At 72.3% G+C, this 56,592-nt stretch carries 49 protein-coding genes and 1 pseudogene (2 of these 50 only partly in view); 18 read left to right on the top strand and 32 right to left on the bottom strand.

All coding sequences use genetic code 11. The features are described from left to right. The 3 genes from rmdA to ACIQ6R_RS31875 form a co-directional block, all read right to left on the bottom strand. Positions 1 to 486, bottom strand: the 5' portion of a protein-coding gene (rmdA, locus tag ACIQ6R_RS31885) for a cyclic Di-GMP phosphodiesterase RmdA (RefSeq protein WP_404225099.1). Its footprint begins 1,659 nt before the window's first position; 486 of the gene's 2,145 nt are visible here — the first part of the coding sequence; the start codon lies at positions 484 to 486; the stop codon falls past the left edge of the window. After that, positions 483 to 1,295, bottom strand: a complete 813-nt coding sequence (locus tag ACIQ6R_RS31880) for an SAM-dependent methyltransferase (RefSeq protein WP_404225097.1) — start codon at positions 1,293 to 1,295, stop codon at positions 483 to 485. The genes rmdA and ACIQ6R_RS31880 overlap by 4 nt, the downstream gene beginning before the upstream one ends. A gap of 224 nt (positions 1,296 to 1,519) precedes the next feature. Next, positions 1,520 to 2,473: an SCO0930 family lipoprotein gene (locus ACIQ6R_RS31875; protein WP_404225180.1), complete on the bottom strand. Its 954-nt coding sequence runs from the start codon at positions 2,471 to 2,473 to the stop codon at positions 1,520 to 1,522. 1,419 nt (positions 2,474 to 3,892) lie between these two features. On the opposite strand from ACIQ6R_RS31875, the gene ACIQ6R_RS31870 reads away from it, so the two are divergent. Together ACIQ6R_RS31870 and ACIQ6R_RS31865 are read left to right on the top strand one after the other, a co-directional pair. Continuing rightward, positions 3,893 to 4,657 carry a hypothetical protein gene (locus ACIQ6R_RS31870; RefSeq protein WP_404183932.1) on the top strand — a complete coding sequence of 255 codons (765 nt, stop codon included), beginning with the start codon at positions 3,893 to 3,895 and terminating at the stop codon, positions 4,655 to 4,657. 235 nt (positions 4,658 to 4,892) lie between these two features. Continuing rightward, entirely contained in the window at positions 4,893 to 5,423 is a 531-nt protein-coding gene (locus ACIQ6R_RS31865) for a hypothetical protein (RefSeq protein ID WP_404225095.1), read from the top strand. Between the two features lie 193 nt (positions 5,424 to 5,616). Here ACIQ6R_RS31865 and ACIQ6R_RS31860 read toward each other — a convergent pair whose 3' ends face one another. Next, entirely contained in the window at positions 5,617 to 6,111 is a 495-nt protein-coding gene (locus tag ACIQ6R_RS31860; RefSeq protein WP_404183926.1) for a hypothetical protein, read from the bottom strand. A gap of 331 nt (positions 6,112 to 6,442) precedes the next feature. On the opposite strand from ACIQ6R_RS31860, the gene ACIQ6R_RS31855 reads away from it, so the two are divergent. After that, entirely contained in the window at positions 6,443 to 7,108 is a 666-nt protein-coding gene (locus tag ACIQ6R_RS31855) for a class F sortase (RefSeq protein ID WP_404184090.1), read from the top strand. A gap of 31 nt (positions 7,109 to 7,139) precedes the next feature. On the opposite strand, the gene ACIQ6R_RS31850 is transcribed toward ACIQ6R_RS31855, so the two are convergent. Next, positions 7,140 to 7,976: a polysaccharide deacetylase family protein gene (locus ACIQ6R_RS31850; RefSeq protein ID WP_404183923.1), complete on the bottom strand. Its 837-nt coding sequence runs from the start codon at positions 7,974 to 7,976 to the stop codon at positions 7,140 to 7,142. A 109-nt stretch (positions 7,977 to 8,085) separates the two neighbouring features. Here ACIQ6R_RS31850 and ACIQ6R_RS31845 point away from each other — a divergent pair, with 109 nt between their 5' ends. Then, positions 8,086 to 8,547: a universal stress protein gene (locus ACIQ6R_RS31845; protein WP_404183920.1), complete on the top strand. Its 462-nt coding sequence runs from the start codon at positions 8,086 to 8,088 to the stop codon at positions 8,545 to 8,547. Positions 8,548 to 8,681: 134 nt separating this feature from the next. On the opposite strand, the gene ACIQ6R_RS31840 is transcribed toward ACIQ6R_RS31845, so the two are convergent. Next, positions 8,682 to 9,836 carry a CapA family protein gene (locus ACIQ6R_RS31840; RefSeq protein ID WP_404225093.1) on the bottom strand — a complete coding sequence of 385 codons (1,155 nt, stop codon included), beginning with the start codon at positions 9,834 to 9,836 and terminating at the stop codon, positions 8,682 to 8,684. A gap of 253 nt (positions 9,837 to 10,089) precedes the next feature. Between ACIQ6R_RS31840 and ACIQ6R_RS31835 the strand changes: the two genes are divergently transcribed. The 3 genes from ACIQ6R_RS31835 to ACIQ6R_RS31825 all read left to right on the top strand — a co-directional run bounded on the left by ACIQ6R_RS31835 (position 10,090) and on the right by ACIQ6R_RS31825 (position 12,140). Then, positions 10,090 to 10,644: a sigma-70 family RNA polymerase sigma factor gene (locus ACIQ6R_RS31835; protein ID WP_404183914.1), complete on the top strand. Its 555-nt coding sequence runs from the start codon at positions 10,090 to 10,092 to the stop codon at positions 10,642 to 10,644. Between the two features lie 141 nt (positions 10,645 to 10,785). After that, positions 10,786 to 11,298: a hypothetical protein gene (locus ACIQ6R_RS31830; RefSeq protein WP_404183911.1), complete on the top strand. Its 513-nt coding sequence runs from the start codon at positions 10,786 to 10,788 to the stop codon at positions 11,296 to 11,298. Between the two features lie 191 nt (positions 11,299 to 11,489). After that, positions 11,490 to 12,140, top strand: coding sequence for a zf-HC2 domain-containing protein (locus tag ACIQ6R_RS31825; protein WP_404225091.1), 651 nt, complete (start codon positions 11,490 to 11,492; stop codon positions 12,138 to 12,140). 159 nt (positions 12,141 to 12,299) lie between these two features. On the opposite strand, the gene ACIQ6R_RS31820 is transcribed toward ACIQ6R_RS31825, so the two are convergent. From ACIQ6R_RS31820 to ACIQ6R_RS31810, 3 genes are read right to left on the bottom strand one after another with little or no spacing between them, the layout of a single operon-like run. Then, a complete protein-coding gene (locus ACIQ6R_RS31820) occupies positions 12,300 to 13,163 on the bottom strand; it encodes an Fpg/Nei family DNA glycosylase (RefSeq protein WP_404225090.1) in 864 nt (287 codons plus the stop codon). 42 nt (positions 13,164 to 13,205) lie between these two features. Beyond that, the gene (locus ACIQ6R_RS31815) at positions 13,206 to 15,296 is read right to left on the bottom strand and encodes a SpoIIE family protein phosphatase (RefSeq protein WP_404225088.1); all 2,091 of its coding nucleotides are present in this window, start codon (positions 15,294 to 15,296) and stop codon (positions 13,206 to 13,208) included. Between the two features lie 58 nt (positions 15,297 to 15,354). Next, positions 15,355 to 16,488, bottom strand: a complete 1,134-nt coding sequence (locus tag ACIQ6R_RS31810; RefSeq protein WP_404225086.1) for a DUF6777 domain-containing protein — start codon at positions 16,486 to 16,488, stop codon at positions 15,355 to 15,357. Between the two features lie 150 nt (positions 16,489 to 16,638). On the opposite strand from ACIQ6R_RS31810, the gene ACIQ6R_RS31805 reads away from it, so the two are divergent. Then, positions 16,639 to 18,054, top strand: a complete 1,416-nt coding sequence (locus tag ACIQ6R_RS31805; RefSeq protein ID WP_404225084.1) for a lipase maturation factor family protein — start codon at positions 16,639 to 16,641, stop codon at positions 18,052 to 18,054. A gap of 54 nt (positions 18,055 to 18,108) precedes the next feature. On the opposite strand, the gene ACIQ6R_RS31800 is transcribed toward ACIQ6R_RS31805, so the two are convergent. From ACIQ6R_RS31800 to ACIQ6R_RS31775, 6 genes are all read right to left on the bottom strand, one after another. After that, positions 18,109 to 21,132 (bottom strand): alpha-mannosidase, encoded by a 3,024-nt coding sequence (locus tag ACIQ6R_RS31800; RefSeq protein ID WP_404225082.1) that lies wholly within the window; start codon positions 21,130 to 21,132, stop codon positions 18,109 to 18,111. Positions 21,133 to 21,163: 31 nt separating this feature from the next. Then, positions 21,164 to 23,209 carry an endo-beta-N-acetylglucosaminidase gene (locus tag ACIQ6R_RS31795; RefSeq protein ID WP_404225080.1) on the bottom strand — a complete coding sequence of 682 codons (2,046 nt, stop codon included), beginning with the start codon at positions 23,207 to 23,209 and terminating at the stop codon, positions 21,164 to 21,166. Next, positions 23,206 to 24,492, bottom strand: a complete 1,287-nt coding sequence (locus ACIQ6R_RS31790; protein ID WP_404225079.1) for a glycosyl hydrolase — start codon at positions 24,490 to 24,492, stop codon at positions 23,206 to 23,208. Before ACIQ6R_RS31790 ends, ACIQ6R_RS31795 begins: the two co-directional genes overlap by 4 nt. Positions 24,493 to 24,554: 62 nt before the next feature. Further along, on the bottom strand, positions 24,555 to 25,475 hold the full coding sequence (locus tag ACIQ6R_RS31785; protein WP_404225077.1) for a carbohydrate ABC transporter permease: 921 nt from the start codon (positions 25,473 to 25,475) through the stop codon (positions 24,555 to 24,557). Beyond that, a complete protein-coding gene (locus ACIQ6R_RS31780; RefSeq protein WP_404225075.1) occupies positions 25,472 to 26,377 on the bottom strand; it encodes a carbohydrate ABC transporter permease in 906 nt (301 codons plus the stop codon). Before ACIQ6R_RS31780 ends, ACIQ6R_RS31785 begins: the two co-directional genes overlap by 4 nt. 5 nt (positions 26,378 to 26,382) lie before the next feature. Then, positions 26,383 to 27,672: an extracellular solute-binding protein gene (locus ACIQ6R_RS31775; RefSeq protein WP_404225073.1), complete on the bottom strand. Its 1,290-nt coding sequence runs from the start codon at positions 27,670 to 27,672 to the stop codon at positions 26,383 to 26,385. Positions 27,673 to 27,885: 213 nt separating this feature from the next. On the opposite strand from ACIQ6R_RS31775, the gene ACIQ6R_RS31770 reads away from it, so the two are divergent. Then, entirely contained in the window at positions 27,886 to 28,932 is a 1,047-nt protein-coding gene (locus ACIQ6R_RS31770) for a LacI family DNA-binding transcriptional regulator (RefSeq protein WP_404225071.1), read from the top strand. Between the two features lie 239 nt (positions 28,933 to 29,171). Further along, entirely contained in the window at positions 29,172 to 30,527 is a 1,356-nt protein-coding gene (locus ACIQ6R_RS31765) for an amidase (protein ID WP_404225069.1), read from the top strand. 6 nt (positions 30,528 to 30,533) lie between these two features. Here the strand turns inward: ACIQ6R_RS31765 and ACIQ6R_RS31760 are convergent, their stop codons facing one another. Together ACIQ6R_RS31760 and ACIQ6R_RS31755 are read right to left on the bottom strand one after the other, a co-directional pair. Beyond that, the gene (locus ACIQ6R_RS31760; protein ID WP_404225067.1) at positions 30,534 to 31,016 is read right to left on the bottom strand and encodes a GNAT family N-acetyltransferase; all 483 of its coding nucleotides are present in this window, start codon (positions 31,014 to 31,016) and stop codon (positions 30,534 to 30,536) included. A 56-nt stretch (positions 31,017 to 31,072) separates the two neighbouring features. Beyond that, complete coding sequence (locus tag ACIQ6R_RS31755; protein WP_375911553.1) at positions 31,073 to 31,249, bottom strand: hypothetical protein; 177 nt, start codon at positions 31,247 to 31,249, stop codon at positions 31,073 to 31,075. Positions 31,250 to 31,722: 473 nt separating this feature from the next. On the opposite strand from ACIQ6R_RS31755, the gene ACIQ6R_RS31750 reads away from it, so the two are divergent. Continuing rightward, positions 31,723 to 32,166 (top strand): hypothetical protein, encoded by a 444-nt coding sequence (locus ACIQ6R_RS31750; RefSeq protein ID WP_404225065.1) that lies wholly within the window; start codon positions 31,723 to 31,725, stop codon positions 32,164 to 32,166. 295 nt (positions 32,167 to 32,461) lie between these two features. Here the strand turns inward: ACIQ6R_RS31750 and ACIQ6R_RS31745 are convergent, their stop codons facing one another. The 6 genes from ACIQ6R_RS31745 to ACIQ6R_RS31720 form a co-directional block, all read right to left on the bottom strand. After that, positions 32,462 to 34,006, bottom strand: coding sequence for an SDR family NAD(P)-dependent oxidoreductase (locus ACIQ6R_RS31745; RefSeq protein WP_404183865.1), 1,545 nt, complete (start codon positions 34,004 to 34,006; stop codon positions 32,462 to 32,464). A gap of 104 nt (positions 34,007 to 34,110) precedes the next feature. Beyond that, positions 34,111 to 35,451: a wax ester/triacylglycerol synthase family O-acyltransferase gene (locus ACIQ6R_RS31740; protein WP_404183862.1), complete on the bottom strand. Its 1,341-nt coding sequence runs from the start codon at positions 35,449 to 35,451 to the stop codon at positions 34,111 to 34,113. A gap of 454 nt (positions 35,452 to 35,905) precedes the next feature. Beyond that, a complete protein-coding gene (locus ACIQ6R_RS31735) occupies positions 35,906 to 38,524 on the bottom strand; it encodes a PA14 domain-containing protein (RefSeq protein ID WP_404225063.1) in 2,619 nt (872 codons plus the stop codon). Positions 38,525 to 38,695: 171 nt separating this feature from the next. After that, positions 38,696 to 39,916: a glucose-1-phosphate adenylyltransferase gene (gene glgC / locus ACIQ6R_RS31730; RefSeq protein ID WP_404183856.1), complete on the bottom strand. Its 1,221-nt coding sequence runs from the start codon at positions 39,914 to 39,916 to the stop codon at positions 38,696 to 38,698. 78 nt (positions 39,917 to 39,994) lie between these two features. Next, positions 39,995 to 41,206, bottom strand: coding sequence for a glycogen synthase (gene glgA, locus ACIQ6R_RS31725; protein ID WP_404225061.1), 1,212 nt, complete (start codon positions 41,204 to 41,206; stop codon positions 39,995 to 39,997). 38 nt (positions 41,207 to 41,244) lie between these two features. Continuing rightward, positions 41,245 to 42,051, bottom strand: a complete 807-nt coding sequence (locus ACIQ6R_RS31720; protein WP_404225059.1) for a (2Fe-2S)-binding protein — start codon at positions 42,049 to 42,051, stop codon at positions 41,245 to 41,247. 227 nt (positions 42,052 to 42,278) lie between these two features. On the opposite strand from ACIQ6R_RS31720, the gene ACIQ6R_RS31715 reads away from it, so the two are divergent. Continuing rightward, positions 42,279 to 43,493: a DMT family transporter gene (locus tag ACIQ6R_RS31715; protein ID WP_404225057.1), complete on the top strand. Its 1,215-nt coding sequence runs from the start codon at positions 42,279 to 42,281 to the stop codon at positions 43,491 to 43,493. Here the strand turns inward: ACIQ6R_RS31715 and ACIQ6R_RS31710 are convergent. Beyond that, positions 43,483 to 44,787 (bottom strand): transglycosylase family protein, encoded by a 1,305-nt coding sequence (locus tag ACIQ6R_RS31710; protein ID WP_404225055.1) that lies wholly within the window; start codon positions 44,785 to 44,787, stop codon positions 43,483 to 43,485. The two genes, ACIQ6R_RS31715 and ACIQ6R_RS31710, sit on opposite strands and share 11 nt — an antisense overlap. Positions 44,788 to 45,171: 384 nt before the next feature. Between ACIQ6R_RS31710 and gndA the strand changes: the two genes are divergently transcribed. Continuing rightward, positions 45,172 to 46,611, top strand: a complete 1,440-nt coding sequence (gndA, locus tag ACIQ6R_RS31705; protein ID WP_404225053.1) for an NADP-dependent phosphogluconate dehydrogenase — start codon at positions 45,172 to 45,174, stop codon at positions 46,609 to 46,611. Positions 46,612 to 47,147: 536 nt separating this feature from the next. Here the strand turns inward: gndA and ACIQ6R_RS31700 are convergent. The 4 genes from ACIQ6R_RS31700 to ACIQ6R_RS31685 all read right to left on the bottom strand — a co-directional run bounded on the left by ACIQ6R_RS31700 (position 47,148) and on the right by ACIQ6R_RS31685 (position 49,567). Beyond that, a complete protein-coding gene (locus ACIQ6R_RS31700) occupies positions 47,148 to 47,855 on the bottom strand; it encodes an aspartate/glutamate racemase family protein (RefSeq protein WP_404225051.1) in 708 nt (235 codons plus the stop codon). 101 nt (positions 47,856 to 47,956) lie between these two features. After that, a complete protein-coding gene (locus tag ACIQ6R_RS31695) occupies positions 47,957 to 48,301 on the bottom strand; it encodes a GNAT family N-acetyltransferase (RefSeq protein ID WP_404183835.1) in 345 nt (114 codons plus the stop codon). A 33-nt stretch (positions 48,302 to 48,334) separates the two neighbouring features. Then, positions 48,335 to 48,754 carry an aspartate 1-decarboxylase gene (panD, locus tag ACIQ6R_RS31690; protein ID WP_404225049.1) on the bottom strand — a complete coding sequence of 140 codons (420 nt, stop codon included), beginning with the start codon at positions 48,752 to 48,754 and terminating at the stop codon, positions 48,335 to 48,337. Between the two features lie 204 nt (positions 48,755 to 48,958). Further along, complete coding sequence (locus ACIQ6R_RS31685) at positions 48,959 to 49,567, bottom strand: TetR/AcrR family transcriptional regulator (protein WP_404225047.1); 609 nt, start codon at positions 49,565 to 49,567, stop codon at positions 48,959 to 48,961. A 244-nt stretch (positions 49,568 to 49,811) separates the two neighbouring features. On the opposite strand from ACIQ6R_RS31685, the gene ACIQ6R_RS31680 reads away from it, so the two are divergent. After that, a complete protein-coding gene (locus ACIQ6R_RS31680; protein WP_404183759.1) occupies positions 49,812 to 50,282 on the top strand; it encodes an ester cyclase in 471 nt (156 codons plus the stop codon). A gap of 33 nt (positions 50,283 to 50,315) precedes the next feature. Here ACIQ6R_RS31680 and ACIQ6R_RS31675 read toward each other — a convergent pair whose 3' ends face one another. Next, entirely contained in the window at positions 50,316 to 50,459 is a 144-nt protein-coding gene (locus tag ACIQ6R_RS31675) for a hypothetical protein (protein WP_404225045.1), read from the bottom strand. Continuing rightward, complete coding sequence (locus ACIQ6R_RS31670; protein ID WP_404225043.1) at positions 50,456 to 50,770, bottom strand: transposase family protein; 315 nt, start codon at positions 50,768 to 50,770, stop codon at positions 50,456 to 50,458. Before ACIQ6R_RS31670 ends, ACIQ6R_RS31675 begins: the two co-directional genes overlap by 4 nt. A 159-nt stretch (positions 50,771 to 50,929) precedes the next feature. On the opposite strand from ACIQ6R_RS31670, the gene ACIQ6R_RS31665 reads away from it, so the two are divergent. After that, on the top strand, positions 50,930 to 51,622 hold the full coding sequence (locus ACIQ6R_RS31665; protein WP_404225041.1) for a response regulator transcription factor: 693 nt from the start codon (positions 50,930 to 50,932) through the stop codon (positions 51,620 to 51,622). Continuing rightward, positions 51,619 to 53,070, top strand: a complete 1,452-nt coding sequence (locus ACIQ6R_RS31660) for an ATP-binding protein (protein WP_404225039.1) — start codon at positions 51,619 to 51,621, stop codon at positions 53,068 to 53,070. The genes ACIQ6R_RS31665 and ACIQ6R_RS31660 overlap by 4 nt, the downstream gene beginning before the upstream one ends. A gap of 205 nt (positions 53,071 to 53,275) precedes the next feature. Here the strand turns inward: ACIQ6R_RS31660 and ACIQ6R_RS31655 are convergent, their stop codons facing one another. Both ACIQ6R_RS31655 and ACIQ6R_RS31650 read right to left on the bottom strand, forming a co-directional pair. Further along, positions 53,276 to 55,426 carry an MMPL family transporter gene (locus ACIQ6R_RS31655; RefSeq protein WP_404225038.1) on the bottom strand — a complete coding sequence of 717 codons (2,151 nt, stop codon included), beginning with the start codon at positions 55,424 to 55,426 and terminating at the stop codon, positions 53,276 to 53,278. Positions 55,427 to 55,512: 86 nt separating this feature from the next. Then, positions 55,513 to 55,776, bottom strand: coding sequence for a hypothetical protein (locus ACIQ6R_RS31650; RefSeq protein ID WP_404225036.1), 264 nt, complete (start codon positions 55,774 to 55,776; stop codon positions 55,513 to 55,515). Between the two features lie 95 nt (positions 55,777 to 55,871). On the opposite strand from ACIQ6R_RS31650, the pseudogene ACIQ6R_RS31645 reads away from it, so the two are divergent. Both ACIQ6R_RS31645 and ACIQ6R_RS31640 read left to right on the top strand, forming a co-directional pair. Next, a pseudogene (locus ACIQ6R_RS31645) lies at positions 55,872 to 56,242 on the top strand (fic family toxin-antitoxin system, toxin component). A 46-nt stretch (positions 56,243 to 56,288) separates the two neighbouring features. After that, on the top strand, positions 56,289 to 56,592 hold the 5' portion of the coding sequence (locus ACIQ6R_RS31640; protein ID WP_404225035.1) for a hypothetical protein. It continues 788 nt past the right edge of the window; only the first 304 of its 1,092 coding nucleotides appear in the window; its start codon is at positions 56,289 to 56,291; the stop codon falls past the right edge of the window.

Raw genomic sequence — 56,592 nt, 5'->3', positions numbered from 1 at the left:
GGCCCCCTCGAAGACCGCGCGGAAGCGGGCCTCGCTGTCGTGCAGGGCCTCGGCCACCACGCCCTGCGCCCGCAGGGCGGCCTGGGCGATGGCCTCCTGTTCGGCGAGGGTCCGGGCGCGCAGAGCCGCGGCGAACCCGGCCGCCATGGCGTGCTGCATCCGTGCCGAACGGGCCCGCAGGTCCTCGGAGTCGCCGTCCTCGCCGCAGTAGAGCACGAGGTAGGCGTCGACGCAGTCCAGCGTCCGGGCGAGCGCCTCGGGGTCGGTGCAGTGGGAGTCGACGAGCGCGGCACCGACCGCCCTGGCCTCGCCCGCGTCGAAGTTCCGCGCCCGCAGTACCTCGCTCAGCCGGCGGGCCAGCGGCAGCAGTTGTTCCTCGAACTCGGGCCGGGTCGACGACGTCGAGGTCACCGGGTACACCGCCCGGCTCCAGATCGTCGCGTACCGGCGCAGTCTGTCCTCCGGCCCGTCCGGCTCCGCGATCACGCCGTACGCCCCACGCCGGCGAACCCCGAGAGCGTATACGGGTCCTCGTCCTCCGGCGCCTCCCCGGGCCGCCAGCGCGGCATCGGAACCAGTCCGGGTTCCACCATGTCGTACCCCTCGAAGAACCGCGCGATCTCCTCGCGAGAACGCATGATCAGCGGATTGCGGATTTCCTTGTACACGTCCACCGCGCCCCCTGCCCGCTCGGCGGGCAGCGGGATTCCCTCGTACGAGGCATGCGTCAGGACGAGCAGGCTGCCGGGCGCGAGCGCGTCTCTCAGCTCGGCCACCGCCGCATAGGGGTCGTCCGCGTCTTCCACGAAGTGCAGTATGGCAACCAGAAGCAGGGCCACCGGCCGATTCAGGTCGATCAGCCGCTCCACCTGGGGGCTGGCGAGGATCTCCCGGGGCTTGAGGAGGTCGGCGGCCACGACGTCCGCGTCGTCGTTGCCCGCCAGGACGGCCTCGCTGTGCGCGACCGCCACCGGGTCGTGGTCGACGTACACGACGCGGGCGCCGGGGCGGCTGCGCGCGGCCACCTCGTGGACGTTGCCGAAGGTGGGGATGCCGGAACCGATGTCCAGGAACTGGTCGATGCCCTCGCCGGCCGCGAAGCGCACGGCGCGGCGCATGAACGCCCGGTTGGCCTGCATGATCTTGGGGAGTCCCGGCATGAACTCCATGGCCTTGCGGGCCGCTTCCCGGTCGACCTCGAAGTTGTGCGAACCGCCCAGGTAGAAGTCGTAGATCCGGGACACGCTGGGCACCGAGATGTCGATGCTGCGAGGGGCCCAGGCGGGACGCTCCATCTAGCTCTCCAAGGCATTGGCGATCCGGTGTTCGAGCTGAGGCTACTGATCGCCTGCCAAACGGGCGAGCCCAAACGGAAATTGACCGTCCGTTCCCGGTCACTGCCTGCGGCACGTGCCGCCTGCCAAGGCACACCAAAGCGCGCGAACGGGACCGCCCCCTCCGCCTGGGTACGGAGGGGACGGTCCGCGGTCGCGCGCTGAGGGCCGGCAGGCGGGAGCCGCTACTTCTTCGGCGCGCCGACCGGCTTTCCGTCGGGCGAGACGGCGTACCAGGTGCCGCCGACGCCCTGGCCGTTGGTGTCGCCGGCCTTCTTGTCACCGGCGAAGGTGTAGATCGGCCAGCAGTCGACCGTCTGCTGCTCGGCGCCGTCGGGCCGGGTGAAGGTCATCAGGTCCTTCTTGACGACGCCCTCGGTGTCGTTCGGCTCCACGGGCGCGACGACCGGCCACTTCTCCAGGCAGGCGCCGGTGCAGGCCGACACCGGCTTCGGCCAGGCCTCGTCCTTCATGAAGCGGTAGACGGTCATGCCGTTCTTGTCGACGACGATCTCGCCGAGCTTCGGATCGTCGCGGGTGGACAGTCCTGGCTGGTCGGCCGCCTCGGCCTTCTTGCCGTCGGCGGCGAGCGCGAACCACTTGCCGCCCACGCCCTGGCCCTTGACGTCCCCGGCGGCGGTGTCCTTGGCGTAGCGGTACGCCGGCCAGCCGCCGATGGTCAGCTGCTTGGTGCCGTCGGGGCGGGTGACCTCGCCGAGCAGCGCCTTGTCGACGCCCTCGCCGGCGAGGGCGTCGTCCGCGGCCACGGGCGGCCAGGCGGTGGCGCATTCGTTCTCGCAGGTCGTCTTGGGCGGCTTGGCGGTGTCCGCGTCGAAGCGGTAGAGGGTGCGGCCCGCTCCGTCGGTCACCAGCTCGCCGATCTCCGCGTTGGTGGAGACGGACAGCTTGCCCGCGGACTCCGGCGGGCTCGCCGACGCCTTGGCGCCGCCCGTGCCGGTTCCCAGTCCGTCGCCGGCCCCGGCCCCTGCTTGGATGTCGCCGACGTCGCCGGGCGCGGCCGTCGCGCCCACGTTCTGGCTGCCGGTGGCGCCGCCGCCGTCCTGGCCGCACGCCGTCGTCAGCGCCAGCACCACCGCGGCGCTCGCCACGAGTGAGGCGCTCCGCCAGGAGGTCTTCATCGTCATTCCCCGATCGTCACGAAGGTGTTGGGGCGGCCGCTGCGCCGCCGCACGACACTGGGTACGCACGGCGCGGCCGGTTGTGTTCAACGGGGACGCGGTTTTCTTTCCCGGCCCGGACGCGGCGGCGCCGTGCCGGGCCGGGGGCGCCGCACTCCGACGGTCGCGGGGATGCCGGTGGCACCGCCGCCCGCCGGCCCTTCCGCCCGGCGCCGGGTCCTGCCCCCGGCCGGGCGGCCCCCGGACGCGGAGGCCTGGCGGGACACCCGGCGGTTCCCGCGCGGAGCGGGTCCCGATGCCGGCCCGACGGCGTCTGCGCCCACCGGCTGCCGCGAGGCCGCCCGGTCACCAGCGCTGCGGCGGACAAGCGGCGCACCGGTCGCCGCCCGCGGCCTGCCCGCCCGGCCACCGGCCGGCCGCGGGCACGGCGTCGAGAGCGCGAGACGACGCCCGGCACGGCATCCGCGGGCGACCACGACCACCTGCCCCGCCCCATCCTCGCCGGACGCCTCGAACGAACGGCGTACCGCTCACCGCGCGGTACCTCCCCGCCCGGCCGCCGAGCAACCGCCCGCGCCCGCGGCATCGAGTGCGCGCCCCCCAGCCGCGGCACCGGCGAAGGGCTCGGAGGCTTCCGGGCCCCGCCCGCTCCCCCTTGTACGCGGGTGCGAGTCCGGACGCGCGCGAGTGTGCGGTCAAGCCGCAGGTCGGCCCCTGTCCCCCTTTCGGGGCAATCATGCGGTAATCGGGCGTGGCCCGCCGTGTCAGGCCCCATGATCTGCGTCGTGCATGGACCCGAAACGACCCGATCCGCCTCTGCCGGACGGGTGTTGGCCCTGGTGACGCTGACGTTCACGCTCGTCGGCGCACCGGTCGGCCCGGCGCAGGCCGACGCCTGCGCGTATGCGTCGACCGGACCAGGCGGCACCGACGCGGTCGCCGTCGCCGGGAGCGGCTCCTGGCCCACCTTCCCGCCGTGCCCCGAGCCCTCCCCGACGCCCACCCCGACCCCGCCGCCCAAGCCTCCGCCGCCACCACCACCGCCACCGCCACCTCCGCCGGAGCCCACTCCCCCGCCACCCCCCGCGCCGAAGCCTCCCCGGCCGACGCCGCCCGACCCGAAGCCCGAGCCGCCGCCTCCGCCTCCGCCGCCCCCGGCCCGGCCCACGCCGACACCGACTCCCGCCCCCACACCGCCGCCGATCCGCCCCGCGCCTCCCGCACCCGCCCCGTCGTCGGCCACGCCCACGCCGCGGCCGTCGCTGAGCCCGGTGCACTACCCGCGCTACCGCGCCGTCCGGCCGCAACAACGGTCCTCGCGCGGGACCACATCGCCGCTCGTCTTCGTCCTGCTCATCACGGTGCCCGCGGTGGTCGCCGTCGCCGCGCTCCGTGCGCGCTGATCTTCTGGAGCCCCTCTTGCCGGAATGGCTTGTTCTCACCCTCGCGATGCTGGCGGCCTGTGTCGTGGTCGTCATCATCACCCTCGTACGGCACCGCAGGGCGTCCGACGACGAGGACATCACCGAGACCCCGGACGTCATCGAGTACATGACGATGTGGATCGGCGTGGTGTACGCCATCGTCCTGGGCCTGGCCATCGCCGGTGTCTGGGAGGCACGCAGCGCCGCCCAGGATCACGTACAGGCGGAGGCGGTCGCGCTGCACGAGATCTCGGAACGCGTCCGGGTCTATCCGCCCGACGTCCGTGACCGCATCCGGGAGGATGTCAACGCCTATGTCGGACACGTCGTCACCACCGAGTGGCAGACCATGGCCGACCGGGGCGAGGTGACCGAACGCGGCACCGAACTCCTCGACCGCGTCCGCGCGGACGTCACCGACTACGAGCCGAGGACGGACTTCGAGGCCCAGGCGTACCAGCCGCTCGTCGACCAGGTGACCGCGGCGGACCAGGCCCGCATCTCCCGGGCGGAGTCGACCGGGGCGACCATGCCGGGCGTGGTGTGGTTCGGGCTCGTCACAGGAGGCGTCGTCACGGTCGGCATGGTCTTCGCCCTCCAGATCCGGCGTACGGCACGCGAACTGATCCTCGCCGGGCTGTTCTCGGCTCTGATCGCCTTCCTGCTCTTCCTGATCTGGGACTTCGACGCGCCGTTCAGCCGCGGCGTCGCGGCGTCGACGGATCCGTTCCTGAACCTCTTCCCGGAGGCCAAGGACTGAGGCGTCCACGCGGACGGCCCCCTGCGGGCGTCCCCCGGCGGCCCTGCACCGGGCGCCGCCGGGGGACGCCCGACACGCCGTCACCGTCCCCTGGGCGGCCCACTCACTTGCCCCATTCGCGCGACTGCGATCGCGCCGACGCGCCCGGCTTCCTAGCGTTTCGGACATCGAGGTGCGTTTCTGGCGCGAGCGGAACAGGTCCGCCGCCGCTCCTCGGGGACCCGGAGGAATCACCATGCGCGCGATACCCGCCGCCTCGGTCGCTCTGCTGGGCGTCGCCGCCCTCTCCGCCTGCGTACCGGCCGGGGCCGCCGTAGGGGGCAGCAGTTCGACGTTCGGTTTCACCGTCCACCCCGCCACGGTCGCGCCGGGCGGCGAGGTCACCCTGGGCGTGGGCCGCGGTGCCGACGGCTGCCGGGGACGCGTCACGGTCTCGTCGGCGGTGTTCGACACGGTCACCATCCCGCGGCACGAGTCGTCCGCGACGGCACAGGTCGACCGGGACGCCACACGTGGGGCGGTCTACCAGGTGACGTTCGCCTGCGCCAAGAAGACCGGCACCGTGAACCTGACCATCGCGGGCCACCACTCCGACCACCCCACGCACGAACCCCGCCACCCCTCCAAGGGCGTGCACGCCGGCGAGGGCGGCAGCGTCGCCGGGTTCGACGTGAAGGAGATCGGGCTGGGCGCCCTGCTCATCGCGGGCTCGGTCGGCGCGGCCTACCACCTCTCGCGCCGCCGCTCCGGCGAGGACGGCGCCTGACAACTCCCTGCCCCGCACACCGGACAGAGCTTCGCCCCGGACCACCCGCAACGGGTCCGGGGCGAAGCCCTGTCGACGTGCGCCACGCGATCCGGCCGTGCGACGCCGGCGCGCGGTCCGAAGGGGGCCGGCCGTACGGACCCGCCCGTGAAGGCGAGCCCGTACGGTGCCGGACGAGACGGGCGGGGACGGTTCAGATCCGCCGCTCGGCCCGGCGGCGCATCCAGAACAGGCCACCACCGGCGACGGCCGCCGCGACGAGCCCGCCGCCGATCGCGATGTCGGTCGGGGTCGCCCCGCTGGAGTTGCTGCCGCCGATGCCGCCGCGGACGCCGCCGATGACGGTGAAGGCGGCCGGACGCGTCAGTCGCCTGCCGGAGCAGTTGACGGTGATGTCGTACGAGCCCGGCCGGGCGTCCTCCTTGATGGTGGCGGTGCCCTTGGAGGTCTCGTTGGCACCCTTGACCGGGGTCAGGTGGGTCGTCCGGAACGCGTCCGAGGTCATCGTGCCGCCCTGCGGGCAGCCGTCGACCGTGACGGTCATCTGGCCGCCGCGGGCGATCACGCTGGGCAGGGCGACGATGTTGGACGGCTGGTTGTGGTCGCCGCCCGCGGTGGCCGTGGGGGCGGCCAGCCCGAGGACAGCGACCGCGGCGCCGGCTGCCGCGAGGGCACGAGTGTTTCGCATGTGATCCTCCGCGGAAGACGCCCCGGGTCCCGTCCCCGGTCGATCGGCGAGAAAGCGCCTCCCAGAAAGACCCTCAGTTGACCTGCGCGGAGCCGCATTTCGGGAATGGTCCGTCCTGGTGAGGGGCATACCGGGCCGGTGGCGCGCGAGTGGATATCGCCGCAGGTCACGGACCGTCAGAAATTTCCTGTCGGGGAAATCCCGGATGGCTCACGGAAGGGCGTGCGTGCCACCCGTTCGCCGCCGCCCCGTCGCCGGTCGGACGCACGGCGCTTAGCGTTCTCGTATGCGCGAATGGCACGGCGACGGCCGGGTCGAGAGGGGATGGCGAATGGATGCGTCCGAGTGGGCCGAAGAGGAGGAGCGGCGGAGGAAGCGCGCTCCCTGGGGCGTGATAGCGCTTGTTCTGCTGACCGGGCTCGCGCTCATCCGGAACGGTTCGGGGGAATTCGACGCGGGCCCGCCGCAGCCGGCGTCGGCCGCCGCCTCGGACACCCGCGTCGCGGGTGGCGACGGCGCCGCCGCGGGCCTCACGCCGCTGCCGTACTCGGTGCCCGACCGGGTCGGCATTCCCGCCATCCAGGTGGACGCGCCGATGATGCCGGTCGGCCTGGACGCGGACGGCTGGGTCGGCGCGCCGCCGCCCGAGGACCCGAATCTGGCGGGCTGGTTCACCGGCGCGGTCACCCCCGGGGAAAAGGGCACCGCGGTCGTCGTGGGCCATGTCGACAACCAACAGGGTCCCGCCGTCTTCTACGGGCTCGGGGCGCTGAAAAAGGGAAACAAGGTCGACGTGCACCGCCAGGACGGAAAGACGGCGGTCTTCGAGATCTACGGCATCGAGGTGTTCGAGAAGGACAATTTCCCCGGCGACCGGGTGTACGCCTCCAAGGGCAGCCCCGAATTGCGGGTCATCACCTGCGGTGGCGGTTTCTCCAAGCAGAACGGCTACGAGGGGAACGTCGTCGCCTTCGCCCGCATGACCGGGGTCCGCTGAGCGCACCCCGGCCGGGCGGGCGTCGCGGGCGTCAGACGTGACGCCGCCGGGGGACGGTGAGGTGGTAGCCGGAGTCCAGCAGCGCCGGCAGGTAGGAGCGCAGGGCGCGGACACTCTGCGAGCGGTCGCCCCCGGCGTCGTGCGAGAGCACCACGACGCCGGGGGCGGCGCCGTCCTCGACCCGGTCGACGATGGTGCCGGTGCCCGGGGTGGTCCAGTCGAGGGTGTCCACGGTCCAGGCGAGCGGTTCCATGCCGAGTTCGGCACCGAGCTGGAAGGCGGCGCGGTTCCACGCTCCGTACGGGGCCCGGAACCACCGGGGCGGCTCGCCGTAGGCCTGCTCGACGACCTCGCTCGTGCGCTCCATCTCGGAGCGGATACGGCGCCGGCCGAGGCTGGTCAGCAGCGGGTGGGACCAGGTGTGGTTGCCGACGACGTGCCCTTCGTCGGCCATCCGGGACAGCAGGTCCCTGTTGTAGTCCGCCATCTCGCCGCACACGAAGAACGTCGCGCGCACGTCGTACTTCGCCAGCGTGTCCAGGATGTCCGGGGTGTAGCGGGGGTCGGGCCCGTCGTCGAAGGTGAGCAGCATGGTGCGGCCCCGGCCCGACACGCGCAGGATCGGCTCGCTGCGCACCGGGGTCCGCGCGGGCGCGGCACGCGGCGCACCGTATCCGGTCAAGGGCTGAAGGCGGTAGGCGGAGGGCTTGAGCGGGCGGTGCGCCGGGGAACCCGGGGCGGGGGCGACCGGCCGGGCCGGGCCGTCCCCCAGGGTCACCGCGAGCGCGCCGGCGGTGCCTGCCGCTCCCACGGCCGCGGCGCCGGCCAGCAGGGCGCGGCGTCGTGTCAGCAACTGATCCTTCTTCATGACTCATCAGTCGCCCGGCCACGGTCCGGCGCACCTGAGCAACACCGGTGCGGCGGCACGGAACCACCCGCACGGCCCAAGACCACGAGCGACCGGATAGCCTCGCGGCGTGACGGAACAGCACTCCCAGCGGTTCGAACGGGGCACGGACGGGCCGAAGGTCATCGTCGTCGGGGTCGACGGCTCCGACTCCTCGCTCCGGGCGGCGGCGTACGCCGGAGGTCTGGCCCGGCGGCAGCGCGCGCTGCTCGCCGTGGTGTACGTGCAGCCGGTGCTGGCGTCGGGCGCGGCGCTCGGGGCGCCGGTGACGGAGACGACCGACGAGATCGCCGAGGACCTGGTGGCCCAGATCCGCGAGGCGACCGAGCGGTCCAAGGGGATATTCGACGTGCGCTGGGAGTTCCACACCTTCCGCGGCGACCCCTACAGCGGGCTGGTCAGGGCGGCCGACGAACTGAAGGCCGACGCCGTGGTGGTGGGCGCCTCCGAGCAGGCCGGACACCGGATCGTCGGTTCCGTCGCGGTGCGGCTGGTGAAGGCGGGGCGCTGGCCCGTGACAGTGGTGCCGTAGCGCCGGCGGGTGCGGTGCGTACGTCGCGGCCGCCGTCGCGGGCGGGTGTGCGTCATCATGATCCACCGTCAGCCGATTGCCGTTACTTCGGCTACTCGTACCTGAAGTCGGAGCTGGCGCGCCGTCAGCCCGGCCTACTCCCCCATCACCAGCCCGTCCTCGGCCGCGCCCCGGCTGAGGACGACGTCGCGGATCCGGTCGCGCACGGCACGCGTATCGGCGCCCTGCTCCAGCGCGCGGTTGAGGTTGACCACCCGGCCGGCGTCGACGTCGAACAGCTGCGGGACGAACTCGGCCCTGGTCACCCGCCAGCGTTCACCGGGCCGGGCGGGCGGGGCGAAGGTGAAGCGGCCGATGCTCGACTGGTTGCCGCGCGGATCGCGGGCGCCCTCGTCGTTGATCATCTCTCCCGCGATCTGGTCGCCCATCCCGTAGATCACCCAGGTGCCGTTGATCTTCTCGTACGCCTGCGGGACATGGGCGTGGGTGCCGAGGATCAGGTCGATGTCGGGACGGTCGCCGGTCTTGGCCGCGGTCAGGCTCCGGGCCAGGGTCAACTGGTCCTCGTCGGGCTCGTCCTGCCATTCGGTGCCCCAGTGCAGGGACACGACGACGATGTCCGCGCCGCCCTCCCGGGCGGCCCTGGAGTCCGTGAGGATCTGCTCCTCGTCGATCATCCCGACCGCCCAGGGCTGCTCCTCGGGAACCGGGTGGCCGTTGGTGTGCAGGGTGTAGGCGAGGTGGGCGACGTCGGCGCGGCCCGCGCGCAGAACCGTCGCGGTGCGCGCCTCGGCCTCGGTGCGCGCCGTACCGGCGTGCCGTACACCGGCGCGGTCGAGGGCGTCCAGGGTGCGGCGGATGCCGTCGGCGCCGTCGTCGACGCTGTGGTTGGAGGCGGTGGAACAGCCGTCGTAGCCGGTGGCGGCCAGCGCCTCGGCCACCTGGGGCGGGGACTTGAAGAGGGGATAGCCGCTGTAGTCGCCGTTCGCGCCGTACACGGTCTCCATGTGACACAGGGCGAGGTCGGCGCGCGAGACGACCGGTTCGGCGCCGGCGAGCATGGGGCGGAAGTCGTAGCCGGTGCCGCCCGCGTCGAAGCGGGCCCGTTCGATGATCGAGTCGTGCGGCAGTACGTCGCCGGAGGCGACCAGGGTGAAGACGCCGGTGTCCGCGGCGGACGGGGCCGGGGCCGGCCGTTTCGGCGGTTCGTGGTCGCTGGCCTGGCAGGCAGCGCCCACGGTGAGAAGGGCGGTCAGGGCCAGGGCCACCTGCCGACTGCGTGTGATCATCCGTTCACTCCGCTGGGGTCGCACACACCGATGAATAGTCACATTTACTTACAAACAGGTAATGAGGCTCGCGGCGTCCCGGGCGACTCCGACACGCTCATTAGCCCGTCCGGCGTGCGCGAACGGGGTGCGCCCACCGGTCGAACGGACGTACCGACCGTTCGTCGAACCGTTCGTCGACGCGATCGACCGTCCGTCGCACACCCGTGCGCGCGCCCTGTCCCCGGGCGGCGCCCTGCGGTGCCATACGGCCATGACGGCCGGAATCACCCTGACGGACAGGACGAACGGGACGACCGCCGAGCACGAGCTCGCCGCACTGCAGCGCGAGCACGGCCGGCCGCTCTTCGCGTTGCTGCTGCGGCTCAGCGACGGCGACCGGCAACGCGCCGAGGACCTCGTGCAGGAGACCCTGGTCCGCGCCTGGCAGCATCCCGAGGCGCTGCGCGCCGACGACTTCGACTCCGTACGGCCCTGGCTGCTCACCGTGGCCCGGCGACTCGCGATCGACGCGCGCCGGGCCCGGCAGGCGCGGCCCGCGGAGGTCGGCGACGCCGTACTGGACAACGCACGGGTCTGCGCCGATCACGCCGAAAGCGCCGCAGCGGCGCTGGATGTGCGCGAGGCTGTGAAGACACTCACTCCGGAGCACCGTGAAGTCCTGGTGCTGGTGTACTTCCAGGGGGCGAGTGTGGCGGAAGCCGCGGCAGCCCTGGGCATCCCACCCGGTACCGTGAAGTCGCGCGCGTACTACGCGCTGCGCGCCCTGCGCAGGGTGCTACCGGGATACGCCGCCGACCTGCGGTGAAACCGACCGTATGGTCAAACCTCCGTAAAGCGCCTTGCCCGGGACCCCGGTTGAGTAATCGGCTGTCCTCATCCGTGTTCCGGACGGGGGTCCATGACCCGGGTCGGGCGACGCGTACGCACCGGAGGAAGGCAGGAAGGGATGCTGCACAGAGGGCAAGAGAGCACGGACGGCACCGGTGGGGGCGAACTGGCCGTTCCCATGGCGTGGTTGTACGCCGAGTACATCGCCGACGAGCTGCTGCGGACCGGCGATCTGATGCCGCCGACGTCCTTCGAGTTCCGCGCCGGGCGCGACGCCCTGGCGCTGACCGTCTTCCTGTCCGACACCGACGACGAGCTCGGCGGCATCCGGGTCATCACCCGGCTGGAGACCTGGCTGTCGCTCACCGCCTACGACCAGCCGTGGCACGAGTGGGTGCGGGTGCGGCTGGCCGAGGTCACGGCCGACGCGATCGCCGCCGGCCGGCACTCGGCGGACCTGGAGCTGGCGCGGGACGCCTGGCGCTGGCTCCAGGAGACCGAACTGCTCGCCCCGGACCTGAACGCGGTCCCGGGCGGGGCGGTGACCGGGGAGGACGAGGGACCGAAGGTGTGGACCCCGGCGTGGCAGCTGGGGCTGCCGCTCGGCCACCTGGCCATCCATCTCTTCTAGGCGCCGGGCCGGTTTCCCGGGTGCCCGGCCGGTCTCACGAACTTCTTCACGGGCCGACCAATCCACGGGCCCGACCGCTCCGAACCCCTTGGTCGCGATTCTGTCCGTGGCTTGAGTGATTCGGCTGTCCGGTGCGTACGGGTGGGAGCAAGGAGTGACCCCACCCACACCCAACGGCACGAGGATTCGGCATGAGGTCCCTGGAAAGGCATCGTGACGTCGGCGCCTACGCGCTCGGCGTGCTGGACGAGGCGGAAGCGTTCCGCTTCGAGGACCACCTCATGGAGTGCCCCCGGTGCGCGGCGCAGGTGACCGAGTTCGGCCCCGCCGCCCGCCAGTTGATGCTGTACCGGCGGGCGACGCCACGCCTCGTCCACCCCATGACCAGGCCCGGCCCGGGACTGCTGGACCGCCTGCTGTCCGAGGTGACCACGCGCCGAAGGGCCGGCCGCAGGCGGGTGCTGTACGCCGTGGCAGCCGCGGTCGTGTGTGCCGTGGCCGGTCCCGGCGTCGTCATCTTCGCGGGACAGGCCGACCCGGCGGTGCGGATCACCGCGACCGACGAACGGTCCGGGGTGTGGGCGCGGGTCACCACCGAGGACGAGGCCTGGGGCACCGATGTGGAGCTCGAGGTCAAGGACGGGGCGGGGCCGCGCTCCTGCCGGCTGATCGCCGTCGGACTAGACGGCACGGAGCAGACGGTCACCAGCTGGAGCGTCCCCGGGCACGACGCCCGGCCGAACACCATGCACGGCGGCGCCGCCCTGCATCCCGACCAGATCGCCCGCTACGAGGTGCGCACCGCGGACGGCGAACACCTGGTGACGCTGCCCGCCGGCTGAGTGGCCACCTCCCGTCGAGCGGCCGCGACCGCTCCTTCTCGGGGCCGTCGTCCCGTACGGCGAGACGGGCGAAGGCCGCGGTGACGGCGTCCGGGGTGTCGGGCGCGGGGCGCCGGACCGCGGCCGGAACAGCTGTTTTTCCCGATGAACCGGGCGGCGCTATCTGAGCAGCCGGGACAGCCTCCGGTCCGCCAGCGGCTTGCCGCCGGTCTGGCAGGTCGGGCAGTACTGGAGCGACGAGTCGCTGAAGGAGACCTCGCGCACGGTGTCGCCGCACACCGGACAGGGTTCGCCGGTGCGGCCGTGCACGCGCAGCCCGCTCTTCTTCTCGGCCTTGAGCCGGCCGGCCGCGATGCCCCGGGAGCGTTCGACCGCCTCGGTGAGCGTGTCGCGCAGGGCGGCGTACAGCCGGGCGGTCTCCTCGTCGGTGAGGGACGCGGCGAGTTTGAAGGGGGACATCCTCGCCGCGTGCAGGATCTCGTCGCTGTACGCGTTCCCCACGCCCGCGATCAGGCTCTGGTCGCGCAGGGCGCCCTTGAGCTGCCGCCGCTCGCCTTCGAGGAGGGCGGCGAAGCGCGCCTCGTCGAAGTCGGCGGCGAGCGGGTCGGGGCCGAGCCGGGCCACGCCGGGCACCTGCCGCGGGTCGGCCACGACGTACACGGCGAGCCGTTTCTGCGTGCCCGCCTCCGTCAGGTCGAAGCCGGCGCCGGTATCCAGCGCGACGCGCAGGGCGAGCGGCCCCTTGCCGGGGCGGGGTAGGCCGCTGGGGAGGCTGTCCTTCCAGTGCAGCCAGCCCGCGCGGGCCAGATGGGTCACCAGATGCGGGCCGCCGGCGGTCTCGACGTCGAGGAACTTGCCGTGGCGGTGCACCGCGGTCACCTGGTGGCCCTCCAGGGCGGTGAGCGGAGGGTCGTACGTCTTCAGGACGCTGATCGCCACGGGCAGTACACGGACGATCTCGCGGCCGGCGAGATGCTCGGTCAGGAAGTCCCTGAGCGCCTCGACCTCGGGCAGTTCTGGCATACGTCCAGGGTGCCACCGGGGACCGACAGTGCCAGTGGGGTTTCAGCCCGCGCGGTGGGACACCACGAACTCGGACCACACGCACTTGCCGCCGCCGCGCGCCTCCACGCCCCATTCGTCGGCCAGCGCGTCGACCAGGAGCAGACCTCGTCCCGAGACACCGGCGTCCCCGGCGTCGCGGCGGCGCGGCAGGGCGCTGGAGGTGTCCTCGACCTCGACACGCAGCCTGCGGTCGGTGCCGGTGAGCAGCCGCAGGGTGACGATCGCGGAGCCCTCGGTGTGCATCAGGGCGTTGGTGACCAGCTCGTCGGCGACCAGCTCGATCTCGTCGCTCTGACCTGCGGCGCCCCAGGCTCGGACGGCGGCGCGGACCATGTGCCGGGCCTCGGTGAGGGCCTCGGGGTCGCCCGGTGACACGTGCTGCTGGAGCCGGCCGAAGGTCCGGGGTACGTGCGTCCCGTGGCGGCGCAGCAGGAGCAGCGCCACGTCGTCGTCGCCGCGGCGCTCCTCGGCCACGTCGATGAGCCGGTCGGCCAGGTCCCGCACGTCCTGCGGGCCGGAGGCGACCAGCGCCGTGAGGACGTCTATCCCCTCGTCGAGGTCGGCGCCGGGCTGCTCGACCAGACCGTCGGTGCACAGCAGCAGGGTGTTGCCCGGGTCCAGCTCCACGGTGGAGACGGGATAGGCCAGGCGCCCGAACTCGGCGGACAGGCCGAGCGGCAGCCCGCCCTCGACGGGGACGCGGCGGCAGCTCCCGTCGCCTCGCCGCAGCAGGGGGTCGATGTGCCCGGCGCGGACCATCTGGACCACTCCGGTGCCCAGGTCGGCCTCCGCGTACAGGCAGGTAGCGAAGCGGTCGGTGTCGAGTTCGTGGAGGAAGACGGAGGCCCGTGCCATCACCGTGGCCGGGGGGTGGCCCTCGGCGGCGTAGGCGCGCAGCACGATGCGCAGCTGTCCCATGACGGCGGCGGCGTGCGTGTCGTGGCCCTGGACGTCGCCGATGACGGCGCCGACGCGGCCGCCGGGCAGCGGGATCAGGTCGTACCAGTCACCGCCGATGTCGCGCCCGAGGGCGCCGCCGATGGTTGCCGCGCGGTAGCGGACGGCGACGTCGCAGCCGGGCACGCTGGGAATGGAGCGCGGGAGCATGGCCTGCTGGAGGCCCTCGGCGAGGTCCATCTCCTGCTCGTAGAGCATGGCCCGCTGCAGGCTCTGCGCGATGCCGCTGCCGAGCGCGACGAGTACGTTGCGGTCCTCCGCCGAGAAGCCGCGCCGGTCGCTGTAGAGCAGCCCGATCGCGCCGATCGGCCGGGCCTGGGCGATCAGCGGCAGGTAGGCGGCAGCGGTGATGTTCAGGTGGGTGATGCTCTGCCACAGGCCGGGATAGCGCTCCGCGAAGTCCTCCGGCGACTCGATGAAGCGGGGGCTGAGGGTCCGCACGGCCTCGCTCATCGGGTACGGCTCGTCGATCCGGGTGACGCGGGTGCCGGGGACGAAGCTGTTGTCGGGGCCGTCGGCGACCAGCCGGATGCGGCCGGCCTCGACCAGGCCCATCACGAGGCTGGTGGCGCCCAGGCGGGTGAGGCCGTGGGTGTCCCGCAGGACCTCGATGACGTCGTCCACCGTACGGGCGTGCGCCAGTGCGGCCGTGGCGAGCTGGACGACGTTGGTGAGCCGGCGCCGGGCCTCGTCCTGCGCGGCCTGCTCGCGGCGGGCCTCGATGTCGGCGACCTCCTGGGTGGCGTCGCGGACGATGCCGATGATCCGGCGGGGGCGGCCGGTCTCGTCGCGCCGGATGTAGCCCTGGGTGCGGGTCCAGCGCAGGGTGCCGTCGCGGCAGCGCAGGCGGAAGTAGGTGCCGTAGTTCTCGCTGCCGTCCTTCATGGCCTGGGCGACCAGGGCGTCCAGGCGGCTCCCCTCCGCCGCGGGAACGCGCATCGCCAGCGACTCGGGGCGCCCGTCGTACTCCTCGGGGCGCAGGTCGAACACCTCGTAGGCCTGCGCGTCCATGTGGAACAGTCCCGTGTCCAGGTCCCAGTCGAAGCTGCCCATGCGGTTGAGCGCCAGGATCGGGTCCGGGTGGGCGGGCCAGTCGTCCGGGAGTGACGGGGCACTCGCTCCCCGATCAGCCATGGGCCCCACCTTGCCAGGATTTGCCCGATTCTTCGACTTGTTCGGCTTCTTCGCGCTGTCAGAAGACATCCGCGGGAGTGCCGCCGTCGGGCAGGTCGGGAGCGTCCGGAGCGGCCTCGGGGCCGGACTCGGTCGCGTCGTCGGTGGGTGCGCCGGCCGGGTACGGCTCCTCGTACGGCTTCTCGTGCGCCTCTTCGTACAGCTCCTCGTACGGCTCCTCGTACGCCTCTCGGTACGGCTCCTCGTACACCTCTTCGGACGGCTCCTCGAACACCTCCTCGGGGGCCCCTTGCCTTACCTCTTCGCTCACCTCTTTCGGGCTCGGCGCGGCGCTGGGCGGGTCGGCCGCCGGGGTGGTGGGAGGCGAGGACGGTGCCGGAGTCGGTGTGCCGGTGGCCCACGCGGGCGTGGGGACGGGCCGGTCGTGGCGGGTGTCGTGGCCGAGCCGCCGCCCGATCCAGGTGTCGTCCACGGTGCTGACGAGGGTCAGGCCGGTGATCGCCCGGGGCGCCGGGGTCACCGCGATCACCTCGGAGGGCCGGTAGCCGGGCCAGGGCGTGCCGCGGGTGACGGACTCGTCGCCGGACGCGATTGGCGCCTTGAGCGGGTTGCCGCAGGCGCAGCGCACGCGCGGCACGCCCCGGTCGTCGACGAGGACGGCGGTACCCGTCTGGAGGACCGCCTGGTATCCGGCGGCCCTGCCGTCCCGGTAGCCGTGGTTGGTGACCCGGGTGTCGGCGCGCAGCACGACCGGGGTGAGTCCCCGCAGGTAGTCGGGGAGCGCCGCCGCGGAGACCCCGGCGACCTCGGTGAAGGCGCGTGTCCGGGCCGGCCGCGCGGCCAGGTGGCCGATCTGCCGGGTGACGTCGCAGCTGCCGACGTGCCGGATGCCGCCGTAGAGGCCGGGCGTCCCGCCCGAGAGGGGACGCAGCCCGTCGAGCGCGACGGACGTGGCGCCCGCGGGCACGGACCGCGGCGTTCGGACGGCCGGGGGCGGGGTAGCCGTCGAGACGGCCGTGGACTCCGTGAACGGGTCCGGGCCCTGGGCGGCGGACGGCTGGAGGTGGAGTACTCCACCCGTTTCGGCGGCCGGGTCGCCGTCGGCACCGGCGACACCGCAGCCGGTGGCGCCGACGAGGAGCGCCACCGACAGCAGGCAGGCGGAGACGGAGGGGCCGAGAGCTGTCCGCACCGCGCGCTCCTGTCGTTCGGAGAAGAACGATCAATAACAATCAAGACAATCGAGCACTATTGTCTGCTTCGCTCACTCCGGTCACGCAACCGGAACGGCGACGCACGAAGAGTGACGCACGAAGAGTGACGCACCCTAGGAGCGCGGCACGTGGAGTGGTTCACCGCACCCGAGTACTGGCTGAGCCGACTGGTCTTCCAGCGGGCCCTGGCCGTCATGTACCTGGTCGCGTTCCTGACGGCGGCCCTCCAGTTCCGAGCGCTGATGGGCGAGCGCGGTCTGACGCCCGTGCCGCGGTTCGTCGAGCGGGTACCGTTCAAGCGGGCGCCGAGCCTGTTCCAGCTGCGTTACTCGGACCGTCTCTTCGCGGTCGTGGCGTGGTCGGGCTGCGCGGTGTCGGCGGCGCTGGTGGCGGGGCTTGACTCGCTGCTGCCGCTGTGGGGCGCGATGTCGCTGTGGCTGGTGCCGTGGGTGCTGTACCTGTCGATCGTCAACGTCGGGCAGACCTGGTACTCGTTCGGCTGGGAGTCGCTGCTGCTGGAGACCGGGTTCGTCGCCGTGTTCCTCGGCAACGACGAGGTGGCGCCACCGATCGTCGTGCTGTTCCTGCTGCGCTGGCTGCTGTTCCGGGTCGAGTTCGGGGCGGGACTGATCAAGATGCGCGGCGACGAGTGCTGGCGGAGGCTGACCTGCCTGGACCACCACCACGAGACCCAGCCGATGCCGGGCCCGCTGAGCTGGTTCTTCCACCACCTTCCCCGCCCCCTGCACCGCGTCGAGGTGGCCGCGAACCACGTCACACAGCTCCTCGTGCCCTTCCTGCTGTTCACGCCGCAGCCCGTCGCGACGGCCGCCGCGGCGCTGATGATCGTGACCCAGTCGTGGCTGGTGCTGTCGGGGAACTTCTCCTGGCTGAACTGGATCACCATCGTGCTGGCGCTGTCGGCGGTCCGGTTCCCGGCCGATCCGCCGTCCGTGTCCGCCGCGCCGCTCTGGTACGAGGTCGTGGTCCTCGCGGTGGCGGCGCTGCTGGTGTTCCTGAGCCACCGGCCGGTCCGCAACATGCTCTCCCGCAGCCAGGTGATGAACCGGTCCTTCGACTCGCTCCACCTGGTCAACACCTACGGCGCCTTCGGGACCGTCAGCCGGGTCCGCTACGAGGTGGTGATCGAGGGCACCGCCGACGAGGTGGCCCGCGAGGACGGGGACTGGCGGGAGTACGAGTTCAAGGGCAAGCCCGGTGATCTGCGGCGCTGGCCGCGCCAGTTCGCGCCGTACCATCTGCGGCTGGACTGGCTGATGTGGTTCGCCGCGCTGTCGCCGTCGTACGCCGGGTCCTGGTTCGGCACCCTGGTGGAACGGCTGCTGGAGAACGACCGGGCCACGCTGAAGCTGCTGCGCCGCTCCCCGTTCCCGCCCGACGCGCCGCCGCGCTTCGTCCGCGCCCGGCTGTTCCGCTACCGGTACACGACGTGGCGCGAGCTGCGGGAGACGGGCGCGTGCTGGGAGCGGACGTATGTGCGGGAGTACCTGCCGCCTACGCGGCTGGTGGGCACGGTCCGGTGACCGTGACGGGCGGACGGGCCCGGCCCTCCGAGCGAGCCGGGCCCGTCCCGAGCGCTACGCTCGCTTCAGGCGCAGGGTCATCAGCTGGAACGGGCGCAGCCGTACGGCGACCCGGTCGCCGTCGGTCTCGACCGCGGACTCCTCCTCGGCGAGCGGACGCTCCAGCAGGTCGGTGACCGCCACGCCGGCGACCGGGAAGCCGGCCGTCAGGGTGGCCCGCACCCGGCCGCCGTGGGCCTCGTGGAAGCGGACCACCACGTCGCCGCTGCCGTCGTCGGCGAGCTTGACGGCGGTGACCACGACCGCGTCCCGGTCGGCCGAGACCAGCGGCGCGACCTCCCCGGCGCCCGTCACGCGCCGCTCGGGCAGGTTGATCCGCCAGCCCTCGCGCACGGCGTCGCCGATGGACGCGCCCGGCACCAGCGCGTGCCGGAACCGGTGCACGCCCTGGTCGGTCTCGGGGTCGGGGAAGCGCGGGGCGCGCAGCAGGGACACCCGGACGGTGGTGGTCGTACCGGCGTCGCCGTCGGTACGGACCGTCCGGGTGACGTCGTGGCCGTACGTCGAGTCGTTGACGACGGCCACGCCCCAGCCGGGCTCCTCCAGGTGGACGAAGCGGTGGTTGCAGGCCTCGAACTTGGCCGCCTCCCAGCTGGTGTTGGTGTGCGTGGGCCGGTGGAAGTGCCCGAACTGGGTCTCGGCCGCGTACCGTTCGGCGTGCACGTCGAGCGGGAAGGCGAGCTTGAGGAACTTCTCCGTCTCGTGCCAGTCGACCTCGGTGTCCACCTCCAGCCGCCGCTCCCCCGGCGCGAGCGTCAGCACCTGGGTGACGCGGGAGGAGCCGAAGGAGCGGACGATCCGCACCGAGGCGCCGCCGTCGCCGGGGGCGACCTCGTCGGCGTCGGTGAGGTCGGTGACCGTGTTGCGGTAGAACGCGTCGACGTCCCAGGCGTCCCACATGTTCGGGAAGTCGGGGTGGAGCTGGAGCAGGTTGCCCGCCGCGCCCGGCGCGATCGTCTCGCGGTCGGCCTCGATGTCGTACGCCGAGACGACCAGCCCCCGGTCGTCGATCTCGACGCGCAGCAGGCCGTTGTCCAGGACGTGTCCGCCGCCGGGGCGGGGAGTGAGGCCGGTGCGGCCCTCGGTGGCGGGGCCGGCGGCGGCGCCCGCCCGGACGCCCGCCCGGGGGTGCGGGGCGGCGTTGAAGACCAGCGGGGTCTCGCCCTCGCCGGCCAGGGCGCGCTGGGCGGCGTCGATGATCCGGTTCAGCTCGTCGGCGACCCGGTCGTACGTCGCGCGCGCCTCGCGGTGCACCCAGGCGATGGAGGAGCCGGGCAGGATGTCGTGGAACTGGTGCAGCAGGACCGTCTTCCAGACGCGGTCCAGGTCGTCGTACGGGTAGGGGAACCCGACGCGCACGGCCGCCGTGGCCGCCCACAGCTCGGCCTCCCGCAGGAGGTGTTCGCTGCGGCGGTTGCCCTGCTTGGTCTTGGCCTGGCTGGTGAGGGTGGCGCGGTGCAGTTCGAGGTAGAGCTCGCCGACCCAGACGGGCGGCTCGGGGTTCTCGGCCTCGGCCTTCTCGAAGAAGGCCCGCGGGGTCTCCCACTCGACCGTCGCCGAGCCTTCGAGGTCGCGCAGCCGGGCCGCCTTGGCGACCATCTCGCGGGTGGTGCCGCCGCCGCCGTCACCCCAGCCGGTCGGCGCGAGGGAGTGCCGGGCGACGCCCTTGTCCTTGAAGTTCTTCGCCGCGTGGGCGATCTCGCTGCCCTTCATGGAGCAGTTGTAGGTGTCGACGGGCGGGAAGTGCGTGAAGATCCGGGTGCCGTCGATGCCCTCCCAGCGGAAGGTGTGGTGCGGGAACTTGTTCGTCTGCGACCAGGAGATCTTCTGCGTCAGCAGGTACTTGGTGCCGGCCGCCTTGATGATCTGCGGCAGCCCGGCCGCGAAGCCGAAGGTGTCCGGCAGCCACGCCTCGTCGTTCTCGACGCCGAACTCGTCGAGGAAGAACCGCTTGCCGTGCACGAACTGCCGGGCCATCGCCTCCGAGCCCGGCATGTTGGTGTCCGACTCCACCCACATGCCGCCGGTCGGCACGAACCGGCCGTCCGCCACGGCCTTCTTCACGCGGGCCCACACCTCGGGGCGGTGGTCGCGCACCCACGCCCACTGCTGGGCCTGCGACATGGCGAAGACGAAGTCCGGCTCGTCCTCCAGGAGGGCGGTCATGTTCGACGTCGTGCGGGCCACCTTGCGCACGGTCTCGCGCAGCGGCCACAGCCACGCCGAGTCGATGTGCGCGTGGCCGACGGCGCTGATGCGGTGCGCGGAGGGGACGGCGGGGGCGGACAGTACCCCGGTGAGGTGGGAACGGGCCTGTTCGGCCGTGCCGTTCACGTCCTGGAGGTCGACGGCGTCGAGCGCCTTGTCCACCGCCCGCAGGATCTCCCAGCGGCGCGGCGACTCCACCGGCAGCTCGACCATCAGCTCGCCGAGCACCTCCAGGTCGAGCACGAGGTGCCAGACGGTCTCGTCGAGGACCGCGAGATCCATGCGGGTGAGCGTGTACTGCGGCTCACCGCCCGCCGTGTCCTGGTCGCCGAGCCGCGTGGGCACGAAGGGGTGGTAGTCGAGGATGACCGGGTTGGAGGCCGCCTCGACGTGCAGGCGCACCTCCTCGCCGCCCGCCACGGGAGCGCCGATCCGCACCCACTGGTTGCGCGGGTTGAGGCCCTTCACCGGGGTGCCGTCGGGCCGGTACACCAGGCCCTCGCACTGGAAGCCGGGCATGTTCTCGTCGAAGCCGAGGTCGAGGATGGCCTCGACCGTCCGGCCGGCCCATTCCTCGGGGACGGTTCCGGTGACGCGGAACCAGCTGGTGCCCCAGGGAGCGCCCCAGCGGGCGCCCACCTCGATGGGCGCGGGGTCGGACGCGAGCCCCTCGGCGACCGGCACGGGCTCGCCGGGGGCGTTCCACACCGCGACGTCCAGCGGCACGGACTCGGGGTACACGGCGGGGCGGATGCGCTCGTCGAGGACGCGCTTGAGGCGGGCTTCGACCAGGTCGCGGTCGTCATGCATGCGGGTGCTCCGGGTTCGGTGGGGCGGGCGGTTACCAGGGGTGGGTCACGGTCGCGGGCGCGGACGTGGTGTACAGCTCCCCCACGGCGCGCAGTTCGAATCGCGCGGTCCGCTCGCCCGGCTCGGGCCGCAGCCCGCCGGCGAACCACGCGCGCTGGCAGGTCCCGCCGAGGAAGCGGCGGGTACCGTCGGGCAGGACGCGGTGGAGGGTGTAGTGGCGTACATCGTCACCGTGGGCGTGGTTCCAGGCGAAGCGCAGGTCGCCGCCGGTCGCGCCGGTGATCCGCAGGGCCGTGGGCGCGGCGGGCGTCGTCGCCGGGCCCGTGCGGACGGCGAGCGAGCCGGCCCGCCAGCGCACGGGGCCTTCGGTCGCGGTGAGCCGCACGCCGATCGCGTGGAGGGTGCCGGACATGCCGGTGAGCGGCACGGTGACCGTCCGCCAGCCGTTGGCCGACTCCGCCGTGGCAGCCGGTACGGGCAGCCAACGGTACGGCGGTGCCGCACCCGGTTCACCGGCGTCGGCCGTGGCGACGGCGAGTTCGACGGTCACGGCGCCCGCGTCCGTGCGGTGCGTCAGTTCGACGACCGTGTCGTCGCCCAGCGGCAGCCGTGTCGCGTACAGGTCCAGGACGGCCGGCTCGTCGAGTTCACCGTCGACCAGCACACTGCTGCCGCCCCGCCAGGCGTCGGCGAAGTCGAAGGAGACCGCCGGGCGCGCGCCTCGCGTTCGCACCACCCAGCGCCGTGACGGCAGCCGGTCCTGGAGACCGAGGTGGTTCCAGGGCGTGTCCGACGTCACGGTGCCCTCCTCGTACCACCGCAGACCGTGCCCGGAGTTGAAGACGCTGGCGAACGGCAGGGACGTGACGGTCGACCGGTCGGCGACCGACACGGCGGGCGCCCGCCAGCCGTCCCCGCCGGCCGGACGTGAGGGGTCGAGCGACTCCCCCGTCCAGAACCGGTCGTCCGCGGCGTGGAAGTCGCCCGGGGTCCGCCGGTCCGCGGGCAGGTGGTTGCGGGTCCACTCGGGCCGGTACAGGCCGACCGAGGTGATGTGCGCGGCGTCCCGCGGCACGATCGCGTCCCAGTTCTCGGACGTGTTCCAGCCGTTCGCCTCCACGTCCACGCCGGCCCACAGCTCGTAGCGGCCGCGGCCCAGCCGCTCGGCTCGCTCACCGGAGGAGGCGAGGCGGTCGGCGGTCCAGCGGAAGTCGACGAACATGCCGTCGGCGTGCGCGAAGAAGGCCTCGTTGCGGTCGTCGAGCGCACCCTGCCAGGTGACCGTCCCGTCCACCGTCATCGCGTCGTACCAGGTCACCCGCTGGCCCTTGGCCTGGGCGAGGGTCTTGAGCTCCCGCACGAAGCCGAGCATGTCCGCACCGAGCGCGGCGTCGCCTCCCTCGGTCTCGGCGTTGACGAACCAGCCGTCGAAGCCGTGGGCCTCGGCGACGGCGACCAGTCGCGCGGCGAGCGGGAACCGCCCGGCGGCGTCCTTCCGCACGAGGTCGCGGGTCCATCGCAGTTGCCCGCCATGACCCACGGGCGGGAGGAAGACGTTGCCGAGGACGGGCACGCCGTGGCGGTGCGCGGCGTCCACGACCGGGGCGTTCGGGGCGAGGATCAGCCCTTCGCCCGCGGAGCCGCCCCAGAAGACGAGTTCGTCGACGTACGCCCAGTGGGTGAGGGCGTAGTAGTCGGCGGTGGCCGAGCCCTGGGAGGGGTTGGCCGCGGTGTTCCCGAAGGAGACCAGAGACTGGATGCGGGCCTGTCCGGCGCGGGCCGTGGCGTTGGCGGGCGTCGGGGTGAAGCGGCTTGCGAGCGGCACGGAGGCGGCGTTGAAGGCCAGGTCGCGGTCGTGGGCCGCGCGCCAGTCCTTGAGGCTGCGCCAGGTGATCCCGTCGCCCGGGGTACCGGACGGCAGCGAGTCGGGGAACCAGTAGGAGGCGTACGGCTGGAGCGCCGCGGCGGCCCGGGCCGGGCCCTGCGGGGCGGCGGCCGGGGCGGCGGTCGCGGGCAGGGCGGGCGACAGGGCTGCCGCGGCGCCCGCGAGCAGGACGGTGCGTCGGGTGGGCTTCACGAGCGGGTGCCTCCTTGGCGGACGGTGGGTCCGTGCGGGGTGGGAAGGACCTGGCCGGGAGTGACGACCTCGGTGATGCCGCGGGCCGCGAGGTGCTCGGTGTCGGCGGCGCGCGTGTCGAGGACGGTGGTGGGGCGGGCGCCGTCGGCGACCAGCCGGAAGAAGGCGTCGAAGAACGCGCCGCCGGGGGCGCAGGCCGAGCGCGTGGCCGGGTCGGCGGGGACGGCCAGCGCGGTGGTGCGCGGGGCGGGGGCGGGGTGGGATCCCGCACGCCCCTCGCGGGCGGCGCGGGCCAGGACCTGTGCCGTGTCCTTGGGGCGGCGGTCGTTGGTGAGCAGGCCCAGCCCGTACTCCAGTTCCGGGAAGTCGGCCAGTGCCCGGGACACGTCGTGGGAGCACCACCAGGTGACGCCCCAAAGGCCGGGGCAGTCCAGGGCGTTGGCGATCGTGGCCTCGGTGAAGGCGGCGGCGTGCTCGGCGGGGACGAGGGGGGCGGGGGCGCCCACCTCCTGGAGCCACACCGGGCGGTGCGGGTCGTCGGCCCAGGCCTTGCTCAGCTCGATCAGATAGGCGGCGTGGTGCTCGCTGGGCACGGAGGTGCGGCCGTGGCGCTGGGCGGTGCCGTTGAAGACCCAGGAGTGCACGGCCGTCACGGCGCCCCGCCGGGCGGCCTGGGCCGGGGTGAACGGCTGGTCGTCCTGGTACCAGGTGGCGTCGTACTCGGCGTGCAGGTGCATCCGTCCCGGGGCGCCCTCCTCACAGGCGGCGAGCATCCGCTCCAGCCAGGCGTCGATCTGGTCGGCGCTCGCCCGGTCCGGGTCGGGGTGGGGCCCGGCGGAGAACTGGTTGACCTCGTTGCCGAGGGTCATGCCGAGGAAGTTGGACCGCCCGGCGAGGGCGGCGGCGAGGGTGCGCAGGTAGGTGGCCTGGCCGTCGATGACCTCGGGGTCGGTGAACAGGTTGCGCCGGTGCCACGTGCGGGTCCAGGCCGGCAGGTAGTCGAAGCTGCTCAGGTGGCCCTGGAGGCCGTCCACGTTGACGTCGAGACCGCGTTCGCCGGCCGCGTCGACCAGCTCCACCAGGTGCCCGACCGCGCGCTCGCGGATCAGGGTGCGGTTGGGCTGGAAGTAGGGCCACAGCGGGAAGACCCGGATGTGGTCCACGCCCAGCGCGGCTATGGAGTCGAGGTCGGCGCGTACGGAGTCCGCGTCGAAGTCGAGCCAGGAGTGGAACCACCCGTCGCTGGGCGTGTAGTTGACGCCGAAGCGCACGGCAGGAGACATGCGGTGTCCTTGTGAGGGGGGAAGTCGGGGTATCGGCCCTGATGGCGGGCGGCGTGGAGGGGTCAGCCCTTGACGGCGCCCTCGCCGACCCCGCGGAAGAAGTACCGCTGGAGGCAGGCGAAGAGGACGATCAGCGGCGCCACGGCGATGATCGTGCCCGCGGCGACGAGGCGCTCGTCGTTGGCGAAGGTGCCGTGCAGGTAGTTGAGGCCGATGGTCAGCGTGAAGTTGGACGGGTCGCTCAGCACGATCAGCGGCCACAGGAAGTCGTCCCAGGCGCCCATGAAGGCGAAAATCGCGACGACCGCCAGGGTGCCCCTCACGGCGGGAAGGGCGATGCGCCAGAACCGCTGCCAGACGTTGGCGCCGTCGACGTAGGCCGCCTCCTCGATCTCGTAGGGCAGGTTGAGGAAGGCGTTGCGCATCAGGAGGACGTTGAGGGCGCTGACGCAGCCGGGCAGCAGGACGCCGACCAGGGTGTTGTTGAGGCCCAGCTCTCGCATGGTGGTGAACTGGGCGATGATGATGCCCTCCACCGGGACGAGCATGGTCAGGATGAAGACCAGGGTGGTGACGCGGCGGCCGCGGTAGCGCAGCCGGGCCAGGGCGTAGCCCGCGAGCGCGGCGCCGACGCAGTTGGTCACGACGTTGGCGACGGCGACCTTCAGCGAGTTCAGCGCGTAGTCCCACACGGGGATGGTCTCGGCGACCCGCTCGTAGTTGTGCAGGGTGGGATCGGAGGGCAGGAACTTCGGCGGGGAGCTGAAGATGTCCTCCGTCGGACCCTTCAGCGAGGTCGACAGCTGCCAGACGAACGGGCCGATGGTCAGGGCGAGCACGCCGAGCAGGAGCAGGTAGCGCAGGACGAGTTCCCAGACGCGTACCCGTCGGCCGTTCTCGTCGGTGATCCCCGGTTCCCGGTTCCGGGTCGGGGACGGAGCCGGCTGCTTGGCGGCGGGCCGGACCTTCTCCACGACACTCACGACTCCTCCTTCCGGTCGGCGCGCAGCACGAGCAGCATCAGGACCAGCGTGACGACGAAGACGACGACGGAGATGGCCGAGGCGTAACCGACGCGGCCGGTCAGGCCGGTGCCGGTGCGCTGGACGAGCATGACGAGGGTGGTGTCCTCGCCCGCGGGACCGCCGTCCGGGCCCGCCATCAGGTACACCTCGGAGAACACCTTGAACGCGGCGACCGAGGCGAGGGCCGCGACCAGGACCATGGTGGAGCGCACGGCGGGCATGGTGACGGTGACGAAGCGGCGCAGGGCGCCCGCGCCGTCCACGGCGGCGGCCTCGTGCAGCTCGCGGGGCACGTTGGCCAGCGCCGCCAAGTAGATGATCATGTAGTAGCCGAGGCCCTTCCAGACCGTGACGGCCATGGCGCTGAGCAGGATCAGCCACTGGTCGCTGAGGAAGCCGATCCGGCCGACGCCTATGGTCTCCAGCACCGAGTTGACCAGGCCGCGCTCGTCCAGCATCCACACCCAGATCAGCCCGACCACGACGATCGAGGCGACGACCGGGGTGTAGAAGGCGGACCGGAAGAAGGAGATGCCGGGGATGCTCTTCTGCACCAGCATCGCGAGCAGCAGCGGCAGCAGGACGAGCGCGGGCACGACCCCGAGGACGTACAGGGCACTGTTGCGCAGGCCGATCCAGAACATGTCGTCGTGGAGCAGCTCGCGGAAGTTGGCGAGGCCCACGAACTCGCCCGGGACCAGGGTGCGGCGGTCGGTGAAGGAGTTGACCAGCGTCGAGACGAACGGATAGAGGATGAACGCGCCGGCGATCAGCAGCCCGGGGGCGGCGAACAGCCAGGGGCTGCTGGGCAGTTGGCGGCGCACCCGGCGCGGGCCGGAGGACACGGTGGAACTCGCCATGACGCTCAGCCCTGCTGCTTCAGGAGCCGGTCACATGCCTTGACAGCGTTGTCAAGAGCTTCCTTCGGGCTCTGCTTGCCCTGGAGCGCCTTGGCGACCTCGTTGCGCAGCTCGGTCTTCATCTGCTCGCTGAACAGCACCGGCGTGTAGTTGACGGCGGTCCTCAGCGACTTGGCGGCAGCCACCCGGACCCGGGTCTCGTCGGTCCCGTCCTCCTCCGTGAAGTACGGGTCGTCCAGGGAACCCGCACTGCTGGGGAAGACGGCGACCTGCTTGGCGAACGACATCTGGTGGGCGGCGTCGGTGACGAAGCGGGCGAAGGCGACCGCGGCGGGCTTGCGGTCGCTCCGGGAGTTCACCAGCAGGCCCATCACGTACATGTTGACGTGGCCGGTGCTGGTGATCTGGTCGGTGATGCCGATGTTCTCGTACAGGCTCGGGGCCTGCTTCTTGAAGTTGGCGAGGTCGAGCGCGCTGCCGGGGTTCATGGCGACGGCACCGGTCAGGAACTTCTTCCCGGACGACTCGGGCGTGGCCGTCAGCGCCTGCGAGTCCAGGCCGCCGGCGTCGTACAGCTCCTTGTAGCGGGTGAGGAGTTCGACGCCCTTGGCGTCGTCGAACGCGAAGGCCGTGCCCTCGTCGTTCATGAGCGGGACGCCATAGCGGCCGAAGTCCTCGATGGTGGGCACGTTGGCGAGCGTGGCCACCTCTCCGTCGGTCTTCCGGGCGAGCCGCAGCGCGGTGTCGAAGAGTTCGTCGTAGGTCGTCGGCGGCTTGTCGGCGTCGAGACCGGCCTTCTCGAACAGGGACTTGTTGTAGAAGAGCGGGCCGGTGTTGAGGTACCAGGGGAACGCGTAGGTCCCCTCCATGCCCGGCACCTGCTGGCTGGCCCAGGCGGCCTCCAGGTAGTCCTTCTTGTACTGCCCGGCGGCCTGGTCCAGGTCGAGGGCGAGGCCGGCCTGGGCGAGCGGGGCGGCGAGGTCCGGGGAGACGTTGACGACATCGGCCAGGGTGCCGCCGGCGGCGTCGGCGCTGATCTTGTCGGCGTAGCCCTCGGCGGGCTGGTCGATCCACTTGACGTGGGTGCCGGGGTGCTTCTTCTCGAAGTCCGCGATCAGGCCCTCGAAGTACGGCTTGAAGTTGGCCCGCAGGTTCCAGGTCTGGAAGGTGATGTCGCCCTCGACCTTGCCGGAGGCGTCGGAGGAGCCGCCGTCCCCTCCCGATCCGCAGGCGCTGAGCGGCAGGACGAGGGCGGCTACGGCTGCGACAGCGAAGCTTCTGCGCGAAGTGGGCACGGTGACACGTCTCCCTGGAGGACGTCGGCGGCTGGATGCCAGCGACCATGCACGGCGCGTTCGCGGAAAGTCAATGGATTCACTGGAACTAAAGAACTCCAGACAGCATTAGTGCAGGTCAGCGCGGCATGAGCAGTTACTTGCCCAATGGACTAATGCGCTTTAGGATCTTTCCACTCAAGCGCTTTAGCTCACGCAGGGAAGGGAGCGTGCATGTCGGCCAAGCGGCCTGCCGCGCGCCGGCCGACGATGAAGGACATCGCGCGGCGGGCCGGGGTCTCCGAGAGCGCGGTCTCCTTCGCGCTGAACGACCGGCCGGGGGTCTCCGAGATCACCCGGGACCGCGTGCGTCGGGTGGCCGAGCAGTTGGGCTGGCGGCCCAGTACCGCGGCCCGCGCGCTGTCCGGGGAGGGCGCGGCGACGGTCGGCTTCGTGCTGGCGCGGCCCGCGCACACCCTCGGCGTGGACTCCTTCTTCCTCCAGCTGGTCTCCGGTATCCAGGAGGTGCTGGCGCGACGTCATCTCGGTCTGCTGTTCCAGGTGGCGCAGGACGTCGACGACGAGTGCGCGGTCTACCGGCGCTGGTGGGCCGAGCACCGTGTGGACGGTGTCCTGGTGGTCGACCCGCGCACCGACGATCCGCGCCCGGACCTGCTCGACGAACTCGGTCTGCCCGCCGTGGTGATCGGCGGGGCGCCTGACGAACGCCATCCGGGGCTGTCGTCGGTGTGGGCGGACGACGCGGGCGCGATGGCGGCGCTGGTGGACGGGCTGCACGCGCTCGGCCACCGGCGGATCGTGCACATCGCGGGGCTGCCGGGCCTCGCCCACACCGAGCGCCGCATCCGCGCCCTGCGCGCCGAGGCGGGGCGCTGCGGCCTGACCGAGGTGCAGTCGGTGACCACCGACTACTCCGACGCGGAGGGCGCCGCCGTCACCCGACGCGTCCTGGAGGCCCCCGCTCCGCCGACCGCCCTGATCTACGACAACGACGTGATGGCCGTCGCCGGTGTCGCCGCCGCGGCCGAACTCGGTTTCTCGGTACCGGCGGACGTCTCCGTGGTGGCCTGGGAGGACTCGGCGCTGTGCCGCATGGTCAAGCCGTGGCTGTCCGCGCTGTCCCGGGACAGCGTGGAGTTCGGCCGCACGGCGGCGACGGAACTGACCGCCCTGCTGGACGGCGGCCCCGCGCGGACGGTGCGGGTACCGGTGCCGCGGCTGATCGAACGGGACAGCACGGGGCCGGCGCGGTCGGCCTGAACGGGGCGCTGCGCCTGAACGGGGGCGGCCTGAGCGGAGGGCGGTGGCCTGAACGCAGGGCGACTGGAACCGGGTGCCCGGCTGGAGCGGGTGCCCGGCTGGAGCGGGGTGAAGGGGGACGATCGGCCTGAACGGGGCGGTCCGCGGGTCCGGACTCTCGACGCGGAGACGCCGGAAGGGCAGAGTGCTCCCTGCGTACTCGCCAGTAACCACCTCCCACCGCCCCCGAGGAGCCCTCCATGACCGACTGGGCCGGCCGCACCGCCGCCGAGATCGCCGCCGCCGTACGGGAGAAGCGGGCCACGCCCCGCGAGGTGGTGGCCGGGCATCTGGCCCGGATCGAGCGGCTCGACGGCCGCGTCGGCGCCTTCCGCACGGTACGCGCCGAGGCGGCGCTGGCGGAGGCCGAGGAGGTCGGTGCCCGAAGTGATCTGGGTGAACTGCCGCTGGCCGGCGTGCCGGTGGCGGTCAAGGACAATCTCGCGGTGCGCGGTGAGTCCACTCGCGTCGGCTCCGCCGCGACGCCCGGCACGCCTGCCGGGGACGACCACGTCACCGTGGCCAGGCTGCGGGCGGCCGGCGCGGTGGTGGTGGGACTGACGAACGTGCCCGAGCTGTGCGTGTTCGGCACCAGCGAGGGCGTGCACGGCACCGTCCGCAACCCGTGGGACCCGACTCGCTCGGCGGGCGGTTCGTCGGGCGGGAGCGCCGCCGCGGTCGCCGCCGGGATGGTGCCGATCGCGCTCGGCAACGACGGCATGGGCTCGCTGCGGATACCGGCGGCCAACTGCGGTCTGGTCACCATCAAGCCGGGGCACGGTGTGGTCCCGGCCGGGATCGGCGACGGCGGCTGGTTCGGCATGTCGGAGAACGGGCCGCTGGCCACGACGGTCGAGGACGCGCGACTGATGCTGGCGGTGCTGGCGGACGACCTCGCGGACGGAGAGCCGCCGCGCCGCGCGGAGCCCGGCACCCTCAGCGTCGCGGCGTCCCTGCGCAGCCCCCTGACCGGCGTCCCCGTCTCCCGCCCGTACCAGGACGCCGTCCGCGAGGCGGCGGGGGTGCTGATGAAGGCGGGGCACCAGGTGCGGCGGGCGGACCCACCCTATCCGGCGACGCTGAGTCTGACCGCCCTGACCCACTGGACGGCCGGTACGTCCGTGGACGCCCGGAAACTGGACCGGCGGCTGCTGGCCCGTCGGACGCGGGTGCACGCGGCGCTCGGACGGCTCTTCGAACGCACGGTCGCCACCGGCGAGGGCCGAAGGGGGCTGCGCGAACGCCTGGAGCCGTTCTTCGCCGCGTACGACGTGCTGCTCACCCCGGCGCTGGCCCGCCGCTCCCCCAAGGCGGGGCCCTGGCACGAGCGGGGCTGGCTGCGCAACATCCTGGCCAACTCGGCGTACTCGCCCTTCACCCCGCCGTGGAACCTGACCGGTTGGCCCGCGATGACGGTGCCGGTCGGCACCCTGCCCTCGGGCGCTCCCTGCGCCGTACAGCTGGTGGGGCGCCCGGGGTCGGAGGCGGCCCTGCTGGAGCTGGCGGCGCGGATCGAGGCGCTGCGCCCCTGGCGGCGGACGGCCCCGCCGGCCTGAGGGTCCCTACAGGGCGCGGTACATGATGTGCAGGCCGACCCGTCCGTGGCGCGGGTGGTCGAAGGCGTCCGGCACCGTGCCCAGGATCGTGAAGCCGAGGGAGGTCCAGAGCTTCACGGCCGGGTTGGTCTCGACGACGGCGTTGAAGACCATGCCCCGGTATCCGTCGGCCCTTGCGGCGGTCAGGATGTGTTCGGCGAGGGCCCGGCCGGTGCCGCGGCCGGCCCGGTCCGGGTCGACCATGAAGCCGGCGTTGGCGATGCGGGCGGCGGGGCCGCCGTAGTTGGGGGTGACGTAGGCGGAGGCAACGACGGTGCCGGTGTCGTCCTCGGCGACGTAGACACGCTTGGCGGGATTCGTCCACAGGGCCCGGGCCTCCTCCTCGGAGGTGTCCGGGTCCCAGGCGTAGGTCTCGCCGGCCGCGACGATGCGGTGCCAGAAGGGCCAGATGTGCGGCCAGTCGCCGGCCGTCGCTTCCCTGATCAGCATGGGCGTGAGTCTCGCACGCCCATGCGTCCGGCAGCCCCCGCGGGTGGCGTCGCGGGTCAGTCCACGCTGGGCAGGATGTGGGGCTCGGCGAGGTCCTCCTCGTAGCCCGCGAGACGGATGGGGGCGGACCGGGCCCACACGTCGAGGCTGCCGATCTCTCCGGGCCGGCGGCCCGCACGCTCGGTGCGTTCCTTGGGGCGTTGTTCTGGATTCGTCGTCGTCTCCGGTGTCACCGCGCACTCCTTATGTGTCGGATCACCCTCGGGGCCTGTCGGCCAGTCTCCCGTCCGGCACCCGGCGCCCGCTCGGGTATGAGTCGAATGCAGTTAGGACGCGGTGGCGCCGGTCACTCGTGCGAGAGCAGGCCGTTGTGAACCGGCTTGTCCCATGACGGACCTTGGGTGTGGGTAGTGCCCTGTGCTGCCGCCCGTCCGCTCCAGATTAACCAAATGAGCGGGGGCGCGCTCTATGGGGCTCAAAACATGGGGGAACCATTGCCCTTCGTTCCGCGCGCAGTTGGCCCCAGTCTGCCCGGGATCGCCCGCATCCGCACCGTACGCAACTCACCCATTCGGCCCACATCGCCGACCGTACCTTCGATTGCCGTCGGCGACGGGTCGCGCAGTTAAGTCGCCGTTGGCTGCGGCGCAAGCTCGCCATGGTCTGCTGCCGGTCGGCAACGGCTGTCTCGTGGGAGGACCGAGGCATGGAACTGCGCAGCGTCGAGGAGCTGATGGACCTGCTGTACGCCTGCCGGGGCGAACGGTCCGCCGCCGGGCACGGCGGCGGACCCGTGGACCTGCACGGGCACGCGCTGCGGACCGCCGCGCTGCTGCGCCGGCGCCGCCCCGCCGACAAGGAACTCCAGGTCGCCGGTCTGGTGTCGCCCGTGGGCCGGCTGCTGTGGCCCGGCAATCCGGCCGGCCGGACCGCCGACGCGGTGCGGCCGCTGCTCGGCGCACGCGTCGCCCGCCTGCTGCGCCGGCACGCCCACCCGGAGGCCTGGGCCCACGACGACGACCTGGTCAGCCTCCGCCAGGCGGACGAGGAGGCCCGTACCGCCGCCTTCGACGCCGGGGTCCTCGAGGACTGGCGCACGGTGCTGGAGCTGACGGCGGCGCGGAACTCCCGGCTCGGCGCCGTCGACTGAGGCACCCGTGCGGAGGGTGCACTGAGCCTGGCCGGGTGTGCCCGAGGACCAGGAGGCCGTGCCCGAGGTCCAGGAGGCCGCGCGGTGCCCCCCGACCGGCGGCAGGCCCAAGGGATGGGCCGGTACGGGTTCGAACCACGAAGGTTCGAACCACGAAGTACGCGCGACCGGCGTACCGGGCACACCGGCGCTCGTCCCGGAGCAGGTCGACGCCGCGCCGACGGACCAGCGGATCACCGCCGTTGAGGTGATGACCGCTGTCGACGCGGCCCACCGCGGACGGCTCGGTGGGCCGTCACCACTTGCCGGGCGCGTAGTCCTTGAGGAAGACGCCGTACAGGTCCTCGCCCGCCTCGCCGCGCACGATCGGGTCGTAGACGCGCGCGGCGCCGTCGACCAGGTCGAGCGGGGCGTGGAACCCGGCCTCGGCCAGGCGCAGCTTGTCGTAGTGGGGACGCTCGTCGGTGATCCAGCCGGTGTCGACCGAGGTCATCAGGATGCCGTCGGTGTCGAACATCTCCTGGGCACTGGTCCGCGTCACCATGTTCATGGCCGCCTTGGCCGCGTTGGTGTTGGGGTGGCCCGCGCCCTTGTAGCCGCGGGCGAACACGCCCTCCATCGCCGAGACGTTGACGACGTAGGCGCGCCCCGCGGACGCCTTGCGCGCGGCCTCGGCCATCGCCGGCCGCAGCGCGCTGATGAGGATGAACGGCGACGTGTAGTTGCACAGCTGGGTCTCGAGCAGTTCGACCGGAGAGATCTGCTCGATGGTCTGTACCCAGGTGTTGGTGTCGACGACGTCGGGGACCAGGCCGCCCGCGTCGATGGCGGTGCCCTCGCGGTGCCGGACCACGCTGGCGTTGCCGGCGACCAGGGCGAGATCGGCCACCTTCTGCGCGTCGAGGCCCGTGGCGCCGACGGGCAGCGCGGCCAGGCCGTCCACCGCACCGGAGTTGAAGGCGCCGATGACGTGGTGGGCGGGCAGCTCACCGGCCGGCAGCGGGGCGCTCTCGCCCTCGACGAGCGCGGCGTACGCGGAGGGGAGGCGGCGCACGGTCTGGGTGGCGTTGTTGATCAGGATGTCGAGCGGGCCCTGCTCGGTGACCTGGTCGGCCAGGGCCACGGCCTGGGCGGGGTCGCGCAGGTCGATACCGACGACCTCCAGGCGGTGGATCCAGTCCGCGGAGTCGTCCATGGCCTTGAAACGGCGGATGGCGTCCTTGGGGAAGCGGGTCGTGATCGTGGTGTGCGCGCCGTCGCGCAGCAGCCTGAGCGCGATGTACATGCCGATCTTGGCCCGGCCACCGGTGAGCAGCGCGCGCTTGCCGGTGAGGTCGGCGCGGGCGTCGCGGCGAGCCCGGTTCTCGGCGGCGCAGCTCTGGCAGAGCTGGTGGTAGAAGTAGTCGACCTCGACGTACCGCTGCTTGCAGATGTAGCAGGAGCGGGGGCGCTGGAGTATCCCCGCGATGCTGCCCTCCTCGGTGCGGGAGGAGGGCAGGATGCCTTCGGTCTCGTCGTCGATGCGCTCGGCGGATCCGGTGGCGGTGGCCTCCGTGACGGCCTTGTCGTGAGCGGTCTTGGCGGCCCGGCGATCCTGGCGGCGGCGCTGCTTGACCATCCGGTAGATGTGCGAGGTGGCCCGGCGGACCCGGATCGCGTCCGGGTGGTCGACGTCGAGTCCGTCGAGTTCCTCCAGCACGCTCAGGCAGACGGCGAGCCGCTCGGGATCGATGCCGGGGCCGTACGCCGCCTCGTCACCGGCCGCGTACGCCGTCGCCGCGTCTCCGGACTCGTGCACCACCTCGTCCGTGGTCGCCGAACCGTCCTGTGTCACCGTCATCGCCGCTGCCGTTCCCTGGTCACCGTCGCGGCGCTCCGAGACGCGTCCGCTTTCGAACAGCGGATTTTATTCAGCGCCGGGGCATGGAGCCAAACCCGTCCGCCTCAGGGACCGCAGGCGGTGAGCAATGTCTCCACCTCCTCCGCCAGGGCCAGGGCGAACCGGTCGAGGTCCGGCACCGCCTTCGCGTCGGCGACCAGGCCGTAGTGGACCTGCCCGCGGTACGTCGAGACGGCGACCGCCAGGGAGTGGCCGCGGGCCAGCGGGGCGAGCGGGTACACCTCGGTGAGCGGGTGGCCGCCGAGCCGCAGGCCGAGGCTGGGCAGGGGCACGCTGGTGACCAGGATGTCGAACCAGAGCCGGGCGGCCTGCCCGACCAGCGGCCCGCCGAGCCGGTGACCGAGCGCGGGCACGTGGTCGGCGAGCAGGGCGACGGCACCGGCGCCCCGCCCGGGCCCCGCGTCCTTGTTGCGGTCCATGGCGGCGCGGACCGCGCCGAGGCGGGACAGCGGGTCGGGATCGCCGACCGGAAGCCGCATCAGGTAGCCGGAGAGCCGGTTGCCCTGCGGGTGGGCGGTGCGCGGGCGGCGCTTGGATACGGGGATCAGGGCGCGCGGCGCGACACCCTCGCTGCCGTCGCCGCGCTCGTCCAGCCACCGGCGCAGGGCACCGGCGACGACCGCGATCAGGACGTCGTTGACGGTGCCGCCGACGGTCTTGCGCACGCGGTGCACGTCGTCGAGGTCGACGGCCACGCCCGCGGTGCGGCGGGTGCCGGAGGATTCGGCGGTGAGCGCGGCCGAGGACCGCACGTCGAGGGTGGACAGGGCCGCGGCGGCGCCGATGTCGAGGGCGCGGCCCGCGTCGGACAGGGCCCCGCGCAGTCTCCCCGGCAGTCCGCGCACGTCCGGGAGGAGCCCGCGCTCGGGCTCCTCGGGCCGGCGCCGGGGTGCGGGGAGGTCCATCGGGTCGAGGATCCCCGCGGCGAGGGTCAGGGCCCGCAGGCCGTCGGCGAGGGCGTGGTGGAACTTGAACAGCACCGCGAAGGAGCCGCCGTCCGCGCCCGGCAGCACATGGGCCTCCCACGGCGGCCGGCCGCGTTCCAGCGGGCGTCCCATGAGGCGTCCCGCCCGGGCGTGGAAGTCCGTCGTCGGGGCGTGCAGCCGGACGTGGTCGAGCGGGTCGAAGCCGGGGTCGGGCTCACGCGTCGCGCCGCCGAACGAGAACGGCCGGCGCAGGGCGAGCGGCGGCTGCCAGGTGTCCCGGATCCGCATCCGCAGGCCGGGCACCGCAGGGGCGCGGGCGGCGAGCAGGTCCGCCGCGTGGGCACCCGCGGCGGGCGAGTGGGCCGTGAAGACCCCGAGTGCGCCGAGGTGCATGGGGTGCTCGGCGGACTCGATGTTCCAGAACGCCAGGTCGAGGGGAGCGAGCGGATCGGAAGTCAAGGGCTTGCCTCGCAAGGACGACGGGTGAACAAGCAGTCAATCGCCCTCCGACGATTACGGTCAAGTACGATCAAGCTACGCACAGTTAACAGCAGGTTAAAGTCACGCCTTCGGCGAGCGGGGCGGGACTCCCGGGATTCATGGGACACCTGTGCCCAGGTCGGCGGAGGTGGCGCCGCCCGCGGTGGCGTTCCCCACCCGGACGGGTGCGGGCCGACCGTGCACCCGAGCGGACGGCGGAGACCGGAGCGGACGGGCCCGCGAAGGCGCCGGAGGCGTCGTGAGTGCGGAGGAGACCGGTCGAGGAGTCGAAGGGCGAAGGGCGAAGGGGGCCGGGGTGGTCGCAGCGCGGACGCTGCGACCACCCCGGCCACGCACACGCACCGGCACGGGCACCGGCACAGACGCCGGGTGCCTCTCGTGGGCGGTGGCGTGCCGTGCCGCTCGCCCGGTGTCAGGCGCTCGGGCATCCCGCGGGGGTCGGCTGGGACGCGTCGTGGATCAGGGCCTCGTGAGCGGCCCTCACCCGCTCGACGTCCGGCTTGAGGACCTTGCGGTCGTAGGTCGTCAGGCCGTTCAGCTCGCCCTCGACGTCGGAGATCTGAGTGTAGACCGCGCCGTTGCCGCCCCGGCAGACCAGGGCCCGCACCTCGTCGAGCTTGGTGAGGTAGTCGTCGGTGTACGTCCGGGGGTCGACGTCGACGTACGACTGCTGCACCGACCAGGCGTGTCCCGGCACCGCGAGACCGAGCCCGCCGTACTCGCCGGCGACCAAGGCGCGCTCGCCGTCCGGTGAGGGCGGCAGGGCGGGGCTCGGGTAGCCGTGCTCGTCCATGATGTCGCCGGCGCCTCCGTCGGCCCCGAGGTTCAGGCCCGACTGGTTGTTGACGAGGCGGGTCGGGTCCCAGGCCTTGGCCTGCTCGGCGACGCGCTTGATGTCGTACTGGCCCCAGCCCTCGTTGAAGGTGACCCACATGATGATCGACGGGTGGCTGACGTGTTCGTCGATCATCTCCTTCATCTCACGCTCGAACTCGGCCCGGGAGGCGGCGTTCGGGTTCACCCCCGGGGTCATGGACGGCATGTCCTGCCACACCATCAGGCCCAGCCTGTCGGCCCAGTAGAACCAGCGGTCCGGCTCGACCTTGATGTGTTTGCGCACGGAGTTGAAGCCGAGCTGCTTGTGCAGCCTCAGGTCGTACGCGAGGGCCTCGTCGGTGGGCGCGGTGTGCAGGCCGTCCGGCCAGAAGCCCTGGTCGAGAGTGGCCATCATGAAGACCGGTTCACCGTTGAGCATGGTGCGCGGCACGCCGTTCACCTTCTCGACGGCGATCGAGCGCATCCCGAAGTAGCTCTCGACGCGGTCGCGGCCGACGGTGACCTCGAGGTCGTACAGGAACGGGTCGTCGGGCGACCACAGGCGCGGGTCGTGGATCCTCAGCGTCAGCGGCTCGCCGGTGCGTCCGCTCGCCGTGGCGACCTTCCGGTGTCCGGCGTACGCCGTCGCCCTGATCCGTACGCCGTCGCGCACGCCCTTCGGCTCGACGGTCAGGGTGCCCGCGTTCGCGTCGATGGACGGGGTGAGCTCGAGGGAGTCGACGTGGTCCCGGGCGACCGGTTCCATCCAGACCGTCTGCCAGATGCCGGAGCTGGGCGTGTACCAGATGCCGCTCGGGTCCAGGCTCTGCTTGCCGACCGGCGGGTTCTCGCCGTCCCGCGCGTCGGTCGGGTCGTAGACGCCGACGATCAGCTCCTGGGTGCGGCCCGGCCTCAGCGCGTCGGTGACGTCGGCGCTGAACTTGTCGTACCCGCCCTTGTGGTCGGCGACCTTGGTGCCGTTGACGTACACCTCGGACTGCCAGTCGACGGCGCCGAAGTTGAGCTGCAGCCGCCGGCCCGAGCCGATGTGCCAGTCGCGGGGCACGGTGAAGGTGCGGCGGTACCACATGCGGTCCTCGTGCCGCTGGATGCCGGAGAGCTGGGACTCCACCGGGTACGGGACGAGGATGCGCTCCTCGAGGTTCTTGCCGACCGGCGGCTGCTCGCCCGCCTCGGCGGCGGCGAACTGCCAGCGGCCGTTGAGGTTGCGCCAGGCGTCCCGCGTCAGCTGCGGGCGCGGGTACTCAGGATGGGCGTTGTCCGGACCGACCTCTTCGGCCCAGTCGGTGCGCAGCTCGTACGTGGACTCGTTGCCGCCGCTGCTCCAGAAGACGTTGACAACGTTGCCTTCGGCGTCGGTGAGGCCGCCGTCCCCGTCGTAGCGGACGTCGGCGGTGCCGGGTGCGTCGCCGTTCTTGTTGCCGACGACGGGCTGGTCGAGGGCGACGAGGAGGGCGGTGGGGTCGGCCGGGTCGACCTTCGCCTCGCCAAGGGGCCACTTGGCGCCGCCGATCACCGCTTCGAGGTGGTCGGTGAGGCCGGCAGGGGCCGCGGCGAGCGGGCGCGGGAAGTCGAGTCTGAGGGTGCGGCCGGTGGCCTGGACGGTGGTCGCCGTCGCGCCGTCGTAGTCGAAGCCGTCGGGCAGGCGGAACGCCGACTGCGGCACCGGTTCCTTGCTGCCGCCGGGCTCGGTCCAGCGCAGGTGGAGGTTGGAGCCTCCGTAGTGCTCGAAGTACTCGAGCTTGAAGTCGTAGGCCTGGCCTGCCGTCAGTTCGATGGGCCGGGCGGTCTGTTCGCGGTCCCAGTCGTCGACCCAGTGGTCGATGACCAGTTCTCCGCCGATCCAGAGGCGGAAGCCGTTGTCGCCGGTGATCGAGAAGGTGTGGGCGCCGGTCTGCTCCGGCACCAGCTTGCCGGTCCAGCGGACGCTGACGTCGTCCGACCGCCCGGTGGCGAAGTTCAGCCGCGGTTCCAGGGTGGTGAAGTCGAGCTGCGGGTCGAAGCCGGTGGCCTTGAGTTCGTGGAAGTCGAAGGCGCCGGGGGCGGACTGGGTGTAGTACTCGCCCTTCAGGCCGTGGATCTCCGCGTCGTCGTCGGCGGCGGCGCTCGCGTTCGGCACGGCGGCGAGTCCGGCGACGCCGAGTGCGGCGGCGAGCAGTAACGCCAGTCGGTCTCTGAGTCGTTTGGTGCGCACTGACCCTCTCCTCGAACAGGTGGAAACGGGTGGCCGATGGCTCAGGACATCGATGTCATACATCGATGTAACAGCAGCGATGCAGAGGCATGACAACACGGATTCCGCTTGGCGTCCAGGGACATGACAACGGCCCCGGGCACCCCGTGCGCCCGGGGCCGTCACCCGCCGTCACGGCACCCGCTGCCCCTTGCCCAGCGCGATCACGCCGCCCTTGGAGACGGTGTACAGCTCGGCGTCCCGCTGCGGGTTGACGCCGATCGTCGCGCCCGGCGGCACGTCGACGTTCTTGTCCAGCACCGCCCCCCGCACGACCGCGCCCCGGCCGATGTGCACGTTGTCGTGCAGCACCGAGCCCTGCACGACCGCCCCCGGGTCGACCACCACGCCCGGCGAGAGCACCGACCGGGTGACCTGCCCGCGGATCAGGCAGCCCGCGCTGATGATCGACTCGCTGGCGATGCCGCCGGCGTTGAAGCGGGCGGGCGAGAGCTGGGTGGAGTGGGTGTAGATCGGCCAGTCCCGGTTGTAGAGGTTGAACGCGGGCCGCTCGGCGATCAGGTCCATGTGGGCGTCGTAGTAGGCGTCGAGGGTGCCGACGTCCCGCCAGTAGCCCTGGTCCCGCGTGGTCTCCCCCGGCACGTGGTTGGCGCTGAAGTCGTACAGCGCGGCCTCGCCCCGGTCGGTGAGCTGCGGCAGGATCGAGCCACCCATGTCGTGCACGGAGTTCTCGTCCTCCGCGTCCCGGTGCAGGGCCTCGATGAGGGCCTTGGTGGTGAAGACGTAGTTGCCCATCGAGGCGAAGACGCACTCGGGGTCGTCGGCCAGTCCGGGCGGGTCGGCGGGCTTCTCCAGGAAGCCGGTGACGGTCTGGCCGTCGGAGCCCGGGGTGATCACGCCGAAGGACGGCGACTCGCCGCGCGGGACCCGTATCCCGGCCACGGTCACGCCCGCGCCGGACTCGATGTGCTGGGTGAGCATCTGGCGCGGGTCCATCCGGTACACGTGGTCGGCGCCGAAGACCGCGACGTACTCCGGCTGTTCGTCGTGCACCAGGTTCAGGGACTGCAGGATCGCGTCGGCGCTGCCCAGGAACCAGCGCGGGCCCAGGCGCTGCTGGGCGGGGACGGGGGTGACGTAGTTGCCGAGCAGGCTGGACATCCGCCAGGTGGTGGTGATGTGGCGGTCCAGGGAGTGCGACTTGTACTGGGTGAGGACGCAGATCCGCAGGATGTCGCCGTTGACCAGGTTGGACAGCACGAAGTCGACGAGCCGGTACGTGCCGCCGAAAGTGACCGCGGGTTTGGCGCGGTCCGCGGTCAGGGGCATCAGGCGTTTGCCCTCTCCGCCCGCCAGCACGATGCCGAGCACCGAAGGACCTCCACGACGCATGGCCGCTCCCCTCACCCTTGTTCACCCCCGGCTGCCCCGGAGCGGGGCTGCCTAAGCCTGCTTGAAGGGCTCCTCGTACTACGCCTGCTCGAGGATCTCCTCGTAGAGCCGGACGGTGCGGCGGGCGACCGCGTCCCAGCCGAACTCGTCCACCGCGCGTTTCCGGCCCGCCTCGCCCATCCGCCGGGCGGTCTCCGGATCGCCGAGGACGGAGTCCAGGGCCCGGGCGAGCCCCGCCTCGAAGTCGTCGTCCCGCCGGCCGTCAGCGGTGCCGTCACCGGTCCCGTCACCGTTGTCGCCCTCGTTGTCGCCCTTGGGGACGAGCACCCCCGTTTCGCCGTGCGCCACGACCTCGGGGATGCCGCCGACCCGGGAGGCGACCACGGGCGTGCCGCAGGCCATCGCCTCCAGGTTGACGATGCCGAGGGGCTCGTACACCGAAGGGCAGACGAAGACCGCGGCGTGGGTCAGCAACTGGATCACTTCCGGGCGCGGCAGCATGCGCGGGATCCAGTGCACACCCTCGCGGGCGCGGCTCAGCCCGGCGAAGAGTTCGCGGAACTCCTGGTCGATCTCGGGGGTGTCCGGGGCGCCGGCACACAGCACGACCTGCGCGGCGGGGTCGATGTCCCGTACGGCGCGCAGCAGGTGGGGCACGCCCTTCTGGCGGGTGATGCGGCCGACGAACAGGACGTACGGGCGGGCGCGGTCCAGGCCGATCCGGTCCAGCGCGTCGGTGCCGGGGTCGGGCCGGTAGAGGGTGGTGTCGATGCCGTTGTGCACGACGTGGACCTTGGAGGCGTCCAGCGCCGGGTAGCAGCCGAGGATGTCCTCGCGCATGGCGCCGGACACGGCTATCACGGCGTCGGCGGCCTCGACCGCGGTGCGCTCGGCCCAGCCGGACAGGGCGTAACCGCCACCGAGTTGCTCGGCCTTCCAGGGGCGCAGGGGCTCCAGCGAGTGGGCGGTCACCACGTGCGGGATGCCGTGCAGCAGCTTGGCGAGGTGGCCGCCGAGACCCGCGTACCAGGTGTGGGAGTGGACCAGTTCGCGTCCTTCGAGGGCGGCGGCCATGGCGAGGTCCACGGAGAAGGTGCGCAGCGCGTCGTTGGCGCCGTCGAGCGCGGTCCAGGGGCGGTGGCGCAGCACGCCGTCGGTGCGGCCTTCGCCCCAGCAGTGCACGTCCAGGTCGACGAGGCGGGCGAGTTCCCGGGCGAGGAACTCGACGTGGACGCCCGCGCCTCCGTACACGTCCGGAGGGTACTCCCGGGTCAGCAGTCCCACACGCACCCGGAACCTCCCGTGCTCGGCGGCTGGTCCCCTCATGGTCACCCAGACGGGGCGCCTGGGGAAGAGCGCCGGGGCCGCGGGGATCGAGGAGGGCGGGGGAAGCAGCAGTCGCCGCAGACCCCTGAGCCTGGCACCCGGTAGTAGAGGCAGCAACTGCGGCGCCGGAAAACGGTGCCGGTGAGGGTGCCGGTGGTGGCGAGCAGGGGGTGGGCGAGCAGGCCGGCGGTCAGCGAACGAGCGCGGGCGGCGGTGTCGGCACGGTCGTGGCGGCGGGCCCAGCGGTCCAGTTCGCGGCCGGCGCCGGCCAGCGCGGAGGCGGCGTTGCCCCACAGCAGGCCGGTCGCGACGCGGTACCGGGTGTGCAGGGCCGCCGTCAGTGGTGTCAGGTGGCCGTCGAGCACGACCGCCGCGAGGGTGCCGACGTCACCGGGCAGGGGGTGCACGTCGGTGAGCCACAGGTCGTCGGGGACGGCGGCGTCGGGATCCCAGTGCAGCAGCCGCGGGGCGAGGTCGGGGACGCCGCCGTAGAGGGCGGCGCATCCGAGGGCCACCGACCACAGGCGGGCCGCGAGCCCCTGGTGGGCCACGGAGGCGGCGACGCGGCTCTCGGGGGCGCGGAGGGCGGCGGCGACCTTCCGGACGCGGAAGGCGACCGGGTCCTCGCGCTCCTCGTCCTGGGTGTCCGGTGCCGGGTCTCCGTGTCCCCTCGCGTACGCGTGTGCGAGGGTGGGGAGCGGCCGGGGCGGCGACGGCTGCGACGCGTGCCGGGACTCATGCCGGGACGCGTGCAGGATGGAGAAGCCGCCCAGCGGGCGGAGTGCGGCAAGTCCTGGGTCGAGGTCCACGGAGAGCAGTAGTATCAAGCCCCTTAGGGGCGTGGGTCAGGGGTCCGGGTCTTGAGTCGCCCACCCTGGGGAGGACGGCACCGCCGTCGTACTCCATCGGCAGTAGGACCCAATGAGTGCTCAGGGACGACGACGGGAAGCCCCTGAGACGGCATCGTGTTGTCCATGGAAGACGACCGTTCGCCGCGCCGGGCCGTAAGCCCCCGCCTCACGCAGAGGAGCAGCCGATGAGCGCCCTCGCGTTGTCCGTGCTGCTGTCGCTCGTCTCCGCCGTGGCGTACGCGGGCGGAGCGATCGTGCAGGAGCAGGTCGCGGCGTCCTCGCCGGTCGCTCAGTACGCTCCACTGCGCCGGCCCGGCTGGTGGGCGGCGGTCGGACTCAACGGCCTCGGCGGTCTGCTGCACGTCGTGGCGCTCGCTCTCGGCCCGCTGAGCCTGGTGCAGCCGCTGGGCGCGCTCACCATCGTGTTCGCCCTGCCCATGGCGGCACTGTTCGTGGGCCGCAAGGCCGGCGCGACGGCATGGCGGGGAGCGCTCATGGCGACGGTCGGTCTGGCGGGGCTGCTGTCCCTGGTCGGCGCGTCCGACGCGCAGTCGCTGGACACGGGGCAGCGGGTCGGAGCGGCCCTCGTCACCGGCGGTGTGGTCGTTGCGCTGATGATCGCCGGCCGGGCCGCGCACCGGCATCCGGCGGTCCGCAGCATCCTGCTGGCGACCGCGTCCGGCATAGCCTTCGGCATGTCCTCGGTCTTCACCAAGACGGTCGCCGTCGACTGGGCCGGCGGGATGTCGGCCGCGGACCTGCCGTCCCTCGCCGTGATCGGTGCGCTCGCCACGGCGGGCATGCTCCTGTCGCAGGCCTCCTACCGGGGAGCCGGTCTCGCGGCCCCGCTGGCCACGCTGACGGTCGTGAACCCGGTGGTGGCCGCGGTGGTCGGCATCACGATGTTCGGCGAAACCTTCCGCTACGGGACCACGGGTACCGCGCTGGCCCTGAGCTGCGGTGTGGTGGCCGCGGGCGGACTGATCCTGCTGACGACGGAGCGGATCGCGCGGGAGTCCGCCGAGGAGGCCGTGGCCGTTCCGGCGGCGACCGGATCCGCGGCGTCCGCGGCGGTGCCGGTCGAGGACACGCCGGTTCGGGAGGTGCGCGAGGTCCGGCGGGAGGTTCGGGCAGTACGGGAGGCCCAGGAGGTCCGGGACGGAGTCGGGACGCGGGTCGCCCCGCTGTCCGACAAGGTCATCGTGCCCTCCCCGGCGTCACCGGCGGTCCCCGACACCGTCCCCGCCGAGGAGCGGTACGAGGAGCGCTCCAGGGGCCGGGAACCGGCGGAGAGCGACGACACGCCGCTCTCCTACAGCCCCTTCTACGGCCCCTTCTACGGCGGTCCGTTCGTTCCACCGCCCGTGCTCAGCCGGAAGCGGGTACGGATCAGATCCTGACGCCGCCGGCCCGCAAGTACGCCACCGGGTCGACGTCGGAACCGAAGCCGGGCCCCGTCCGCACCTCGAAGTGCAGATGCGGGCCCGTGCTGTTGCCGGTGGAGCCCGAGCGGCCGATGCGCTGGCCGGCGCCGACCGCCTGACCGCCCTTCACCGAGATCGCCGAGAGGTGCGCGTACTGGGAGTAGCGGCCGTCGCTGTGCCGCACGACCACCTCGTACCCGTAGGAGCCACCCCAGCCCGCGCTGACGACCCGGCCCTCCGCGACCGACTTGACCGAGGTGCCGGTGGGCACGGGGAAGTCGACGCCGGTGTGGTAGCCCTTGGACCAGGAAGAGCCCGCCTGACGGTACGGCGTGCCGGTGGAGGCGTCGACCGGCGAGACGACACTTCGGCGAGTGGTGGCCTTGTCGGCCTTGCTCGCCGCCTTGTCCGCCCTGTCCGCCTTCTCCTTCTCGCCCTGCCCGCCCTGCTTCTCCTTGCCACGGTCCGGGGCCGACTTCTTCGGCTGCTTCTGCTTCTGCTTCGGCTGCGGCTTGGTCGCCGTCGTCCCGGGCTTCTCGGCCGACCTCGGCTCGGCGCGGGACGTCTTGGCGGTCGCCTCGCCGCGCACGGCCAGACGCTGGCCCGGCAGGATCAGGTCGGGGTCCGTTCCGATCGTGTCGCGGTTGGCGTCGTACAGCCCCTGCCAGCCGCCCCGGACCTGCTGGGTGTCGGCGATGCCGGACAGGGTGTCGCCGGTGACCACCGTGTACATCCTGGCCTTGCCGGCCCGGGACTGCGGGGTGGTCTGGGGCTTGACGTCCCTCACCGGGTCGGACTTCCCGGCGGACCTTTCGGTGGACTTCCCGGCGGTCCGCTCCGGGCTCTTCCCGGGCCCCGCGTCCCCGGCCGGGCGGATGTCCGGGGCGTCGCCACCCCGGGCCAGTCCGGCGCGCTCCGAGCACACCGGCCAGGCGCCGGGGCCCTGCCCGTCGAGTACCTTCTCGGCGATGGCGATCTGCTGGTCCTTGGACGCCAGATCCGCACGCGGGGCGTACTCGGTGCCGCCGAACGCCTCCCAGGTGGACTGGGTGAACTGCAACCCGCCGTAGTAGCCGTTGCCGGTGTTGATGTCCCAGTCGTTGGTGGACTCGCAGGCGGCGACCTTGTCCCAGGTCTCCACGTCGGCCGCCTGCGCCGTGCCGGTACCCATGAGCGGGAGCGCCAGCCCCGCGCCACCCGCGGTGACGGTCAGTGACGCGCGGTTGATCCTGTTCGGCTGATACCGGCGGTGCCGGCCGCGTACGGCCATGGAGGTCCCCCTCGACATTGCGTCAGGAGTGGCAAAAGTAAGCGCGGCTAACAGGCCATGACAAGACGGCAATCGGCCGGTTGGTCACGCCAAGTGGCCGGGAACGGGTGGTCGTTGGCCGGATGCGACGTCCGCCCGCTGAGGCGCCGGGCCCCTCCTGTGCGTACTGGAGTCCGCCGGACCAGAAAGTGCGACGTGAGTACCGGCACGTCAGGATGGTCGAGCGGACGTACCGGCGATACTGGCGGGCAATACCGGCGGGCACGACAGCACGACAGCACCACGGCACCACGGCACCACGGCACCACGGACACAGAGCATCACGGACACAGAGCATCACGGACACGGGGCACACAGATCCCAAGGTCACTAGGAGCCAAACCAATGAGCACTACAGCGCAGATCGGCGTCACGGGTCTCGCGGTCATGGGCCGCAACCTCGCCCGCAACTTCGCTCGCAACGGCTACACGGTCGCGGTGCACAACCGGACCGCGTCCCGCACGCACGCGCTGGTGGAGGAGTTCGGGAGCGAGGGCGACTTCGTCGCGACCGAGACCGCCAAGGAGTTCGTGGCGGCGCTGGAGCGGCCACGACGGCTGGTGATCATGGTGAAGGCCGGAGACCCGACCGATGCGGTGATCCAGGAGTTCGCCCCGCTGCTGGAGCCCGGTGACATGATCATCGACGGTGGCAACGCCCACTTCGCGGACACCCGGCGCCGGGAACGCGAACTGCGCGAGCAGGGCATCCATTTCGTCGGCACCGGCATCTCGGGCGGCGAGGAGGGCGCACTCAACGGCCCGAGCATCATGCCGGGCGGTTCGAAGGAGTCGTACGACTCGCTCGGCCCGATGCTGGAGAAGATCTCCGCGAAGGCGGCGGACGGGGCGCCCTGCGTGACGCACGTCGGCCCGGACGGCGCCGGGCACTTCGTGAAGATGGTCCACAACGGCATCGAGTACGCCGACATGCAGCTCATCGGCGAGGCGTACCAGCTGCTGCGCGATGTCGCCGGGTACTCCCCCGCGCAGATCGCCGACATCTTCCGTACCTGGAACACCGGCCGCCTGGACTCCTACCTGATCGAGATCACCGCCGAGGTGCTGTCGCACGTGGACGCGGCGACGGGCAAGCCGTTCGTCGACGTGGTGGTCGACCAGGCGGAGCAGAAGGGCACGGGCCGCTGGACGGTACAGATCGCGCTGGATCTGGGCGTCCCGGTGTCCGGCATCGCGGAGGCGGTCTTCGCCCGGTCGCTGTCCGGACACGCGGCGCTGCGGGAGGCCTCGCGCGGACTGGCGGGGCCGAAGGCGTCGACGCTCGGCGAATCGGAGGCAGCCGCCTTCGCCGACCGCGTCGAGCAGGCGCTGTACGCGTCGAAGATCGTGTCGTACACGCAGGGCTTCCACGAGGTCGCGGCGGGCAGCGAGGAGTACGGCTGGGACATCGACCTGGGCGCCGTCTCCGCGATCTGGCGCGGCGGCTGCATCATCCGCGCGGCCTTCCTGGACCGCATCCGCGCCGCGTACGACACCCGGGCGGATCTGCCGAGCCTGCTGTCGGACGAGACGTTCGCCCAGGAGATCGCCAACGCGCAGGACGACTGGCGCGAGGTCCTGGTCGCCGCGACCCGGCAGGGCGTGCCGACGCCCGGTTTCGCCGCGGCCCTCGCCTACTACGACGCCCTGCGCGCGGAGCGGCTGCCGGCCGCGCTGACGCAGGGGCAGCGGGACTTCTTCGGGGCGCACACGTACCGGCGGACCGACCGGGACGGTGCGTTCCACACGCTGTGGGGCGGGGACCGGTCGGAGGTCACCGCGTAGTCGTACGCGGTGACCAGGGAGCAGAGGCAGTGACCAGGGAGTAGAGGGGACGGCGGGCGGTGGCGGCGGGCGGCCGGTGCGGTCGTCACCTGACGCCCCCGCCCCCCATGCTCCGCAGGGTCCGTGCTGCGGCCGTCGCCCGCGGCTCAGGTGAGCGGTGGGCCCGGCTCCGGGTTGGGCACCGGTTCCGGTCCCGGCGGGATCGGCGACGGCGAGGGCTCGGGAGGGCCCGGGGGCGGTGGCGTCGGCTGGGGGCCGGGGCCCGGAGGCTGAGGTGTGGGTTCCGGGCCGGGGCCCGGGGGCGGAGGCGGGGGTGTCGGCTCCGGACCGGGGCCGGGGCCGGGATGCGGGGGCGCCGGGGCGGGCACCGGGTCCGGGTGCGGTTGTGGCTCCGGGTCCGGCCCGGGAGTGGGTCCCGGGGTGGGCCCGGGCGGGACGGGATCCGGATACGGGTTCGTCATGACGCTGTCCTCCGGCCAGTCGGTCGACATCGGCTCTGGACTTGTCCCCCGCCTACCCGACGGCCGCCTCCCCAGTCACTCCCGCGCGTGAACGGCCGGACCCGGGTGGCCCACCGCGCCGGGTGACCGGTGCGACGGCGTGCGCCGCCCGAGGCGGGCCGCCGCCGCCCCGGCGGCCAGTCCCGGCGCGGGGCTGGCCAGCACCGGGACAGAGGCCTTCGTCAGTTCCCGGGCCGGCGCCATGGAAGCCTGGGCCAGCACGATCGCGTCGGCGTCGGTGACGGCGTCGGCCGCTTCCGCCACCAGCCGCAGGTAGCCGTTGGTGTCGTCGCCCTCGAACCGCGGCCAGGCACCGTCCACCAGGAGGGTCCGCACCTCCACGGGACGGCCGGAACGCCGGGCCTCTTCCCCGATCAGTGCCGCGGTCGGGCCGAGCGTGCTTTCCAGGGCGGCGAGGACGACGACGAGCGGACCGGCGGCCACCGCCGCGGCGGCCATCGGCCGGTCGACCCGCAGCACCGGCACCCCGGCCCCGTCGGCGGCCGCCTCGGCGACACCGCCGATGGTCGAGCAGGTGCACAGAACGGCCCGCGCCCCCTCGGCGACGGCCTGCCGCAGCACGGCCCGCACGGCGTCCGTCACGGTCTCCGGCCCCTCGCGGCGCGCCCGCTCCAGCAGCTCGGCGTCGACGTGATGCCGCAGCTCCAGACCCGGGTGTGCCTCGTCACGCAGGGCGTCGAAGACCGGGATGTGAACGGGCGAGGTGTGCAGCAGCGCCAGCACTCGCGACCCCTTCGTAGGTGCCCGTGGTGCCCGGGCGTCCGTAGGTGCCCGTGGTACTCGGGCGCCCGTACTTGCGCCCGTAGTGCTCGGGCGTCCTCGGTTCAGAACCGCTCGGGATGCGCCACGAGCCACTCCTTCGCCGCGCGCAGCAGCTCGGGATCGGCTGCGGGTGCCTCGTCCGGGTGGCGCTCGGCCCACTTGACGACGTACGGACACAGCGGGGCGACGGCGACGCCCTCGCCCCGCGCGATGGCGTACAGCTCACGCGCGAGCGAGCCCGCGATGCCCTGGCCCTCGTGGGCGGGCTCGACGACGGTGTGCACGGGGACGAGGGCGCGCTCGGGAGCGTCCAGGCCGAAGTACTCGATACGCCCGACGACCTCACCGCCTGCGACCGCCTCCAGACGGCCCGCCGCCCGGTCGTCCCGGATCTCGATGTCGCTCACGGCCACGCTCCTCGTCCGCGCAGGTTGGATACGTCAGGCCGACACGGCCTGCGGGCTGCGTTCCTGGTCCGAGCCCGGCACCGGCTCCGACGCGTCGGCGCCCAGGGCGACGATACGGTTGTCGCCGTCCACATGCACGATCCGCGGCTTCAGCGACCGCGCCTCGGCGTCGGTGACCTGGGCGTAGCTGATGATGATCACCAGGTCGCCGGGGTGGACGAGATGAGCGGCGGCCCCGTTGATCCCGACCACGCCGGACCCGCGCTCGCCCTCGATGACGTACGTCTCCAGCCGGGCACCGTTGGTGATGTCCACGATGTGCACGAGTTCACCGGGCAGCAGATCGGCGGCGTCGAGCAGATCGGCGTCGATGGTCACCGAGCCGACGTAGTGCAGGTCGGCCTGGGTGACGGTGGCACGGTGGATCTTGGACTTGAACAGAGTACGCAGCACTTTGGACTCCTGGAAGACGGCTCCCCGCCTGCTTTCTGCAGGTCAGGGGCGCCGCCCACTGTACACCGACACCCCTCGCACTCGAAGACGCCGAGGAACATCGATCCCTCTTGGGCAACAGCACATCCACCTCCGCGACCAACCGGTGCGGGCCGTCTGTCACCAACATTCCGGCTCCGCGTCCCGCAGCGGCCGCAGGTCGCGTCAGGCGAGGGCGTGACCGCGGCCGACCTGCAGGATCTCGTCGGAGAGCCCGGGCGCGACGTGGCGTACGGCGCGGGCGATCACCAGTGCGCCGACCATTTCGCTGAGCAGGCGGGCGGCCTTCTGACGGGCTTCGGCCGGGTCGAGTTCGTGGCCCTTCTCCTCCGCTTCGCGCAGGAACTCGGTGGCGAAGCCGGTCAGATAGCCCTCGACGCCTTCGGCGTACACGCTCTGCACCGCTTCGTTCTGCCGTCCGGCGTCGGTGACCAGGGAGGCGGAGGGGCAGCCGCCGTTCGCGGCGTCACGGTGTGCGGTGGACAGATACCCGGCCACGACGCGCTCCAGCGGGAGGCCTGCCTTGTCCTGACCATCCTCGATGATGCCGGCCAGGCTCTCGAGTGAGGCGGCGAAGGAGGCCCTGCACACCTCGACCACCAGGTCGTTCTTGGAGGCGAAGTGGTTGTAGAAGCCGCCGTGGGTGAGTCCGGCTTCCTTCATCAGCTCGGCGATGCCGACGGCGTCGATGCCCTGCGAGCGGAACATGCGGCCCGCCGCTTCGAGGATGTTCTGCCGGTTGCGGGCCTTGTCCTCCTTGGTGATCCGCGGCATTGCAGTCCTTCCGCCGTCGTTCCCGACTTGACCTTTTTGATGACGGCCTTCATCATAACAGAAGTTCCAATGACACCTATCATCAAACTGGTCGTCGAACAGGAGCGCCGTACGTGCCCGATGCGGCACCGTTCCGGCCCGCCCGTCCCAGGGATCCGACGATCCGGCGGGATCTCAGCATCTGTCGGGTGCGCCGCAGGGGCTTGGCCCCCCGCGGCGACACCAAGCACCGAGGAGAGCAGAAGTGACACGCAACGAAGAGGTCGTTCGTGAGGCGTACCGGCTGGCGGAAGGGAACGTCCTCGACGGACACGGCTTTCGCGCCTTGTTCACCGAAGACGGAACCTTCAATGACCTGCCGAACGCGATGACCCTCCGCGGGGACGAGATCGCACAGGGACTGGCGGGGCTGGCCGGCGTCTTTCCCGACATCCACCGTGAGCTGCTCGCGGTGCATGTGCTCGGTGACGTCGTCGCCGTCGAGCTGCGGATCCAGGGGACGCATCTCGGCGCGTTCCCGACTCCGGTCGGCGACATCCGTCCCACCGGGAACCGTATCGACGTGCCAACGGCGGACCTCTGGTACCTCCGTGAGGGGAAGGTCGAAACGTTCAACTGCTACAACGCGGCGAACGTGTTGCTCGCGCAGATCGGGGCCACCCCCGACTTCACGTCGGCGATCGAGGCCGCCGAGACGGCCGCCACACGGGCGTAGTTCCACCACGCGGCACCGAGCAGGCGACAGAAGCTACGCCGGCGTCTCGTCGCTCTTGCCGTAGATCTGGCGTTGGGCGAGGACCTGGCCACATCGGGTCATCGTGGCGAGCAGGGCGGTGGCCGGCTGTTTCCTGGTACGAGACCCGCCGAGTGTCCTGCCGTCGACGGCGATCACGTTTCGTCCGAGGGCCGGGGCCTGGCGTTCCCGGAGGAAGTGGCCGCCGGCCTGGCCCAGGGCGTCGCCGTCCGCGGCGGCCGGGACGAGGCGGAGGACGAGGCGGAGGTCGTGGCGTGAGGCGGGCGGATCAGGCCGGTCAGCGGGTCGGGCGGGAGTCCGAGCAGGGCCGGGACACGCTGAGGGGCATCGGCGACCCACTCGCCGATCGCTGTGCTCGATGCGGCGCCGGACAGGACGGCGCAGGCCGCAGCGGTGAGCAGGGCCGCCCATGGGTGTCGGATGCCTCGACAGGCCCCCGACCAGGGCACCGCGGCCAGATGACTGAGTGCAACGATGCCTCACCACGTAGGACACGGTCGTAAGGCATCCGTAAGAGCGGTCCCTGCCCAGCGACGCTCTAATCCTGGTCTCAGGTTGAGCGCGGACAATGAGCGGCAAAAACATCGACTGGAAGGGGGCGGGCCGGCGTGCGGATCATGATCGCGGATGACGACGTGGCCATCCGTGAATCGCTGGAGCGGGTGCTCCAGGTCGAGGGTTACGACACCAGCACCGTCGCCAACGGTTTCGCCGTGCTCGACGAGGTTGTCGGGGCCGGCGGTGACACGCTGGATCTGCTGCTCCTCGACGTGATGATGCCCCGCCTCGGCGGGCTGGAGACCTGCCGGCGGCTGCGGGCCGCGGGCCGGGATCTGCCGGTGCTGATGCTGACCGCCCGTGACCAGGTCTCCGACCGGGTCACGGGGCTGGACGCGGGCGCCGACGACTACCTGCCCAAGCCGTTCGCCACCGAGGAGTTGCTGGCCAGGGTGCGGGCCCTGCTGCGCCGGCGCACGCCGGCCGACGAGGAGTCGCACATCCTGTCGTTCGCCGACGTCCGGCTCGACCCCGACAGGTTCGAGGCGTGGCGGGGCGGGCGGCCACTGCACCTGACCCGGACCGAGTTCTCCCTCCTGGAGGTCCTCTTGTCCAACGCGACCCGGGTCTTGACCCGCGACGCGCTGTTCGAGGCGATCTGGGGCTTCGGTATGAGCTCCACGGCCAACAACCTTCAGGTTTATGTGAGCTATCTGCGCCGCAAGATGGAGTCGGAGGGCGAACCGCGATTGATCTACACGGTGCGTGGTCTGGGATACACGTTGCGGGAGACCCCTCCGTGAGCAGGACCGCCGGCCGGGGGCCGCGCCGGCTGATCCGATGGTGGCGTCGGCGGTCCCTGCGGGCCAGGCTGACGGTGATCGCGGCGACTGCCATCGCGGTGAGTGTCTTCGTGGCCTTCCAGGTGGCCAGCGAGCTGTTGGCCTGGCAGCTGCGGGACACCGTCGAGGAACAGTTGCGCGCCGATGCCCGCGTCCTGGCGACGCACGCGGAGCGCGCCGGTCCGGCGCAGGTTGAGCTGCCGCCGTATCCCGGATCCGGCCGACTGGTGCGGGTCATCCTGCCCGACGGCTCGATCCGGACGCCGGCCGGCCAACCCGCGCTGCCTCCGGTCAGCGAGAACGCCGGGCGCGTGGCGCGGGGCGCGTCGGCCGACCTGTTGGAGTCGAACGGCAGCGACGAAGAGGGCTACGCCATCTACACGCTGCGGGCGGGCGATGGCGCGGTCCAGGTGGCCCGCGTCGTCGACGACGGCCCGATCAACCAGTTCGGGTTCGGCATGCTGCTGATCGGGCTGCTCTGCGTGGCCGGCGGCGCTCTTGTGGGGCGGACCGTGGCGCGGACCGGGCTGGCACCGATCGACCGGCTGACCGCCGCCGCGGTACGTGTCGCGCACACCCGGGAGCTCGACGCCGACATCCCGGACGAGGGCGGTGGGGAGATCCGGCGGCTGATCCGGTCGATCAACGACATGCTCGCCGCGCTCCGGGACTCCCGGCAGGCCCAGCGGCTGCTCGCCGAGGACGCCGCCCACGAGCTCAAGACCCCGCTCACCAGCCTGCGCCTCAACGTCGAGCTGCTGATCCGGCTCGATCGGCGCGGCACCCTGGACAGCGCCCTGCCGGCGGAGAGCCGTACCCGGCTGCTGAACGATCTCGGCGCCCAGGTGTCCGAGTTGAGCACCCTGGTCGCCGAGCTGACCGACCTGGCGCGCGGTGACATCAGCGACGAGAGCACCGAGGTGCTCGATCTCGCCGATGTGGTCGCGGCCGCGGCGACCCGGGCGGAATCCCGCATGCCCGACATCGAGGTGGTGCTCGACGTGACCTCTGTGTGGGTGAGCGGGCGTCCCGCCGCGCTCGAGCGAGCGGTACTCAACCTCATCGACAACGCCGGTAAGTGGTCCCCCGCCGACCAGCCGGTCCAGGTCCGGCTGCGTGCCGAGGAGGAGTCGGCGGTGCTCGAGGTCGACGACGCCGGGCCGGGCATCGACGCCGCCGACAGACCGCGGGTGTTCGACCGGTTCTACCGTGCCGACAACGCCCGGGGACTGCCGGGATCCGGTCTGGGACTGTCGATCGTGCAGCGGGTCGTCGACGCCCACGCCGGCCGGGCCACCGTCGCCCGCTCCGCACGCGGTGGTGCGCTGCTTCGGGTCGACCTTCCGGCCGCGGCCCCGCCCGCCCCGATCGCGCGGCTCACCCCGGGGGAGGGCACCGCGGCGTCCTGACCCGCCACGGCGGCGCGGCGCGGGACAAGGGACGGCGGCCCTCGGCCACGCTCCCGGCGGTTCACCGACCGGGCAGGGTGATGCGGTGCGCCGAGTCCGGCCCCGGCGTGTGGCGCGGGACCGGAGGGAGGTGACCGTCCGGCCCACGAAACGATCCGGGACAGGGCCTGGAGCCCCGTCCCGGATCCCGTCCGTGCCGCCGCGCTCACCGTTGCAGCGCGGACTCCTCCTTGCCGGCGAGCGGCTGGCGACCGTCCGGCAGCTCCGCCGCTGGACGGGACAACCGGCTCGGCCACCACATCCGCCGGCCGATCAGCAAGGTGAGGGCGGGCACCAGGACCGACCGCACCAGCAGGGCGTCGAGCAGCACGCCGAAGGCCACCAGGAAGCCGACCTCGACCAGCATCACCAGCGGAAGTGTGACGAGGACCCCGAACGTGGCAGCCAGGACCAGGCCTGCCGAGGTGATGACGCCACCGGTGACCGAGAGGGCTTTGAGCATGCCCCCTCTGGTGCCCAGGCGCATGGTCTCCTCGCGGGCCCTGCTGGCCAGGAAGATGTTGTAGTCGACGCCGAGCGCCACCAGGAACAGGAACGCCAGCAGCGGCACCGAATAGTCGACACCCTTGAACCCGAGGATCGTGTCGAAGAGGAACACGCTGCCGCCGAAGGCGGCGGCGAATGAGACGACCACCGTGGCCATCAGGACCAGCGGGGCCAGGACCGCGCGCAGCAGCAGCCCGAGGATGATCAGGACGACGACGAGCACCAGCGGGATCACCAGCTTCTCGTCCCGCCTGGTGGTCACCTCGGTGTCGAGGTTCTCCGCGCTCGGCCCGCCGACGATCGCCTCCGCCCCGCTCACCGCGTGCACGGCGGTGCGCACCCGCTTGATCGTGTCGTACTCCGCGGCGGTGTCCGGCGCGTCCTTCGGGAACACGGAGATGCTGGCCCAGCCACCGACGGTCTCCTCCGGGACGGCCACGGCCACGCCTCGGGTGTCCTCGACGACGTCGAGCACCTTCTCCCGCTGCGCCGGACGCGTGAAGACCGTCAGCGGCTGGCCGCCGAGCTCCGGGAAGTGCTCGCGCAGAACGGTGAAGCCGGTGACCGACTCCGGCGTGGACAGGAACTGGTCCTGCTCCCGCAGGGCGCCGGTGTTGCCCGCCAGCCCCAGGGCAAGCACGCCGAGGACTCCGAACGAGCCGAGCGTCGCCACCCACCGGCGGCGGTTGATGGCAGCGCCGAGCCGCCCCCACAGCCCCGGCTTCTCCTCCACGGCCGTGCTGAACCGCGGGATGGCCGGCCAGAAGATCCGCCTGCCGAGCACCACGAGCACCGCCGGGAACAGCGTCAGCATGGCCACCAGCGCGCACAGGATGCCGGCCGCACCGATCGGGCCCAGCCCACTGGTGCTGTTCAGGTCCGCGACGAGCAGGCACAGCAGGCCGGAGACCACGGTGGCCGCGGACGCGACGATGGCCGGCGCCGCGCCGCGCAGCGCGTGGACCATCGCGACCCGGACGTTCTCATGGTGGTGCAGTGCCTCCCGATATCGGGCGATGAGCAACAGCGCGTAGTCCGTTCCCACGCCGAACACCAGGATCGTCAGCAGCGCCGAGTTCTGGTCGTTGACCACGATGCCGAAGCCCTTGACGAGCAGGTAGACGGTCCCCATCGAGGTCAGTGCGGCCGCTCCGACGGCCACCAGCGGGATGATCCACAGCACCGGGCTGCGATAGGTGAGGATCAGCAGGAGCGTGACGACGGCGATGGTGGTGAGGAGGACCTGCTCGTCTATGCCGTCGAAGACGGCATCCATGTCACCGTCGATCGCGCCCGGTCCCGTCACCTCGAGTTCCAGCCCGGAGGGGCGGTCCTTCGCGGCGTCACGCAACGGGCCGACGAGCTCCTCCGGTGGGCCGTAGGCCGTGCTGATATCGAGGGTGAACGTCATCGCCTTGCGGTCGGTGGAGAGGCTCGTCGGTGAGCCCTCGTCGTCCTCGTCGCCCGCCTCCGTCGTTTTCGGCGGGTACCGCTTGGCAAGGGCGTCGTAGTGACGCTCGACCGTCGCGCGGTCGGCGGCGGTCATGCCCTCTGCCCGGTGGTACACGAAGACGAACGTGCTGTCCTCACCGCCGGGGAGCCTGTCGTCCAGCGCCGCCACCTTGGTGGACTCGGCACCGGCCGGCAGGGTGTCCACGGCGCTGTCGGTGGTGACCGAACTCAACTTCCCGCTCAGCGGCACCATGCCCGCAGCCATCACCAGCCACAGGCCGATCACCAACCATGGCACCCACCGGCCTGCCAACCGACCGGCCGGCGCTTTACCGGACGGCGCAGTGTCGACTGCCATCACAAGCCTCCTACACGCGAGTCGCATCACCTATCTGGATGCGCACTTCCTACGGAGCGAACCTGAGACGACCGTTAATGCGCTGCTCAGGCCGGTTGGCAGAACCATGTGCCCAGCGCACGCCCCCGTGTGCCGGCGTGGCGCCCCTGCCCGGTGGACAAGGCCCAGACGGCACAGCCGCCGGGCCGAATGAGCGTTGCGTCGATGTCCACCCGGTCCGTGCGGGCGGTGACGGTGTTGCCCCCTCCGGTCCACGCGGCCGCGTCGTCGTGGGTCTCCGCGCGGTCGACGAGGTGGCGCTGGAGCGGCCGGGCCCCGGACTGCTCGCCGGCATCGACATTGCAGGTCATAGACTCTGGCGTGGGCGGTAGTTGGTGGGCTCGGGGCTGGTCGAAGCTGAGATCGTCAGCACGTGATCGTCCGGCACGGGCGAGGTCGGGCGTTGATGAACCCGCACATCGACGTCCCCTGGATCCTGCAGGTCGCCGAGGCCGCCGGGGTGAACGCCCCGGTCCCCGACCACTACGGCGTCCCCGTCTCGGCGGTCGCCCGCCGCTGGGCCGAACTGTTCGAGCAGCCCGTCTACGACGGCTCCTACGCCAAGGCCGCCGCCCTGGTGCACGCCCTGAGCTGCTGTCGCTGGCTGGAGCGCGCCAACCTGGCCGCCGCCACCGGCGTGATGTACCTCGAGGCCGCCGGGATCACCGTCAAACCCGCCCGCCAGGACGCCCTCTCCCTCAGGGACCTGCTCCTGGACCCTGCCGCACCGCCGGGAAGATCGCCACTCTGCTGCGCAGCCGGCCAACCGCCACCTGAGGCGGCTCTCCCCGCGGTGCCACTCGGGTGTGGAAGCATGCCATCCATGTCCACCGATCCCATAGACGCGGCCGCTGTGGCACACACGGCCCGCCTCGTTGCCACGGTCCTCGCCCCCCTCGGTGCCGTAAACGCCGACGCTCCGCGCATCCACTACGGGCCCGGCCACAGACTGCTCGTCCAGCGCGGGGACGACGAGCTCGCCACGGTCGGGCTCGGCCCGACAGGTCAGAGGCACGGCGCCGAGTTCCGCTTCCCCGCCCCCTGGCCTCGGTCCTTCGGAGATGTCACCGTCTCTCCCACGGGCGACCTCGCCGTGTTCAGCGGCGTGCACGCCGTACGGGCCGTGG

The sequence above is a fragment of the Streptomyces sp. NPDC096048 genome (assembly GCF_044763415.1).
Lineage (GTDB): Bacteria > Actinomycetota > Actinomycetes > Streptomycetales > Streptomycetaceae > Streptomyces.
Note: the sequence above shows the minus strand (reverse complement) of the source record. Positions and strands in the feature narration are given on the sequence as shown.

What these genes read in the sequence shown, in the direction of transcription:
- ACIQ6R_RS31880 (WP_404225097.1), bottom strand. Translation starts at nt 1,295, where the DNA reads ATGGAGCGTCCCGCCTGGGCCCCTCGCAGCATCGACATCTCGGTGCCC.
- ACIQ6R_RS31875 (WP_404225180.1), bottom strand. Translation starts at nt 2,473, where the DNA reads ATGAAGACCTCCTGGCGGAGCGCCTCACTCGTGGCGAGCGCCGCGGTG.
- ACIQ6R_RS31865 (WP_404225095.1), top strand. Translation starts at nt 4,893, where the DNA reads ATGCGCGCGATACCCGCCGCCTCGGTCGCTCTGCTGGGCGTCGCCGCC.
- ACIQ6R_RS31860 (WP_404183926.1), bottom strand. Translation starts at nt 6,111, where the DNA reads ATGCGAAACACTCGTGCCCTCGCGGCAGCCGGCGCCGCGGTCGCTGTC.
- ACIQ6R_RS31855 (WP_404184090.1), top strand. Translation starts at nt 6,443, where the DNA reads ATGGATGCGTCCGAGTGGGCCGAAGAGGAGGAGCGGCGGAGGAAGCGC.
- ACIQ6R_RS31850 (WP_404183923.1), bottom strand. Translation starts at nt 7,976, where the DNA reads ATGAAGAAGGATCAGTTGCTGACACGACGCCGCGCCCTGCTGGCCGGC.
- ACIQ6R_RS31840 (WP_404225093.1), bottom strand. Translation starts at nt 9,836, where the DNA reads ATGATCACACGCAGTCGGCAGGTGGCCCTGGCCCTGACCGCCCTTCTC.
- ACIQ6R_RS31835 (WP_404183914.1), top strand. Translation starts at nt 10,090, where the DNA reads ATGACGGCCGGAATCACCCTGACGGACAGGACGAACGGGACGACCGCC.
- ACIQ6R_RS31830 (WP_404183911.1), top strand. Translation starts at nt 10,786, where the DNA reads ATGCTGCACAGAGGGCAAGAGAGCACGGACGGCACCGGTGGGGGCGAA.
- ACIQ6R_RS31825 (WP_404225091.1), top strand. Translation starts at nt 11,490, where the DNA reads ATGAGGTCCCTGGAAAGGCATCGTGACGTCGGCGCCTACGCGCTCGGC.
- ACIQ6R_RS31820 (WP_404225090.1), bottom strand. Translation starts at nt 13,163, where the DNA reads ATGCCAGAACTGCCCGAGGTCGAGGCGCTCAGGGACTTCCTGACCGAG.
- ACIQ6R_RS31815 (WP_404225088.1), bottom strand. Translation starts at nt 15,296, where the DNA reads ATGGCTGATCGGGGAGCGAGTGCCCCGTCACTCCCGGACGACTGGCCC.
- ACIQ6R_RS31800 (WP_404225082.1), bottom strand. Translation starts at nt 21,132, where the DNA reads ATGCATGACGACCGCGACCTGGTCGAAGCCCGCCTCAAGCGCGTCCTC.
- ACIQ6R_RS31790 (WP_404225079.1), bottom strand. Translation starts at nt 24,492, where the DNA reads ATGTCTCCTGCCGTGCGCTTCGGCGTCAACTACACGCCCAGCGACGGG.
- ACIQ6R_RS31780 (WP_404225075.1), bottom strand. Translation starts at nt 26,377, where the DNA reads ATGGCGAGTTCCACCGTGTCCTCCGGCCCGCGCCGGGTGCGCCGCCAA.
- ACIQ6R_RS31770 (WP_404225071.1), top strand. Translation starts at nt 27,886, where the DNA reads ATGTCGGCCAAGCGGCCTGCCGCGCGCCGGCCGACGATGAAGGACATC.
- ACIQ6R_RS31765 (WP_404225069.1), top strand. Translation starts at nt 29,172, where the DNA reads ATGACCGACTGGGCCGGCCGCACCGCCGCCGAGATCGCCGCCGCCGTA.
- ACIQ6R_RS31760 (WP_404225067.1), bottom strand. Translation starts at nt 31,016, where the DNA reads ATGCTGATCAGGGAAGCGACGGCCGGCGACTGGCCGCACATCTGGCCC.
- ACIQ6R_RS31750 (WP_404225065.1), top strand. Translation starts at nt 31,723, where the DNA reads ATGGAACTGCGCAGCGTCGAGGAGCTGATGGACCTGCTGTACGCCTGC.
- ACIQ6R_RS31745 (WP_404183865.1), bottom strand. Translation starts at nt 34,006, where the DNA reads ATGACGGTGACACAGGACGGTTCGGCGACCACGGACGAGGTGGTGCAC.
- glgC (WP_404183856.1), bottom strand. Translation starts at nt 39,916, where the DNA reads ATGCGTCGTGGAGGTCCTTCGGTGCTCGGCATCGTGCTGGCGGGCGGA.
- ACIQ6R_RS31715 (WP_404225057.1), top strand. Translation starts at nt 42,279, where the DNA reads ATGAGCGCCCTCGCGTTGTCCGTGCTGCTGTCGCTCGTCTCCGCCGTG.
- ACIQ6R_RS31710 (WP_404225055.1), bottom strand. Translation starts at nt 44,787, where the DNA reads ATGGCCGTACGCGGCCGGCACCGCCGGTATCAGCCGAACAGGATCAAC.
- gndA (WP_404225053.1), top strand. Translation starts at nt 45,172, where the DNA reads ATGAGCACTACAGCGCAGATCGGCGTCACGGGTCTCGCGGTCATGGGC.
- ACIQ6R_RS31685 (WP_404225047.1), bottom strand. Translation starts at nt 49,567, where the DNA reads ATGCCGCGGATCACCAAGGAGGACAAGGCCCGCAACCGGCAGAACATC.
- ACIQ6R_RS31655 (WP_404225038.1), bottom strand. Translation starts at nt 55,426, where the DNA reads ATGGCAGTCGACACTGCGCCGTCCGGTAAAGCGCCGGCCGGTCGGTTG.
- ACIQ6R_RS31650 (WP_404225036.1), bottom strand. Translation starts at nt 55,776, where the DNA reads ATGACCTGCAATGTCGATGCCGGCGAGCAGTCCGGGGCCCGGCCGCTC.